This window comes from Sphaerisporangium melleum, from assembly GCF_014646695.1.
Taxonomy (GTDB): Bacteria; Actinomycetota; Actinomycetes; order Streptosporangiales; family Streptosporangiaceae; genus Sphaerisporangium; species Sphaerisporangium melleum.
Map to the genome: position 1 here is coordinate 1 of NZ_BMNT01000048.1, position 57,671 is coordinate 57,671.

The window sequence follows — 57,671 nt, forward strand, 5'->3', positions numbered from 1 at the left end:
CCGCCGACGGTGACGGCGCGGTCCAGCGTGGCTTCCCCGTATACCTGAAGGCTTCCGTTGAGTCTGGTGTCGCCGTTGGCGACAAGACGTCCGGAGGTGAGGCTGTTCGAGACGGAGAGGTCGTCGTGCGCCGTCAGCTTCCCGTTGACGCCGAGCGGTCCCTTGACGGTGAGCTCGCTGAGGGTCGGGTCGTTGATGGTGATGGTGATGGTGGCGTACCGGTAGCTCGTCTCGAAGCCGCCGGTGACGGACGCCCTGAGGGTGAAGGTGGTGTCGCTGAAGATCTTGCCCGCCGGGACGGTCCAGGAGGTCTCGCGGCATTCGTGGAGAACCGTGCCGTCGCCGTCGTACAGGTGGAAGGAGTCGCCGTTGCTCTCCCAGGTGAGGTGGACCTCGTCGCCGGCGTTGAACCTGGTCCTGGGGACGGTCGGCCGATCTGGGGCGCCGGCCAGGAAGTTGTGCAGGTAGAAGGCGGGTTTCGCAGTGCCCCAGGTCAGGTCCTGAGGTGTCTTGGGGGTGTATTTGCCACTGGTCGTGCCGGAGGTTTCGGTGGTCGGGCAGGTGAGCGTGCTGCCGGGGGTGGCGGCGACGTCGCCGGTGATGCTGATGGTCAGCGGTTTGTCGATGAGGTCGAAGCCGGGTATGGGCGGGGCTTGGAAGATGACGTGGTAGTAGTTCGTGTCCGGTTCGAGGCCGAGTTCCCGCCCTATCTTCATCCGGGCGGACTTGGTGCCCCATTTGCCGGTGATCGAGGACTGTGGGTTCTCGGTGAAGTACGCGCCTCCGTCCTCGGGCGCGCTGATCGGGACGGCGATTTCGAGCTTCTTGCAGTAGATCTTCTGGCCGGCCGGGCTGGAGACGGTGATGTCGATGGTGTTGGCGGTGGGTTTGTCCGGGCTGCCCGCCTGGAGGGGTGCGGTGCTGGTGCTGTAGTGCAGCAGTGGAGCTTCGGACATGGTGGGAATGCTCCTTGCGGTTGAGGGATCGGATGTCGGCTACTGCTCTGGTTCGGTGAGCAGGCGGAGCAGGCCGTCTTGGAGGGTGGCAGGGCTGTCGGGGAACTGGGCGTCCGGCAGTGCCGAGGCCAGCTCGTACGGCATCCAGGGCGCCTGTCCCGGTGCGGGACGCAGCCAGGACCAGGCGCCGTGTCTCTCGCCCGGCCGGGGGAAGGCGATGCTCTGGGCGTGTTCGGTGGTCAGGACGGGACCGAAGCGGAAGACGACCTGCAGATGCCGCAGCGCGTCATCGACGTGCTGGAGAGGGACCGTGATGGCGGCGGTGGGGGTGATCCCCGTGGTGGCGTGAACGGCGGCGCGCGGGTCCAGGAGCAGCAGCAGCCGGGTGGGGGCGGGGTCGGCGAAGGTCAGGTGGAGGTAGTCGGCGTCCTGCGGGGTGGCGGCGGGGCCGAGCGGGCCGATCTGCGTGACGTGGTTCTGCAGGTCGTCGGGCTCGGTGACGCTGTGGAAGGTGTCGTAGCGGTATCCGGCTGCGTCGTCGGCGGTGAAGTAGCCGATCAGGCCGTCGTCATGGGCGGCTTGGTCGCCGAGGCGGACCGCGAACCGGTAGGCGGTGAAGGCGGCCGGTGGCGGGTCAAGGGTGGCGGCCCAGCGGGGATCGGGCAGGGGTGGTCCTTGCAGGGTCAGCCGCAGTTGTGCGGGGACCAGGGCCAGGGGGCGTCCGATGAGGACGGACAGGTTCCGGTCGGCGCGCTGGCCGACCGGTTCGGTGGTTCACAGGGTGGCGTCGATGGCGTCGAGGAAGGCGGTGAAGTTGGCTTCCGAGGCGAGGCGGGGAGAGCGGATCAGCCCCGCGACCAGGGGGGCGAGCGCCGCGACCTGGTCCAGGGTGGTGAGGGTGCCGTCCGGTGGTGGCTCCCATTGGCCGGTGCGCTCGCCGTGGAGGCCGGTGAGCAGGCGGTAGGTGCCGAGCAGGCGGCCTGCCGGGTCGTAGAGCAGCAGGCTGTGGTCAAGGTGGTTGGGCAGGATCCAGCCGCCGATGGGGTTGGGGTCGGCCGCGGTGCGCACGATGCGGCTGCCGGTCTGGGCGTCGAGGAGGTCGAAGTCGAGCCGGGCGGGCTGGAGGGGGCGGGGCGGTAGCTGGGCGACGGAGGCGATCGTGGGGGTGAGGGACGTCTCGGCCGCCAGTGGGGTGTCGATGACGAGGGGGAAGTTGCGGTAGTCGTGTAGTCCGCCGGTTTCGGTGTCGGGGCTGACGACGTCGAGGACGCGGCCGAACTTGTCGTAGAGGAAGAGCTCTTCGATGTGGATCTGTCCTTGCCGCATCTCGTGGAAGGGGGCGTTGGCGCCTCCGGGCAGGTACGGGGCGCTGGTGACGTGGCCGCGGTAGCGGGCGGGCAGGCCGTCGTCGGTGGCGGCGTCGGGGTAGCCGGCCAGGCCGGCGATGTGCGGGTGGTCGGCGTCGTCGGTGGTGGGGCGGCGGAAGGCGCGCAGGTCGCGGGCGGCCAGCCGCTGGTTGAAGCCGGTGAGTTCCTGGGCGAGGAAGGCCCAGTCACCGATCGCGGTCAGCCATGCGTCGAGTCGGTCTCGCTGGTCGTCGGTGCCGTGGTGGGTGATGAACTCTTTCAGCCGGGCGGCGAACAGCGAGCGGGGATGCGGGCCGAGGCCCGAGATGCCGGTGACGGTGACCCGGTCCGCTTCGATGCCGGCCGCGCCGGTGAAGCGGTAGTCGGTGCCGTCGAAGGTCCAGCAGCGCCGGGTGCCAACCGTGTAGGGGATGTGGCGGTAGGCGACCTTCCATTCCATGATCAGTGGTTGCCAGGGCTGGGTCCAGGCCTGCAGGCCCAGGGCGGGCAGGGTGCCGGTGTAGTCGGCGGGACGGTGCGCGGCGATGACGGCGCTGATCTCGCCGGCCGGTAGGCCGGTGGCGGCGGCCAGTGCGGGCGCGTTGCCCGGATCCAGCAGGAAGTACTCCGCGAGCAGAGCGGGGATCTCCTGCGGGAGCGCGTCCAGGCCTGGAACGGCGGGCATCGGCCCCTGGCCCGGCGTTGCGGTGATCGTCGTGCCGGTGACCGTGACGGCGCCGACCAGGAACGCGGGGCCGTCGTCGGTGAGCGGCCGCACGGGCAGCGGCTCATCGGGGACGGTGGCGTCGGCCGGCGGCAGGACGCCCGACAGGCTGACCACCGGGTCATTGGCCTGCCAGTACGGGTGGCGCGGGACGGCCTTGAGCGTGGCGCCTTCGACGAGCCCTCGGGCTTCGGCGAAGGCGTTGATCCCGGCGAGGAGCGCGTCGTGGGCGCCCGCGTAGGAAAGGGTGTCATCGGGCTGGGGGACCTTCGCGGCCGAATCCCGCACCTGGGCGGTCACCGCGCGCACCGTGTGGGCGAGCGAGCCCTCCTGGTCGGGGTCCAGTTCCTGCCGTATCCGGTCCGGATCGGGCGCGTCGCCGGGACGCGGGGACAGCGCGTCGGCCAGGCCGCTCTTCAACCACAGGGCGTTCAGCCGCCACTGCAGCGTGTACAGCTCGCCCACCTGCTCGTCAAGCCGGTGCTGGTCGTCGTTGAGGGTGGCAAGCCAGGGCGGCGGGGTGAACAGGGCGGGCGTTGATGCCGGATCGGCTGTTTCCTCAGCGGTGGTGTCGTCGGCGGTCGTGTCGGCAGGGGGCGGTATCACGGTCCAGTGGTGGCCTCCGGCCGAGGCGCCGAACGCGGCGTCGTGGATGTGCCGGTATACCCGCGCGTCGCCGCCTTTTTCGTCGGCGATGTCCAGGACGTTGTGCAGGAAGGTGCGCAGCAGTTGCAGGTCGGCGGCGGAGAGGGAGGCGCCGGCGGCGTGCAGAGTGCGGCCGGCGAGTGCGGTGAAGGCGTCTTCGGTGGTGTTGCCGATGGCGAGGTTGAGCGCGCCGCTGTCCTGGATGGCATCAAGGGGGTCGGGGGCGGGTGCGGAGGTGGCGTTCGGGTTCCAGGGGATGGTCAGGGCGGTGCCGCAGTACAGGCTGCGGGTGGCGGGGGTGACCGCGCCGTCCTGGTCGAGGCGGGGGTCCTGCCAGCCGAGGTGGGCGAGGTGGTCGGCGTAGGAGGTGCCCGCCCGGATGGTGGCGAGGACGTCGGCGTCGGGGTTGGAGTACCAGCCGATGACCTGGTAGCCGAGCGTGTCGGCGGAGTGGACGTCGGACAGGTCGTCGAGGAAGGAGAAGACGTTGCTGTTATGCGGAGTGTAGGTGGTGAAGTACGGGTCACCGGTGTCCATGGCGGTCACGAACAGCGGGTCGCCGCCGGCTCGTTCCGTCCAGGGCGTGGCGTCGCTGAGCGGGAAAGCGAGCCCCATGAGGATCTGGGGGACGTCGGGCGTCATGGTGTTGCGGTACGGATCGGGGCTGGTCTGCCAGGCGCGCAGTGTGTCCGGGGAGACCAGGTACGGGCTGGACCTGTCGTAGGAGTGGCCGTCTTCGTAGGCGGTGGTGCTGTAGGGGCAGTCGCTTTCGATCACCCAGGCCTTGGCGCGGCGGGTGGTGGTGCCGCTGAACCGGACCACCAGCCACCGGTTGGGCAGCAGCGGATAGCGGACCCGCCCGGTCTGCGGGTCCTGGACGCCGTGGCGAAGCCCCCGGGGCAGCGTCCAGTGCAGGTGTACGCCGGTGTGGTTGTGGGCCTGGTCGTTGCTCTGCCGGTCGCCCTCGTCCGGCTCGGGGCTCATGTAGTCGTCCAGCGCCTGGTAGTTGTGCTGCCAGGTTCGAAAGCCGTCCCTGCCTTGCAGGGCGGTGTTGACCACGAGTGCGTCCAGGCCGACGGGCACGACGAGTGTGGGGAGGGTGGTCAACCGCGGTCTCCGTTCGGGCCGGTGAAACGGATGGCTTCGGGTACCTTGACCATCTGCATGGCCAGGTCGGCAGGGCCGACGTGACCGACGGTGGTGCCGTGTGCGGCGTCCAGGGCGGCCTGCAGTGCGGGGATGAGCGAGCCGATGTTCAGGACTCGCGCGTTGCCGGTGCCGGTTCTCAGGTGGTCCAGGACGCCGAAGGTGACGTCGGTGCCGATCTGCTCGCCGAGTCGCAGGTTCGCAGGCGGGCGCGGTGGCAGCATGTTCCGCAGCGGTATCAGGCCGTGGTCCTCGACGCCGAAGCGGAAGCCCTCTTGGGGTTCGCGCAGTTCGACCGTCGCGGGCAGGCCGTCGAACAGGCACAGCAGCACCGAGGGCGCCAGGCGGTCCATGCGCAGCACCGGCAGCGGCGCGCCGCTTGGGCCGGCGGCGCGGACGGCCAGGTTCGGCCAGCCGGAGACCAGCGCCGAGCGCAGCAGCAGGCCGGAGACCGGCCGGGTGGCGCTTCCCAAGCCGTCCCCCGCGGTGGCGTCGTCGGATGTGGCGCCGCGCAGCGTGTCCCGGTGTGCCGACGCTACCCGGGCCGCCGCCGCCCGGACGGTGGCGGCCACGATCTGGTCCTGGAGGGTGTCTCGGCTGGACTGGGCGCCGATGCTCAACGCGCCGGAGATCAGCGCGTCCAGCCAGCTGGGGTCGACGTGGAAGAAGCGCAATGATTCCTGCGGCAGCATCCCTTCGCCGGGCACCAAGTGCGTGAACGGCACGGGGTAGAGCAGCATGAGCCGCCCGAGCCACTGCGCGATGGGGGCGAAGTGTTCGGCGAGTCCGTCGCCGTCGGCCGGCGCGCCGGCGAGGGTGGCCCGGGTGGCGTCCGACCGTAGGAAGTCCTCCAGCGCCTGGCTCACATCAGTCGGCGGCGCGGCCGGCGCGGGCGGTGACCACGGGGTGTCGGGCCTGCCCGGCGGGGTGCCGAGGGTGGTGAGCAGGTGGCCGTTCAGGAGTGCGCCGAACGCGGCCCGCGCCGTCCTCGGCCCCCGCGGCCCGCCGTCGTGTGGCGGCAGGTGGTTGCTGGTGGCCTGGTGGTAGAGGGTGTCGACCAGGTGCCAAGCGGTGTGTTTGAACGCCAGCAGGTGCCGGCCGAAGGCGCCGTCGGCCAGGGCGAGCGCCCGGCCGGTCTCGAACGCGGTGGCCAGCGACACGTCGAAGCCGCCCCAGACGGGGTCGTAGCCGAGGAGCGCGTCGGCGGTGGTGGCCTGGGCCGCCCGGGCGGTGGCCACGGGCATGACGGGGGTGAGCGGGCCCCGGTACCAGCCGTAGGTGGACTCACCCGAGCGGGTCAGGTACGGCAGCGGCACATAGCCGTCGTTGAGTCGCCGCGCCACGTGCCGCCGGGGGGCCGGGGTGGCGTCGGTGTCGGGGTAGGGGGAGGCCAGCCGCAGCCACATCTGTTGGCGGCCGGCCTGGGCTCCGTCCGGGGTGCGGGTGAGCCCTTCGGCCAGATCGGCGAAGCCGGTCTGGAGATCGGGGTAGGCCCAGAACGACCAGCCGGCCAGCGACAGCAGCGCCACCGACGTGCGGCCCCGGAAATCCGGATCGTCCACGAGGATCTTCTCGTGGCCTTCCAGGGAGACCAGGTGCACGATGTTCTTGGTCGGGGTGGCGGAGGCGGGCGGGGCATCGGCCGGCAGACGGTTCGCGATGACGACGGCGAACAGCCCGTCCTCCTCCAGGCCGAGGATGGGCCGGTCTCCGGTGTTGGCCGCGCGGCAGTGCGCGAGCAACCGCAGTTCGTCCAGGCGGGGCGTCACCGCGTGGAACTCCTCGGCCAGAACCTGGATGTAGGTGCAGGGGTCGGCGTCGCCGAGGTCGGCTTCCACCCTCAGCTCGGGTTTGAGCACGGCGGCATCGGCGGCCAGGAGGTCCCCGACCGTGCCGGAGATCGTACGGGTCGGGGCGTCCGTGCCGCCGACGAACTGGTCGTCGGTCAGCACCAGCAGCGCCAGCCACGGGGTGCCGGCCGGGGCGCCTTCCAGCGCGCGTTCCCACGGCAGCATGGGGTCGCCGAGCACCACGTGCGGCAGCACCTCGGCGAACCGGCCGCTGGAGGCGTCCGGCGGCTGCATGGCGACCACCGCCCCCGTGTCGATCGCGACCTGCGGGCCGCGGACGGTGAAGCTCTGGGTGGCGGTGAAGGTGTCGCCGATGATGGAGGCGTCGTCGTTCCGGCCGGTGCGCAGGGCGTGGGTGACCTCGACGCGGTAGTCCCCCGCGGGCAGGGCGGGCAGGTAGTCGTCGTGCAGCTCGATGTCGCCGAAAGGGACGGTGTCGCGGGCGGGGTGCTGTGGGCTCGGGCTCACGTCCGGCTCCCTGCGTTCTGGGTCATGGGGGCCTGGCTGAACAGGTGACCGGCGCCCTGCGCCAGGCCGGTCAGGGTGTCGTTGGGACCGGTGTACAGTTCGGCGTCGGCCAGGGCCGCGTACACCTGGTCGCGGCCGTCCTTGGCCTCCCCCCGGTCGGTACGGCCGATGAGGTCCGCACACGACGGATCCTCGGCGGAGACGAAGTCGTGATTGGCGGCCGGGTGCAGGGGCAGCGGCGACAGGCCTGGTGGCAGCTCGTCCTCGGTGTACTCGCTGAGCGGGAAGACCCCGCGCGAGGGGGCCAGCGACGGTCGCGGGGCCTGGACGTCGAAGCCGACCGGCCGGTCGGGCACCATGTCGGCGCTGGGCCTGGCGGAGGCTTCCTCGATCAGGGTGAGCGGGGTCCCCCACAGCGACGCCGGCAGGTTCCGGGTGCGAGGCGTCAGCATCCAGCCGTCGGTGGGCGCGAGCTGATTTTGGAAGTACAGCTTCAGGCGGTGCTCGCCGACCAGGCCGCCGCGTTTCATCGGGCGCACGTCGACCAGAGGGCCGTCCGCGGACCCGGGCGAGGCGAGCGGGTCCGCGCCGGTCCGCAGATGGCTGGCGGGAATCGCGGCCTGGGTGAAGAACCGCAGGTCGCGGGCGCGGACCAGCCACACCTTGCCGTCGGTGCCGTCCATGGTCTTGTCCAGCCCGCTGACCGGGGCGATGGTGACCATGTCCGCCGGTCCGGGCAGCATGCCGGCGAACTCCGGCCATTGCAACGTCTTGCTGCCGGATTCAGCAGGTCCGGGCCCGAAATCGACCGTCACGGTGAAGCCCAGGATGTGCGCGGAGACATGGCCGCCGGTGGGTGGCCCCCACAACTCCAAGATGGCGCCGACCGAGGCCGTAAGGGTTTTGTGGACGAACCAGACGTCGACCTGGAGCGAGACGCCGATGCTCACCGAGACGCTCGCGGCGAAGTGGAACGGCCGCCACGACAGCAGCAGGTCCGCCTGGGCCGTGAACCACGCCCGCAAGGGGCCCGCGTGGAAGACCACATCGAGCCGTCCGCCTGCCATCGCGCACGACGGCGTCACCGCCAGATACGTCTGCGCCTTGATCGAGACGCTGCTGCTGACCGCCCAGTCGATGCCCAGCCGCGGCACCCTCGGATAGGAGGCGGGCGGCTGGAAGGCCGGATGATAGCCGCCCAAACTGACCACGAACTGCCCAGCGTTCGGGTTCGACCCGAACCACACCACGGCGGCGAACCCCCCGGTCAGGTGGCAGTCGGGCGTCAGCACATACGAGGCCGGCGACAGCTGCCTGGCCACCTCGACGCTGCCGTGGGCGGGCCGGATGACGGCTTCCACGCCGAGCTCCGCATAGACGTAGGTGCGGGCAGACTCGGCGGGCAGCGGCAGCTGAAGAGTGGCGAGCCCGAGCACGGCCAGCGTCAACTCCTGGCCGAACTCCACGGCCAGGAGCACCTTGGCGTTCACCACCTCGGCCGCGCTGAACTCCACCCCCAAGGCCAGCCAGTACGAGCCCTGCCGCGGGGCGATCCACTGCCGCGGCCGGCCACCGGCGACGGCCGGCTCACGCCCCTCCAGGACCTCCAGCACCTGCGAAGGCCTGCCCTGGTCCGAGCCCGGCCCCTGCTTGTTCAAGACCAGCAGCGGGAAACCCGACACCTCCTCGGCGGAGGGCAGAGCCAGCTCCCGGTTGAAGCCGAACCCGGCCATCAGCCCGGTGACCAGGATCGGCGGCAGCTCCAGCAGCGGCCCCTCAAGCTGGGCGAACACGAACAGCGAAGGCTCGCCGTCCGTCAACTGCGCATAGGAGCCGACAGCCCCCAGTGAGAAGTTCGGCAGGGCGATCGTCGCCGCGCCGTCGTACTGGAACGCCACATCCGGGGCGAGCTGGTCCTCGGGCAGGTGCAGCAGTGCACCGGCGATCACCACCGGAGCGGCGCTGTAGCCGATGCCGAGTCCGGAGAGGTTGAAGGTCGGCTCGAACCTGTTCAGCGGCGATCCCACCGCCAGCCCGTCGAACGACAGGGACAGCGGTCCCACCGCGACCGCGGCGTCCAGCGCGAAGAGCAGCACATTGTGCTGGTACATCACGCCCACCCGGTTGATCTGGACGATGCCGAGCTTCTTCTGCACCGAGATCCAGTGGACGTTGGAGGCGGGTGCGCTCGGCACGCCGGACGGGTCGGGCGCGTTCTGCGGGCCGGGGGTTCCCGTGTCCGGCACCGCAGGGGTGCCGGTCTGCCCGCCTCCTCGGGAGGCCGGGGCGTTCGCGGACGGCACCCCCAAGGCGACCGATGTGGTCTCGCTCCCGATCCGCAGCTCCGCCAGGGCCGCCACGCCCGCCTTCAACCCGGCCGTCGGCAGCGGCACCAACCCGCTCAGCAGGCCGTTGACCACGCTGACCGCCTGCGGGGCGATGTCGCCGGAGCTGTAGAGGACCTGCAGGTTCTGCACGCTCAAGGTCCCCACCACCGACAGGAACCCGCCTACCAGGGGAAGCCGGGAAAGGTCGATGTCCGCCGACAGGTCGATACCGATCAAGAACCGGGCCGGGCCGTCCACCGGCTTCACCCGGACGAACTTGGCGTCCTTCAGCCCGATCCGCAGACTGTCCGGAACCTCGGCCGCCAGGTCGGGGGACAAGTGCGCCACCCAGTCACGCAGTACGATCTCGGTGCCCGCGTCGGAGCCGCGGAAGGTGGCGGCGACCACGTCGATGCCGGACCCGTCCTCGTCGAAGACGACGTCGAACGCGAAACCGTCGACGTCCAGCGTTCCGGCGTACCGCGTCCCCGAGGCGTCCCGGTTGATCGTCACATCGAGCGAGGCCCGGACCCCCTCCGCGATCATCATGTCCCCACGGCACGTGACGTCGTAGACGCCGGCCCCGGCACCCGTGGTGTGGGAGAACCAGACGGTTGTCAGCTCCAGGCTCTTGACCGGCCCGGGCACATTCGTCAGGCCGAGCGCCCCGGCCACCTCTGCCACGCCGAGCTCCGCACCGGCCGCGAGGCCGCCCTGGAAGATCCATCCTCCTTCGGCGCCGAAACCCTTGGCGGCGGAGACCTCGAGTCCGAGGGACGAGCCGATCGCCACGGTGCCCGAGATGTGGGCCACGAACTTCTCGACGCTGTTGTAGGACAGGTCCAGCGACAGGGAGGTGATCGCGACAGGACCGATCGACCACAGGCCGGTGACCCGCATCCGGACGATGTAGGCGTCGCCGAGCGTGGCGGCGAACGACAGGTCGCCGATGGACAGTTCGGCGGGCAGCTCACCGGCGGGGATGCCGAACGACTCCAGCAGCGACCCGGCACCGATCGGCTTGTCGCCACGCATCCGGCCGGTGACGCGCAGATCGGGCAGCCACACGGCGACTTCGAGAGGCAACTTCTTGATGTCGAGGTCGGCCACCACCGCCACGGAGGTCACCGTGTAGGCGGCTTCGCGCCCCCTGGTCAGGCGGTAGTCGAAGCCGGCGACGTCCCCGAGGTCGAACCCGAAGTCGCGCAACCCCTCCTGCGCGCTCCGCCACACGGCATCCCCACCGAAACGCCTGCCCAGATCCTCCAGCGCGGCGGCGAAGGCGCCCGGCCGGGCCGGCCGCACCGCGGCGGTCAACCGGGTAGGACCGGCCCCGGTCACCGTCGAGGTCACCTGGACCCTGTCGAAGGTTCCAGAGAGCACGAGAGTGGCCGCTCCCTTGTCCGTCACGGCCAGCGTCACACCCGTCGCCGCGACAGTCGCGGTCGCACCGGTGGGCCAGGCGAAGGACGCGCACGTCAGGGAGAGCGTCAGCGTCGTACGCCCCGCGTCCACCTGCGGCCGCCCGGACCCGGCCGCACCGGTACACGTCCCGTCCGGGAATGTGCCGAGCAGGTCGCGTAATCGCTCGGGCAGCGCGGCGTCCGCGGCGCTCAGCACCGGCAGGTCACCCAGGCCGAGAATGTGCGCGCGCAGCGCATCGAGATCCACGCCGTCTCCGCTGGATTCCCGCTCGTCCACGACTCATCGCCTGCTTTTCGAGCCGGTGCCCGATGAGGAGGGGGCCTTCGAGGAGAGGGCCGAACGGTGCCTCACCCCGTCACCCAAGATCGCCTTGGCATCCTCATGGGATATGGGGCGCAACACCTGCCTGTTCACAGACTTATCCCAATCGAGGTAGTCCAGCTTGGCCTGATTCAATTCCGGGTCGTCGCTCGCCTTCGCGGAGATCTTGGCCCACTTGAGAATGACGATGCCGAAGGGCGGAAGACCGGCGATGACCGCATCCCCCTTCCAGTAGCGCCCCTCTTCTATTCTTTCCGCCATCGCGGGGTTGACGATGTACTGATCCCAGTCGCCGCCGTACCAGTGCTTCGCGAAGGCATCGCAGTACGGTTCGAACCGAGCCATCTCCGCGGTCAGCCTGATGATCACATCGAAGGCCATCTTCGCCGAACTCGAGCAGGGTTCCACCGGACCCTGACCCGGCGCCCTCCTGCGGTAAAGGCGGAGCTCCGTCAGGTAGGTGTGGAGATTCCCCAGCGCATTCTCCATGCCTTTCCGGCCCAACTGCTTCAGATCCAGTTCCGAGTTGTATGCGGCCTTGATGGCACCGCCGTCGTCGAGATGGTCCAATCCGGAGGGCACGGGCAGCTCGGTGCCGTCGGCGTCGACGACCCGCACGCATTCAGGCATGCCATCGACCGACCACCCCGTGAGATAGAGACTCTCCTTCTGGAAGTACAGCCGTATCGACCTGCCGGGCGGTGGCACCGATCCGCCGGGACCGGGCGGCAGCTCTATGTCGACGCAACAGAAGAGCCGATCCGGATCTCTGGGCTGCGCCTGGTACATGGCATATCTCTCCCGCAGGAATTTCACCATGTCGAGAAAATCCTTGGCGCTGCACGTACTCATGTGGTCGAAATTTAGTGAGTGGGTTCCGGTGAGGACATCGGCAACGTCAAGGACCACTCGTCAACCCCTCCCGCCGACACCAAGATCGATCCGTTGACAGTCGTATGGTCTCCCACATCATCCTCGCTTGCAATACGGGCAAGCCGGCCTTTTTATGAGACACATGTCAAGGGCGAAGTCAAGACCAGCAGACTCCGGCAGAACGGCTTCTGTTTGGCGATCCGCACCCTGTGGTGCCGGTGCAGCCGTGTCACGTGGCAGGGGCGAAGGCATCGCACGGCGCAACGGGGTCGCCGGCGAAACATCGGTTTCGACGTCGAATCCGGTGCCGCAGGCGGATGCCGGCGAAGGCCATGCGATCGTCGTCGCGGGCGTTCAAGCACTTCATACGGACAGAACATTCTGTTTCATCGCCGACGCACCCGGCTTGGCCGGCGCCGGCCACGACGCATCGCGCGAGGACGTCCGGCGGTGCCCGCACGGCCGGCCACCGCCGGGGAACCTGGTATCCCGTCCGGGGTGAACCTACCGGCGGCGCGGCGGGCCGCGCTTCGGTCAGGTGACTGTGTCACCGAGCGTCACTGGTTCTGCAGGATGGCGCCCAGCTCGGCCCGGGACGTGATCCCGAGCTTGGGGAAGATCCGGTACAGGTGGGCGCCGATGGTGCGGTGCGACACGTACAGCCGTTCGCCGATCTCCCGGTTCGTCATGCCCTCCGCGACCATCTGCACGATCTGCAGTTCCTGCGCGGTGAGCCGGTCCCGGACCTCGACCGGCCGCTGCTCGCTCCTCTCTCCCGACGCGCGAAGCTCCCGCCGGGCCCGCTCGCTCCAGGGGAGGGCACCCAGCGCGTCGAAGGTCTCCCGCGCGGACCGCAGCAGCGGCTTGGCCTGCGCGACGCGCCGGCGACGCCGCAGCCATTCACCGTAGGCGAGTTGCGTATGCGCACGGGCGAACGGCCAGCGCACGGCGTCGGACGCGAGCGCCTCCTCGAAGAGCGCGGGCGCCCGCGACTCCTCGGCCAGCAGCGCCCTGGCCAGGAGCAGCCCGGCCCACAGGGCGGGGGACGGTGTCCTGCGCGCCACCTCCTCCATCTCCGCCAGGATGACCCGCCCCTCCGCGACGTTCCCGCTGTGCGCGGCCGCGTCGGCGAGCAGGCCCAGGAAGTAGCAGCGCAGCGCGATGTGGTGGCTCGGATCGGACGGGTCGTGCATGCGGGCCAGCCGATCGTGGGCTTCGGCGAACCTTCCATCGGCCAGCGCCACCATCGCGCGCGCCACCTGCACGGTCGCGAGGACCGGACGTACGCTCGCGGTCAGGCTCAGCCTCTCGGCCTCCGTCGCCAGGGCGAGGGCGTCGTCCCGCTCGCCGCGCAGGGCGGCCAGCAGCGCCTTGGTGGACACGGCCGTGCCGTACATGAGCGGCTGGCCGGTCTCCGCGGCCAGCAGTGCCGCCTCGTGCACCGCCGGGATCGCCACGTCCAGGTCGACCAGGAAGACCGCGCTCCACGCCTGGGCGCTCAGTGCCCGGGCCAGCAGCTGCAGCCGCCCGTGGGAGCGCAGGCCGGTCAGCGCGGCCGCAGAAAGCCGCTCGGCGAGGTCCAGGGCTCCCACCAGGACGGCCGCCGTGCCGAGCAGCCGGGCCGCCTGCGGGTCGACGACCGGCTGGGACGTCACCTCGCGCAGCCCGTCGATGACCACGCCGCCGCGCTCGATCGGCGCCGCGTAGGCCAGGACCGCCAGCAGTTGCGGGTGCCGGCGGTCGATGGGCAGGGCCTCGGCCACCGCGACGACGCGCTCGCGCGCCTGCGGTCCCGGCTCGACCCAGAAGCAGCGCAGCGCCGCGCTCCACAGGATGCGCAGCGCCCGTTCGTGGTCTCCTTCGGCGGCCACCGTTTCGGCGAGCTCGGCCAGGGCCAGGGGCCCGACCGCGTGGTCGCCCGTCCCGTCGTCGAAGGCGCCTCTGATCCAGAGCACGCGCGTGCGCTGCTGGGGTGACAGGTTCAGCGGTTCGGTCTGGCGCAGCAGGCGGGCGACCACATCGTGGTTGCCCAGTTCGACGGAGGCGTCCGCGGCCCGCAGCAGCCTTTCCGCGCGTTCGTGCTGGTCGTGGCTGAGCCGGGCCGCCTGTTCGAGTGCGCTGACGGCCGCCGCCGCCACTCCTCGCTGCCGGGCCCGGTCGGCCATGGCGTCCAGGGCCGCCGCCACCGTGTCGTCCGGCCTGGGGCTGGCCGCGGCCCGGTGCCAGATCTCTCGATCGGCCAGGTCTCCCGGGGCTCCGCCGGAGAGCTCGGCCAGCGTGTCGGCGATCGCGGCATGCGCCGCGTGGCGCTGCGCCAGGCTCGCCGCCTGGTAGATGGCCGAGCGCATGAGGGGATGCCGGAACACGACGCGCCCCTGGCCCGTCGCGATCAGCCTGGCGGCGACGGCCGGGGCGAGGTCCTGCTCCGCGGCGTCGCGGCTCAGGCGGGCCGCCGCGGCCAGCGTCTCGGCGAGTACGCTGCCGTCGTTGACCGCGGCGACGAGCAGCAGCGTGCGCGTGGCGGGGGGAAGCTCCGCCACCTGAGAGCCGAAGGTCTTCTCCAGGCGCACGGTCAGCGGCAGCCAGGACGTACGCAGCAGGGCGTCCCCGTCCAGCCCGTCCCAGGCACGTGGGAGTTCCATCAGCGCCAGGGGGTTGCCGGCCGCCTCGCGCAGCACCCGCTGCCGCGTCTTCGGCGCGAGTTCGAGGCCGGCCGCGTCCAGCAGGCTCCCGGCGGCCGCCTCCGGCAGGCCCTCCAGCGGCATGCCGGGCAACCCGGCGTCGGACAGGACGGAAGGGAAGCCGTCGCGGATCCCGGCGAGCAGCAGCACCGGCGCCGACTCGATGCGCCGCGCCACGAACGCGAGCACCTGGGCGCTGGCCTGGTCGAGCCAGTGCGCGTCGTCGACGACGAGCAGCGTGGGGGCGCGGGTGGCGGCCTCGACCAGGAGGTTCAGCGTCGCCAGCGCGACCAGGTACAGATCGGGAACGGCGGCGTCCGTCATCCCGAACGCCGCCCGCAGGGCTTCCCGCTGCGGGGCCGGCAACCGGTCGTCGTGGGCCTGGATCGGGTGCAGGAGCTGGTGCAGACCCGCGTACGGCAGCAGCGTCTCCGACTGCACGCCGACCGCGGTGAGGACTCTGAGCCCACGCTCGGCGGCGAGCGCGGCCGCGGCCGCGAGGAGGGCGGACTTGCCGATGCCGGCCTCGCCCCGCACCATCAGGCCGCCGCCCCCGTCGTGGATGCGGTCGACCATGCCCGCCAGCGCGCGGATCTCCGCGTCTCGGCCGATGAGAGGCGTCGTAGCTTCGCCGAACGACATGGTAGACAATGGTGCCCTATCCAGCACTGAATGCCGCTATGACCTCCTCGGCGGGCCGTGCCGGCCGTCGGCTTGGCGGTGCCACTTCACGGCCGGATATCGGCACCCGTTGTATCCGAATCGAAGAGGGCGCCGTATGTCCGCGAGCGACGAGGACCCCTGGTATCCGTTCCAGGTGGCCGCGGGTGCGGCGCTGTTGCTGGGCCGAGACGAGGAACACCGGGCGCTGGAGCTGTTCACGCAGCGGATCCGCGATGGCGTGAGCGACAGACTCGTCCTGGTCGGCGAGATCGGCGTCGGCAAGTCACGGCTCCTGGACCTCGCCGCCACCCTGTCCGCGGACCTGCGCGTCGCCAGGATCTCGGGCGTGGAGTCCGAATCACCGCTCGGCTTCGCGGCGCTGCATCGCCTGCTCGGCCCGTTCCTCGACCGGCTGGAGCACATCCCGGAACCCCAGCGCAACGCGCTGTGGGCGGCGTTCGGCCTGATCTCCGGCCCTCCGGTGAACGCCTTCCTGGTCGGTCTGGCGGCTCTCGGCCTGCTGGCCGAGGTCGCGGCCGAGCGACCGCTCCTCTGCCTCATCGACGACGCGCAGTGGCTGGATCGCGAGTCGGCGCAGGCCCTGGCCTTCGTGGCCCGGCGGCTGCGGGTCGAGGGCGTCGGCATGATCATGGCCCTGCGCGCGCCCGTCTCGGACACCACCGTCATCGAAGGCCTGCCGGTGCGGCCGGTGAACGGCCTGCCCCGTGCGGCGGCCCACCGGCTGCTGTCCACCGTCGCCCGCGGCCCGCTCGACGACGATGTGGCCAGGCGGCTCGCCACCGAGACGAACGGCAATCCGCTCGCCCTGATCACGCTGGCCGCCGGTCTGTCGGCCGGGCAACTCGCCGGGCACGCGCCGCTGCCGTCTCCTCTGCCGCTCGGCCCCCATCTGGAGACGTACCTGCTCACCCGGATCCGGGCGCTGCCCCTGGCCACGCAGACGCTGCTGCTGGTCGCCTCCGTCAGCCCGCCCGAGGACCAGGCGCTGCTGTGGCGGGCGGCCTCGTCGCTCGGCCTGTCACCGGTGGACGCCGACCCCGCGGTCACCGAGGGCATCCTGCAGCTCAGCGACATGCTGGGGGGCAGTGTCGCCTTCCGTCATCCGCTCACCCGGTCGGCGGTGTACGGGGCGGCGCACCCGGCCGATCGCCGCCGGGCCCATCAGGCGCTCGCGGCGGCCTGCGACCCCGAGCACGACCCCGACACCCGGGCCTGGCATCTGGCGGCGGCCACCGCGGGCACCGACGAGAACGTGGCCAGGGACCTGGAGACGTCCGCCGACCGGGCCAGGGCACGGGGCGGGTACACCGCCCAGGCCACCTTCCTGGCCCGCGCCGCCGAGCTGAGCCCCGATCCCGCCGCCCGCTGCGGCAGACTGCTCGCCGCCGCGCACGCCTACCTGACCGCCGGTGACGCCGCGGCGGCGCGGCGGCTGCTCGACCGTGCCACCGCGGGACACCTCTCGCCGGTACTGCGGGCGCGGGGGCAGCGGCTGCGCGCCGCCATCGAGATGCATCGGGAACGGCCTTCGCGGGTGCCGGCGATCCTGCTGGACGCCGTCGCCGCACTCGGTGAGCCGGACGGTGATCTGACCCGGCTGATGCTGCGGGAGGCGCTGGAGTCCGCGGTGATCGCCCGCCGGCACACGGTCGGCACCACGCTGGAGACCGTGGCTCGGGCCGCGCTCGCCGTTCCCACCGAGCACCCCGCCTCGGGCACCGACCTGCTCGTACGCGCCGCGGCCACCCGCGTCGCCCTCGGCTACCCGGCCGCCGTACCGATGATGCGCGCGGCACTGGACGCGCTGCGCACGGCCGAGCCGCTCACCGAGGAGAGCCTGCCGCTGGCCGTCCTCGGCAGCCTCGCGGCCGAGGACCTGTGGGACGAGCAGGCCCGGCACGCTCTGCTGACCCGGCTCGCGGCGTTCGACCGCGAGAACGGGGCGCTCGCCGCACTCAAGATCACTCTTGTCTGCCTCGCCAACAGCGAGCTGTGGGCCGGCCGGTTCCACGCGGCACGCGCGCACCACGCGGAGATCGCCGTCCTTGACACGATGCTCGGACCGGCGAAGGGGCTGACCTCGCAGATCGAGTTGCTGGCCTGGCAGGGCGCGGAGGCGCGGGCACGTGAGACCGCCGCCACGCTGACCGAAGGCACCGCCACGGAACACGGCGTCGCCCTCCTGGCCGACCACGCCGCCCTGTCCATGACGGTTCTGGAGCTGAGCCTGGGCAACTACCGCCAGGCCTTCGACCGGGCACGCCCGCTGTTCGACGACGATCCCCTCGGCCACGGCAACCGCGCTCTGGCCGACATGGTCGAGGCGGCGGCACGGGCGGGCGAGCCCGACGCCGCCGGGGACGCGCTCGCCCGGCTGGCCGAACGGGCCCCCGCCTGCGCGACACCATGGGCCATGGGACTGCTGGCCCGCTCGCGAGCGCTCCTGGCGGCAGGCGACCCCGATCCGCTGTACCGCGAGGCGCTCGACCTGCTGGGACGCACCCAGATGGTCACCGAGCTGGCCAGGACGCACCTGCTCTACGGTGAGTGGCTGCGCCGGCACCGGCGCCGCTCCGAGGCCCGCTCGGAGCTACGGACCGCGTACACTCTGTTCACCTCGATGGGGGCCGGGCTGTTCGCCGACCGGGCCCGCCTCGAACTGGCCGCGACCGGTGAGCATGCCGGCCCCGGGACCACCCCTTCGAGCGGGATCCTCACTCCGCAGGAGGCGCAGATCGCGGCGCTGGCCGCGGGCGGCGCGACGAACGCGGAGATCGCGACGAGGCTCTACATCACCTCCTCGACCGTGGAGTACCACCTCACCAAGGTCTTCAGGAAGCTCCGTCTCACCTCCCGGCGGCAGTTGTCCCAGTTGACCGGTCAGGAGCGCGAGGAGCCGTCCGGTAGCTGAGGCACCAGGACTGGGGGGTTCCCCCGATGCGGGGGCACCGCGCGCCGGGGTCCCATCACGTCAACATCCTTACTGAGGGAGGAAGGCGTCATGCCTGCGAACCCGGTCATCTTCATCCATGGGCTGTGGCTGCACGCGAGCTCATGGGACCCCTGGCTCACGCTGTTCACCGAGCGGGGGTACGAGCCCATCGCACCGGGCTGGCCCGGCGACCACGACACGGTCGAGGAGACCCGGAACGATCCGGAGAGCCTGGCCGGCCACGGGATCGACGACGTGGTCGAGCACTACGCCGCCATCATCGCCGGCCTTCCGGTCAGGCCGATCCTGATCGGCCACTCCTTCGGCGGCATGATCGCGCAGAAGCTGCTGGGCATGGACCTGGCCGCCGCGGCCGTCGCCATCGACGCCGCCCAGATCAAGGGCGTGCTGCCCGTGCCGCTGACGGCGCTGCGCTCGGCACTCCCGGTGTTCAAGAACCCGGCCAACGCGCACCGGGCCGTGTCGCTCACCGCCGAGCAGTTCCGCTACGCCTTCGGCAACGCCATCCCCGCCGAGGAGTCCGACGCGCTCTACGAGCGCTGGGCGATCCCGGCGCCGGGCAAGCCGCTGTTCGAGGCCGCCACGGCGAACTTCAACCCGCACTCCCCCGCCAAGGTCAACACCAGCAACCAGGGCCGCGGGCCGCTGCTGCTGATGACCGGCGGCCAGGACCACACCGTCCCCGAGGCGGTCACCCGGGCCACCCTGAAGCAGTACCGCCACTCCTCGGCGGTCACCGACATCATGGAGTTCCCGGACCGGGCGCACTCGCTCACCATCGACAACGGCTGGCAGGAGATCGCCGAGGCGGCCCTGGCCTGGCTGAAGAACCAGTCGCTCTGACATGGACCTGCACCTGTCCGGCAAGACCGCGATCGTCACCGGCGCGAGCAAGGGCATCGGCCTGGCGATCACACAGGCCCTGGCCGCCGAGGGCGTCCACGTGACCGCCGCCGCCCGCCACACCGGCCCCGAGCTGGCCAAGCTCGCCACCGACGGCCTGGTCCGCCCCGTCGAGGTGGACCTGGCCGCCCCGGACGGCCCCGCCGCACTGGTCGAGGCCGCCACCTCCGCCTTCGGCGGCCTGGACATCCTGGTCAACAACGTCGGCGCCGTGCAGCCGCGCACCGGCGGCTTCCTGTCCGTCACCGACGACGACTGGATCTCCACTCTCACGATCAACTTCCTGGCCGCCGTCCGCGTCACCCGCGCGGCGCTGCCGCTCCTGCTCGACCGGGGCGCGGGTTCGATCGTCACCGTCAGCTCGGTGAACGCGTCCCTGCCCGACCCGCTGGTCATCGACTACAGCGCCGCCAAGGCGGCGCTGGCCAGCTTCAGCAAGTCGCTGTCCAAGGAGGTCGGCCCGCGCGGCGTCCGGGTCAACACCGTCAGCCCGGGACCCGTCGCCACCGCGCTCTGGCTCGGCGACGACGGGGTGGCGGCGACCATCGCCCGCACCAGCGGCGGCGAACCCGGCGCGGTCGCCGAGCAGGCCGCCGCCGAGTCCGTCACCGGCCGGTTCACCCGCCCGGACGAGGTCGCCGACCTCGTCCTCCTGCTGGCCGGCGGCAGAGCGGGAAACGTCACCGGCGCGGACTTCGTCATCGACGGAGGCCTGATCAGCACCCTGTGATTCCCCCCTCCGGGACGGGCCCGAACGTGGCCCGGCCCGGGGGAAGGTGCCGCGAGCGCGGGACATCCGGGTTCTTCGGCGACTTACGTCATGCCGGGACGAGGACGTCCGGGTGCGCGGGCTCACCGGGGTGTGCTCCGGGCGGAGTCGCCGCGGTGCCACCGGAACGAGGGCCGTACCGCCGATGCGCACGGTGCTCGCACGCGGCTCCAGCTCGGAGAACGCGTTCGGAGACCTTCCTGTGACCTGAGCATGGGGGGTTTCCCGGATGCGACGGCGGCCCGTACCGCGGTGTCCTGGAGACCGGACGCGGCGCAGGTCCGGAAAGCACGCGGCCGGCATGAGCCGTGCGGCCGGCGCCGGCCCCTCCCACCGGATCGTCCAAGAGCGTCACTCCCAGCTCACCGGTCCGCACGCCCTCGCTTGGAACGGAATCCCATGTTCAGCAGAATTCTCGGCCGACGCGCCGCCGCCATCGCCGCGGTCGCCGGGCTCGGCCTTCTCGCCTTCGCCCTCCCCGCCTCGGCCTCCCTCCCCTCCTCGGCCGAGCACGCCGGCGGCAAAAAGCCGACGATCGTGCTCGTCCACGGCGCCTGGGCCGACGCCTCCAGCTGGTCCAAGGTCACCGAACGGCTCCAGAGCCGTGGATACACCGTTCTCGCCGCCCCCGATCCGCTGCGCGGCCTGAGCGATGACGCCGCCTCGGTGGCGGCGTTCGTCGCTCAGCGGACCACCGGGCCGGTCGTCCTGGTCGGCCACTCCTACGGCGGCGCGGTCATCAGCAACGCCGCGGCGTCCGACCCCGATGTCAAGGCGCTGGTCTACATCAACGCGTTCGTCCCCGACAAGGGCGAGTCGATCCTCAGCCTGCTGGGCGGAGGAGACCCGAGCGCCCTGTTCGACACCGTCGCCTACCCCGGTGCTCCGGCGGGCGACGTCGACCTCTACGTCAAGCAGGCGGTCTTCCCGCAGGTCTTCGCCGCCGACCTGCCCGCACGGACCGCCGCGCAACTGGCCGCCTCGCAGCGTCCGATCACGCTGAGTGCTCTGCAGGAGTCGTCCGGGACTCCCGCCTGGAAGACGCTGCCGAGCTGGTACCTGGTCGGCACCAAGGACGGCATCCTGCCGCCGGCTCTGCAGCGCACCATGGCGAAGCGGGCACACAGCCGGATCACCGAGGTCAGCGCCTCGCACCTGTCCATGCTGTCGCAGCCGGCCGCGGTCGTGGAGACCGTCACCGCGGCGGCCAGGTCCATCGGCTGAGCCACCCCCGGCACCATCACTTCCGCCCGTGGCGGCCATCGGCCGTGAACGCGATATCGCCACGGGCGGCGGTCAGCGCCATATTCGCGACGTGACGGTCTCGAAGTTCGACGATAGGGGATACAAGCGGTGTTCCCGGTGATTTCTAACCATCAACCCATATCGACAGGTCATCGGCCGGCTCGTGGTCCGATATGATGCCATTCGCGCGGCAACTCCCCGGTCAAGCAGTCGGTCACGCTCATCAACGAAGCGGTGAACCGTGGTGAATGACCACCCGACACGATGTCCGCCATACTCGTCAGGTGCGACCATCCCGTCTTTCGTCAGCCACGGCCCGGGCGGTGCAAGATTGGTCTCACCATGAGATGAGCCGGCGCTGATCGCTAGCATGAGTCAGATGCTTACGGCTCAGGAAGTACCGCGGCGAACCAGGAGACGTCTGGCGTGGCTCGACGCCTTACGCGGATTCGCGGCGCTGACGGTGGTCTTCGAGCACAGCCTCGCGCCGTTACTGCCCGAAGCGCGATTACCGGTGAAAGCGGTGTTCGAACCCGGTTGGTACGGGGTCATGGTGTTCTTCTTGGTGAGCGGGTACATCGTGCCGGCGTCCCTGGAGCGGCGGGGCAGCCTGCGCGCGTTCTGGATCTCCCGGTTCTTCCGGCTGTACCCGCTGTTCGCAGTGGCCGCGGCGGTCATGGCGCTCATGGTCCTTTTCGGCCTGGTCGATCCGCACATCTGGTGGCGGTCCCGGACGGTCTCCCTGGCTCTGGGCCATCTGACGATGCTGCAGAACCTGCTGCACATGCCCAACCTGATCAATGTCCTGTGGACGCTGTCGTACGAGATGGCCTTCTACCTGCTGCTGACCGCGATGTTCACCTTCGACGTCAACCGGAGGAGCACCACCGTCTCCCTCGGTCTCACCGCGGCGGCCGTGCTCGGCGCGGGAACGCTGCCGGTTGCCCTGTTGTCGGTCGGCGGGCCCGGCCGGATGTTCACCGTCACCGTGGTGGTGACCGTGCTGACGGCGGCGGGTCTGGCGCTGGCGATCAAGGGTTCGGGCGCGCTGCGGCGCGCGGGGGCGATCGCCATCGGACTGACCGTGCTCACACTCCTGGCGGTCAACCAGAGCTATCCCGGGCCATGGCAGGGGTTGCTGATCCTCGCCACCATGTTCGCCGGTACGGTGCTGTACCGAGCGGAACAGGGCGAACTCTCCTGGAAGCAAGCAGCATGGGTGGCTCTGGTGCCGCTGGCCGCGATCTGGCTGGCACGAGATGACCTCGGCACCCAGACCGCCACGGCCGCCGCCTGGCTCACCTTCCTCGCCGGGATGGCGCTGCGGCACCAGCACATGCCCCGCGTCCTGGCATGGCTCGGGCTGGTCAGCTACTCGATCTATCTCCTGCACCCGATATTGCTGGAAAGCGTCGAGTGGTACTGGCCGGAGCCGCTGACCGTGCCGTTGAGCCTGCGCCTCGCGGCGCTGGCGTGCGTGGTGGCACTGCTGCTCGGGCTCTGCGCGCTGACCTGGCGTTTCGTGGAAGCCCCCGCACAACGGCTCGCCAGGCGTCTCACCTCATCGGACGCGACCACGTCTCGGTGACCTCGGCCGCAGGGTGCGGGTGAGCCCTTTCCCGCCGGGCACCGTCCTCGCCTTACCTGTCGGTGCCACGAACGCCGCCACCCGGCCCATCGACCTGGCCGACTCCGACAAGGAAACGGCGGCCGGCCCCGCAAACAACTGATTCCCCGCCTGAGAAGGGGATAATTCGGCTCCGCACGGCCATCGGCCGCCGTCTCGGCAGAACCGGAAAGTGCAGAAATCTGAATAGGAACGCCCGATAACGTGCCGTGAGATCTCTCACATGACCTGGGAATATTATTTGATATGACCAGGTTGACGGACACAAATGACTCTGAGTCACTACACCATGACTCGATATCCCTTGACTTACTTGGCGACGTACACTCGAATGGAAACCGCGCCAACACGCCCTCTGCGCCGGTATCACCAGGTCGATCCGACTTATTCGCCCGACTGGTCGCGCAGACTCCGATTCGGCCTGTGCACCATCGCCACGGCGTCGCGATCCAGCCCAGTCGCCAAGGAGCGCCATGCACGTCTTTCTGGAAGACAATGATCTCCATGAGGCACTTCGCAGGGATGTCGCGCTCGGACTGACCTCCGAACCCAGGACCTTGCCCCCCAAATGGTTCTACGACGAGCGTGGCAGCGAGTTGTTCGACCAGATCACCCGGCTCGAGGAGTACTACCCGACCAGGTGCGAGCGAGAGATCCTGCTCGAGCGGGCCGACAACATCGCGCGGCTGACCCAGGCGCGGACGCTGGTCGAGCTCGGTGCGGGCTCCTGTGAGAAGACCCGGCTTCTGCTCGGCGCCCTGCGACTGGAGCGCTACGTACCCGTGGATGTGAGCGGCGACTATCTGGGCGAGGCGGCGGCGACGATCGCCGCGGAGCATCCGGAGATGGCCGTCCATCCGGTCGTCGCCGATTACGAGCGCCACTTGGAGTTGCTGCCGCGAGGCCCGCGCAAGGTCGTCGCGTTCCTCGGCAGCACGATCGGCAACATGCTCCCGGCCGAGCGGCACCGGTTCCTGGTCGATGTCCGGCAGATCCTGGAGTCGGGTGATTTCCTGCTGCTCGGCGCCGACCTGGTCAAGGACCAGGACCGACTCGTGCGTGCCTACGACGACGCACTGGGCGTGACGGCCGAGTTCAACCGGAACGTGCTCCGGGTCATCAACCAGCGACTCGACGCCGACTTCGTCCCCGAGGCGTTCGCGCACGTGGCTCTCTGGGACCCGGCCAATGAGTGGATCGAGATGCGGCTGCGCTCGCTGACCAAGCAGGACGTGCGCATCGCCGGCTTGGGCATCACGGTTCACTTCACCGACGGCGAAGAGGTGCGTACGGAGATTTCCACCAAGTTCCGCAGAACATGCCTGGAGCAGGGACTGGCCACGGCGGGCTTCGCGCTCCGCGAGTTCTGGACCGACCCGGGAAGTGACTTCTCCCTCGTCCTGGCCCAGCCCAACTGAGCCACCCGTCACCCGACCGCATCGAGAGGTTGACAGATGACCCGGTCGTCGCAGAGCGAGATCACCCGCCGCAGCAACGATTACTACCGTGCGGGCGCGCTGGACCACGAACGATGGGCGAAGATCGCCGAGTTACCCGATTACGACCGGGTCATCGCCGGCTTCGACTGGGCGAAGGCCCTCGACGTGCACCGCGGAAAAACCTCTGCCGCCATTCTCGACTGCGGCTGCGGGATCGGATACTTCCCGCGGCGACTACGCGAGAAGGTGCCCTTCCCGCCGCACCTGACATTCGACTATGACACGTTGGACCCGTCATCGTACTCGCTCACCGAGCACCGGAAGAATCTGCCGCACCCTTTCAAGGCGAGACACTCGATCAACAGCAGCATCGAGGACTTCCGTCCAGAGTCATGGCTTGGCGCATACGAGATCATCTGGTGTATGCATTCGCTCTACACCGTGCCGCGCGAACGCCTGCGCGGGGTGCTGAGCACGCTGGCGTCGCTGCTCACCCCCGACGGCAGGTGTTTCATCTACCTGCCGAAGAAGCGGTCGGCCTACATGGCCCTGTTCGACCTCTACCTGAAGGAAACGGGGCACGAGCGGATCCAGCCCTACCTGACGGCGGAGGAGGTCCTGTCGGAGCTGACGGGACCGAACACCCTCACGGTGGCGACCGTCGACTGCGACTTCGACCACTGGATCGACGAGGCCGAGCCGCAGACGCTCGCCACCTATCTGAATCAGATATCCCTGCGCCCGGTCCGGCTCACCTTCGACGAATGGCAACGGAACACCGGCTTCGCGTCCTACCTCGACGAGGCGTTCGACCCCGAACGGTCGGCGTGGCGTTTCCGGCAGGAGATGAGTCTGATCTCATTCTCCCGGCGAAGTGGTGCCCAAGGGTCCGCATGAGGGTTCTGTACCGGATTTCCGGAGAGCCGGGCCGCCGTCTCCGCACCCCTCTGGAGACAGGGCGCGATCGGCCGTGCCCGGCCCAGGCGCGAACGACGACAGGGAGGGTCTGATGAAGAAAATCGCCTTGTGGGCCATCCCCAGAGCCGTGGGAACGGCCTTCGAGCGTGTCTTTCTGGAGAGGGATGACACCACCGTCGCACACGAGATCTTCATGCCCTCGCACTACTACAGCAGCCACCGGGCCAGCACCCGCTACAACGGGACCGTCGCGCCGAAGCCGGAGTACGAGTACGCGTACATCAAGCAGAGCATAGGGGGGATGACCGGCCGGCCCGTCCTCTTCTTGAAGGAGATCGCCTTCCACATGCGGGGGACCTTCGAGGTGGATTTCTGGTCGGACTTCACCCACTCGTTCATCATCAGGGACCCGCGGATCTCGATACCGTCTCTCTACCGGCTCATGCCTGACGCGACTTTCGAAGAGACCGGCTTCGCGTGCATCAAGGACATTTTCGACCTGGTGCTCGAAAAATACGGGAAGACCCCGATCGTGGTCAACGGCGAAACCTTCCGCCGGCACCCGAAAGAAACCCTGGAATCCTACTGCCGCCTTGCGGGAATCCCCTACCAGGACACGACCACCTGGCACACCGGGAAAGTGATTCCCGAGTGGCGGCAGTGGGAGGAATGGCACGCCGAGGCGCTGACCAGCTCCGGCATCTTCGAACCGCCGCCCAAGCCGCGCCCCGTCGAGCTGCCCGCCCATGTCGAGAAGATGATAGCGGACGCCCTGCCCTACTATAGGGAGATCAACCGCTATTCGATCACCGTCTGATCGGTCCCGCTTCGGCTCGGTCCCCGATAGGAGCGGGCGGCCCTGAAGGCGAGCCCGGCGGTGATCGCGATGATACCGCCCAAGACCATGAGCATTGCGATCGAGTGGTCGGCGATGATACCGCCCAGCACGGCAGCGGCGATATTCGAAAGAAAGAACATCGACGCGATGGCGCCCATCAGCTTGCCCTGCTCGACATACGCATACGAATCGGACAGCCAGGCGTTGGAACTGCTGTTGAAGATGGCCAGCGAGACACCGAACGCCACGAAGACGGGGTAAAGGGCGAGCAGTCGACCCGGTACCACGAAGAGGGCGATGCTCACACCGATCAGCAACATACTGCAGAAATACAACTGCCCCGTGTTCCATCGACGCAGGATCGGTCGCATGGCGACCACACTCACGGTGATCATCGTGGCGGTCGCGACAATGGTGGCATAGCCGATCTGCTCGGGCGTCGCATTCCATTTCTCCACCATCAGGGCCGGAAAGAACTCGTGATAGATGTTTATCGTGAAGGTGATGAAGAACTGGACGGCGAGAGACGCCGTCAAGCCGGGAGCCCTCCAGAATGAGACCGAACCCCGCCTGGGGGCTTCGCCGATCCGGATCCGGGTCTCCGGCATGTAGGCTCTGCACGCGACGGCGGCCAGCACGCACAGGGCTGCCGCGAGAAAGAACGGCGAAGCGAAGTGCAGGTGTGACAGGAATCCGCCGAGCAGTGGTCCCGTCAGGTAGCCCGCGTAACCGGCCGAGCTCAGGTAACCGAAGGCCACCGCCTTGCCGGCCCCCAGATCAAGGTCGGCCACCACCGCCCTCGCCACACTGACATTACCTTCGCAGACACCGGTGAGAAATCGAGCGAGGAACAGTAACGCGTAGTTCTCGGCAACGATCGCATATCCCGCGAGTGCGTTGGTGAACACGCCCATGATCAAGGTGAGGAAGATGACCCTTCTTCGTCCCACACGGTCGGACAACTGCCCGAGATAGAAGCTCCCGATGAGCGTCCCCAACGGGTAAACGGCCACGAGCAGGGCGAAGAGCATCGTCGGGGTCAATACGCCGGACCGCGCGATGGCCGAATCCGTACCCAGGAACAAGGGAGCGAACACCGGGTAGGGCATCGCGGTGCCCACGTAGCCGAGCAGGGTCACGGCGATGACCGACCAGAGCGCAGGAGTCATCGTTTTATCGGCGGGTCCTTCTTTGCCGACCCTTTGACGCGGACAACTCATCAACGAATGCTATCAACACATGATGGCATACCGATAGTTCGACGATGAGTCAGATATGCGCGCCGATTCGTACTCCAGCTCGGGGCCGGGCATTCTCGCGTTATCTGGAGGACTTTCGCACGGCCGCCGCCGTCCGGCGCCATCGAGGGCGGCGCCTCGCATCCGCACACCGGGCTCGCGCCGGAACGCCCCCGGCCGGGCCCGCATGGAGCGTGGCGACCAGCAGATCCTCGGTCGGGAGCGCCGCCGGCATGGCGTCGCGGGCTTCAGCCTCCAGTCCGGCCTCACCCTCCCCCGAGCCGCGTTCTGCGCCCAGGCGGTCCATGTCTCCCGCAGCACGGCATGCCTCCGCACGATGCGAGCCTCGCAGAGAGCGATCGCGAAGCTTTCACGAGAATTGGTTTGTGCATCGAGTTCACATGTGCTCTCATGAGAGTAGCTGCACATCACCGATCTCCGGAAGGACGCGTATCGTGATCACCCCCGTCACGCACCTGGACGAGTTCCGCACCCGGGCCTCGCGCACCGGCCGCCGTTCCCGCCGGCTGAAGCACGAGGAGTCGCTGCGGCACGGCCGGGCCATGCACCTGCTCGACATCGAGAATCTCGTCGGCTCGACCCGGCCCACGACCAGCGAGGTCGAGGAGGTGATGACGATCTACGAGGCGCTCGTGCCGACGGGAGCGATGGACCACCGCGTCGTCGCGGTGAGCCACCTGGCGCTCCTGCCGGCCGGGATCGCGTTCCACGGCGTACGGCTGCTCGCGCGCTCGGGCCCCGACGGCGCCGACCGGGCGCTGGTCGAGTCCGCGTACGACGACCGCATCGACCGGCGGTTCGAACGGGTGGTCATCGGCTCGGGTGACGGCTACTTCACCGGCCTGGCCACCTGGCTGACCGAGGCCGGCCTGCACGTCACCGTCGTCTCCCGCGCCGGCTCGCTGAACCGCCGCCTCGCCGCCGCCGTCCCCGACGTCATCCGCCTCGAACCCCCCGCCTCGCACGCCGCCTGAGAGCCCAGGAGCGGGTGTCGCCCGGACCAGCCCGGCGACACCCGCCTCCCTGCCCAGGCCGGCCAAGGCGAGGCCCGGCCGTACGCGAAAGGACCCGTGTCATGCACGTCACCGCCCATCTGGACCTCGACGTGGTCCCTCTCGACCAGCAGGACGAGGTCACCGTCCTCGTCCAGGTCACCGCTCCGCGGCCGGAGGCGTCCGCGTCCCGGCGGCCCGCCACCCTCCAGGTCGTGCTCGACCGCAGCGGTTCCATGGCCGCCGGGCGCCTCGCCGGGGCTCAGCGGGCGCTGCTCGCCCTGGTGGACCGGCTCGACCCGGCCGACGACTTCGGCCTGGTCACCTTCGAGGACACCGCCGTGGTGAACGTGCCGACCGGCCCGCTGACCGACAAGCGGGCCGTCAAGCACGTGATCGCCGAGCTGCGCCCGGGCGGTTCCACCGACCTGTCGAGCGGGCTGCTGCGCGGCGTCCAGGAGGCCCATCGGGCCTCCGGCGGGACGGGCGCCGCGCTTCTTTTGATCTCCGACGGGCACGCCAACCTGGGCACCACCGACCCGGTGAAGCTGGGCCAGGTGGCGATGGCCGCGCACCGCCAGGGCGTCACGACGACCACCCTGGGCTATGGCCTCGACTACGACGAGGAGCTCATGGCCGCCATCGCCGACGGCGGGGCCGGCAGCGCGCTGCACGCCGCGGATCCCGACACCGCCGGGCAGCTCATCGCCGGTGAGGTCGACGGCCTGCTCACCAAGGTCACCCAGGCGGCCTCCCTGGAGGTCGTCCCGCACCATCCCGTCACCTCCGTCCTGCTCTACGGCGAGCTGCCCTCCTCCCGGCTGCCCGGCGGCACGGTCATGGCCGAACTCGGCGACTTCTACGCGGGTGAGACCCGCAAGGTGCTGCTGCGGCTGCTCGTGCCCGCGGTAGCGCGGCTCGGAGTGGTCTCCATCGCCGAGCTCGTCTTCCGGTACGTCGAAGCCGGGACGCTGACCGCCTACACGGTCACCGTCCCGGTCACCGTCAACGTGGTCCCCGGGGACGTGGCCGCCGGCCGGGCCCCGGACCTGACCGTACGGGCCGAGCGCCTGTTCCAGGAGGCGCAGGACGCCAAGCGCCGCGCCTCCGACGCGCTGCTACGCGGCGACGTCACCGGAGCCGAGCGGCTGCTCAGAACCGCCGGAGACGAACTCGAGAAGGGCCTGTCCTGGGCGCCCGACGCGGCGGAGCTGACCGCCGAGATCGAGGAACTGCGCCGGTACGCCCGCGACTCGGCAGTGGACCGCAAGCGCGTCTCCAAGGAGGCACGCGCGGGCTGGCACCGCGCCACCCGCAAACGCGGCCGCCCCGCCCCCGGACCCTCCTCTAACGAGAGCTGAACCCTACCCGGCCTGACCGGTTCCCCCTGTGAGGAGTTTCGTCATGCATGGAGACCGCCGCAGCGACGGCGTCCCGCCGTACGGCTACGCCCAGCCGTACCCGCAGACCGTGGTGGTGCGCAAGAAGGGCGGGGGCTGCCTGCGTGCCTTTCTCATCGGCGCCGCGGTCATGGCCGGCCTGATCATCCTCGGCTCGCTGCTCAGCAGGGGCGGCGACGCGCCGGAGTCCGCCGGGACCGGCCCCGCGGCGGCGTCCGCGCCCGTGAAGAAGCAGCCCAGGCCCAAGCGGGCCGGCATCGGCGACGTCGTCAAGGACGGCAGGTTCGCCTTCAAGGTGACCAGGGTCGAGAAGGGCCTGACCCAGGTGGGCGAGGGGTTCACGATCTCGAAGGCACAGGGCCGGTACGTGCTGGTCCACCTCGTCGTGAAGAACATCGGTGACGAGGCGCAGCTCTTCAGCGACTCGGCGCAGAAGCTCATCGACGCCAAGGGGCGCCAGTATGACGCGGCGTCCGGGGCCGCGGCCCTCGGCCTGAAGGATTCCAACGCCTTCCTCAACAACATCAACCCGGGCAACTCGGTGCGCGGCATCCTGCTCTTCGACGTACCGAAGGACCTCCACCTCCGAGCCGTCGAGCTGCACGACTCCATCTTCTCCGACGGCACCACCGTCACCCTGCCCTGACCTCACCCCCGCCCCCCGCATCACCGGCTTCGGTCGGCTGTCCTGCCCACCGCCCTGGGCAGCGAACCTCTGGCCGGGGGGTTCGGGGCGGCGTGAATGGGTTTCACGTGTCCCCGAACCGTGACGCCGGGGTTTGGCGTCCTAGACTACGGTTGCTTCCAGCGGAGGAAGTCCGGCATCTGACGCGCCGGGGGCAAGACCGGGAGGCCGGCGATCAGCGGAGACGAGGCGACCGTCACCTCGGCCGACATCGCGCGCATGGCGGGTGTCGGGCGGGCCGCCGTGAGCAACTGGCGGCGGCGGTACGAAGACTTCCCCCAGCCGGTCGGGGGCACGGCGACCAGCCCGACGTTCTCGCTGAAGGCGGTCGAGGCGTGGCTGCTCGGCCAGGGCAAGGTCGAGGAGCTGCCGCTGCGCGAGCGGGTCTGGCAGCAGATCAGGATGGCGGCCGACGACCTGCGGCTCGGCGACGTGGTGGCCGAGGCGACCGAGCTGCTGCGCGGTCAGGGCAGGCCCCACCTGGTGCCCCGGCCGGCCTGGAAGCTCATGCGGGAGTACGCCGGCGAGCAGGGCGCGCAGGAGGCCGTCCGGTTCCTGCTGGACCGGTTCGCCGACGTGCAGTCGCGGCGGCTGGCCGAGACACCCGCCGAGGTGGCCGCGTTCATGGTGAAGCTGGCCGGTCCCGAGGCCCGCACCGTCCTGGACCCCGCGTGCGGCCTCGGGACGCTGCTGGCCACCGGCGGCGCGGCGGAGCACGTGTACGGGCAGGAGAGCGAGGAGGCGCTGGCCCGGCTCGCGCAGGCACGCCTGTCCCTGGCCGGGGCCAAGGGCTCGGTGCGGACGGGTGACTCGCTGCGCGAGGACGCCTGGCCCGGGGTGACCGTGGACGCGGTGGTGTGCCACCCCCCCTTCAACGAGCGCAACTGGGGGTACGAGGAGCTGGCGGGCGACCCGCGCTGGGAGTACGGCCTGCCGCCCAAGTCGGAGTCCGAGCTGGCCTGGGTGCAGCACGCGCTGTCGAAGCTGAAACCCGGCGGCGTCGCGGTCATGCTCATGCCGGAGGTCGCCGCGAACCGGCGATCCGGTCGCCGGATACGCAGCAACCTGCTCCGCCGGGGCGCGGTGCAGGCGGTGATCGGCCTCCCGCCGAAGCTGGCCCCCGGGACCGGCCTGCCGGTCCACGTGTGGGTGCTGCGCAGGCCGGCGCGGGACGACCGCACCCCGTCCCGGGTGCTGATGTGCGTGGCCGAGCCGGCCGGCTTCGACGCGATCGCCGAACGCTGGCAGGCGTTCCACCGCGATCCCGACCAGGTCGTGGACGTGCCGGGCGAGAGCCGCACGGTGCCGATCATCGAGCTGGTCGACGAGGACGTCGACATCAGCCCCGCGCCGCATGTGGGCGGAGCGGAGCGGACGGCGGGCGACTACGCCGAGGTTCGTACGACTCTGCTGAGCGGGCTCGAACGGCTGCCCGCCCTCGTGCCCGACGTGCTTTCCGGCCCGGCGCGCGACCTGCCCATGGCTCCTCTGGCCGAGTTGGAGCGCACCGGAGCCCTTTCCCTCCATCAGTCGGGCCGGTACGACCTCGACGGCTCGGGGGAGCTCGTCCTGGAAGCGGCGCAGGTGTTCGGCGGCGAGCCCGCCACGTCCCGCACGCGCCCGGAGGACCGGATCGTCATCGAACCCGGCGACGTGGTGGTGGCCAACCGCGATCGTGAGGTCGCGACCAGAGTGGCCGAGGCCGGTGACGCCGGGCTGCTCCTCGGACCCCGCCTCACCCTGCTGCGCCCCGCCCCGGACCGGCTCGACCCGTACTTCCTCGCCGGGTTCCTGCGCATGGTGCCGGTCACCACGGGCACCCAGTCGGGCATCACCCGCTTCGACGCCCGGCGGGCCCAGGTGCCGCGGCTCCCACTCGACGAGCAGCACCGGTACGGGCAGGTGTGGCGGCGGCTGTTCGCCTTCGAGGCCGGGCTTCGCGAGGTACACGAGCAGGGACGCCGGATGGCCGAGTCGGTCACCCTGGGCCTCACCGCCGGCACCCTCCACCCCCCCACCGCCGAACTCTAGACGTATCTGCTGGTCATGCGGGCCATGCCCGACCGCACTCAGGAGGAGCGCGCCGTGCCGGATTACAGCGGTCCCTGGCCCCCCGATGAGGTCGAACTCACCCTTGACGCTGCCACTGACGTCGATCTCGATGCCGAAGAGATCCTCGATCGGCGAGGCAACCGCATCGATCGGGCTTACGTGGACGCCGCCGTGGACCATGTGCGCCGAACCGTCGGCCGCGTTCCGCTTCGCGCATCCGGCAGGCGTTCAGGTGGTGGGGAGGGTGACCAGGAGGAGGGGCTTGGTGGTGGGTTGCGAGGAGCCGCCGGCGGGTTCGACGGTCACGCCTAGCTTGGTGGCACCTGGCGTGGGGGTGGTCACCGTGGGGGGCGTCGCGCCGGTGGGGTCGGTGCTGAGCAGGCCCGCAGAGCGGATGCGGTCCGGGGCGATCTGCCAGAGCTGGTAGGTGCGGTCGCCGGGCAGCGGCGCGAGTCCCGATGCCAGGAACACCATGCCGCCCCTGGAACGCGAGAGGACCACGGTGCCGCGGCCGTTCTTGCCGGTGGCCGTGGCCAGGCGGGCGTCGGGGGCGGCCAGCACGGCCGAGACCTGCTCGCCGGCCCGCCGCACCTGGTCGAGGCTGCTCTGCAGGCGCACGGTCGCGATGCCCAGGACGACCACCGCGACGGTGGCGGCCGCGGTCACCACGGCGAGCCAGGGGCGCCGGCCCGCCGGACGCCGACCGGACGGGCGCCTGGCCGCTGAACGCGAGTCCGCCCGTCGCCCGGTCGCCGCCCACGGGTCCGCCGGACGCACGGCCTCTGCGCGCGGGTCCGCCGGGGGACGGTTCGTCTGGCGGCGGCGGCCGCCGCGGCGCTCGCGGCCGGCGGGCTCGGGGGTTTCCGGCGGAAGCCGGCGTACCTGCTCGATCGAGGCCATGACGCGGCTGCGCATCTCGGGTGGCGGCGCGACGGCCGCGGCCTCGCCGAGCCTGGCCGCCGTCTCGGTGAAGGTGACGAGCTCCGCGGCGCACTCGGCGCACTCGGCCAGGTGCTCCTCGAAGCCACGGCGTTCCCGCTCGTCGTCGATGGCGTTCAGCGCGTAGGCGCCCGCGAGCGTGTGCGGATCGGGGTTCATCGCTCCACCCCCAGGCAGTCGCGCAACCGGATCAGCCCATCGCGCATGCGCGTCTTCACCGTCCCCAACGGGGCCTGCACCAACTCGGCGACCTCACGATAGGAGTATCCGCCGTAATAGGCCAGGGTGACCGCTTCGCGCTGTAGCGACGTCAGCCCTTGCAGGCAGCGGCGCAGCCGCTCGCGCTCCAGCCGGCCCTCCACGGACTCGGCGACCTCGTCAAAGGGCCGGTGAACCTGCATGCGCGCCACCTGCTCCTCCCGGTCACCGCCGGCCTTCGCCGAACGTACGCAGTCGATGGCCCGCCGGTGCGCGATCGTCATCACCCACGCCGGCACCGATCCCCGGGCGGGGTCGTAGCGGGCCGCGCTCCGCCACACCTCCACCAGTACCTCCTGGGCGACCTCCTCGCTCAGCGCGCGATCGCGCAGCACCCGCAGCACCACTCCGTAGACGCGGGGCGCCAGCACGTCGTACAGCCGCTCGAACGCCACCCGGTCGCCACGCGCGACCGCGTCCAGCAGCTCTTCGAGGGCGGGCGGCGGCTGCGTCGCACGCCACCCCTCCCCCTCGCGCCGCTCACCATCAGATCCCATTCGCCCTCCCGGCCGAAGACCACCGCGCACGACTCGCACAGAGGGGTACGCAGCAGCGAGCGCCATGGATGAAAGAGATGTCAGATGACCCCGGCGAGGCTGCGGACCGTGAGCCCCGCACCGAGGACGACCACCAGTGCGGCCGTGCCGAGCGGGGCGAGCGCGGCGATCCGGGCCGTCCATCCATTGCGGGCCACGGCCAGCCGGTCGAGGCGGGCGGCCAGCTTCACCAGCAGCAGTCCGGTGACCGTGAGCGTGGCGGCCAGGCCGAGCCCATAGGCTCCGACCAGGGCGACACCGAACCAGGTGCGGCCGAGCGCCGCCGCGCCGAGCAGCACGATCAGCGCCGACGGGCTCGGCACCAGGCCGCCGGCCACGCCGATTCCGATCAGCGAGGAATGGCCGTGTCCATGCCCATGGCCATGCCCATGGGCGTGTCCATGCCCATGGCCCGGATTGTCGCCGGGGCGGAGGGCGGAGCGGAGGAGGCCGAGGCCGACGAGGCCGATGAGCAGGCCGCTGGCGAGGCCGAGCCAGGACAGCACCGACTCCCCGGCCACGGTCGTGAGGGCGCTGATCAGCAGGCCCACCACCAGTACGCCGGCCGTGTGCGTCGCGGTGACCGTGGCTCCGACGACCAGGGCGTCACGCGGACGTCCCCGGCGGCCGGCCAGGTAGGCCGCCATGATGGTCTTGCCGTGCCCGGGCGCCAGGGCGTGCCCGGCGCCGAGCACGATCGCGAGCAGGACGGCGAGCAGGCCGAGCGGCACGGTGAGCGTCGACCTGCCGACCAGGCCGGTGAAGGTGCGGTCCACCGCTTCGAGTGCCTCGCCGACGGGGCCGCCGACGCCGAAGACGGCACCACCGCCGATGCTCGTCCCACCCCGGCCGGCGCGGTCGCCTTCCTGGGGGAGGCCGGGAACCGCCGGGCCCGTCCCCGCGACATGGAGGGTCACCGAACGCTGGTCGAGCGGGTCGGCGAGCAGGTCCGCGGGGTACCTGCGCAGCTCGTCGCTCGAACTGACCGCGGGGACCGGCGGCCGGTCGAGCCGTACCCCGCGGGAGACGGCGGTGATCTCCCGCCAGCCGATGCGCTCGCCGAGGAAGGCATCGGCGAACACCACGGTGGACGAGACGGCCGCCGGGGCAGAAAGGGCACAGGTCAGGCGGCTGGTGCGCAGGCCACCCTGGCCGGCCTCGTACCGGAAGGCGGCCCGGCCCACCTGCCAGGGCACCTGCGCGCCGTCCACGGTCAATCGCTGGGCACGGGCGAGCGCCGCGCACGTGGTGGTGGCGTACGCGGCCGTCTCCTCGGCCGAGGCCGCGCCGGACCGGTCGGTGTCCACCTCCGGTGCCGCCTGGAGGGTCGGCAGCTCGGCGTAGTCGACGATGGCGGTGTTCTCCACGCGGTCCGGCAAAATCTTCAGGCCGTTGTAGTGGTTGACGGTGAAGTTGCCGAGCGGATGGGCCGCGACGACCGCGGCCAGCACCAGGGCGATCATGAGAACCTCGCGAGGGCGGGCAGCTTCGGGTCGAAGCGCGGGTTGTCCGCCTTGGCCTTGGAGAACGAGCGGCCGGAGCCGCGCCCGAGCGCCCGCTCGATCGTGCCGCGGTGGTGCAGGAACAGCGCGTTGCGCCAGCCACGCGCGGTGGCCTTCTTCGCGTACGGCAGGGCCCGCGCGGACCGCCCGGCCTTGTGCAGCGCCCAGGCCAGGGCGTCCGCGGCGACCATGTTGGGGTTCCTTGCGTACTCGGCCTCGGCGTGCCGGACCGCCTGCGCCGGCGAGCCGTGGTCGGCCTCGAACTCCGCCCAGGTCAGATCGTCGCGCACCCCGTTCGCGGCCATCAGCGTCTTCTGCGCGCGCAGCATCCGCCACTGCTCCCCGGGGTCCCGGCCCAGCTTCAGCAGCACCTCGCCGTACTCGATGACGTACTGAGCGAGGGGGAGGCGCGCCACCACGTCCGCGTAGCCCGCGGCGGCCTGGTCGAGCCGTCCGCCGAGTGCCGCCACGCGGGCCCGGCCGGCGAGCGCCGGGACGTACTGCGGCACGGCCCGCAACGCCTCGTCGTACCGCCGCTCGGCCCGGCGAAGGTCTCCGCGGCGCAGGGCCAGCTCGCCGAGGTAGTACTGGCAGTACGCGATGTCGTGTGGGTCGAACGCGTCGCGCAGCGCCGCCTCCAGCAGCTCGCCCGCCCGGCGTACGTCACCGCGCAGTTCGGCGTCGTAGGAGGCGCGGGTGAAGGAGGCGACGCCCGGTTTGAGGTCCATCATCCGCTGGACGGCCTCGGAGGCCTGCCGGTACTCGCCGAGCTGGGTGTGCGCGTCGGTCAGCACGCCGTAGGCCGCCGCCCCGTACGGGTTGACGGCGGTCGCCCGCCGCGCCAGCCGCACGGCCTGGGCGAACTCGTGGCGTCCTGCGGCCAGCGCGGCCTGCCCGGTGAGGACGGCGGCGTCGTCCGGGGCCAGCGCGGCGGCCCGGCCCAGCGCCGCCTCGGCCTTGGCGTAGGAGGAGGGGTCGGCGGTGACCCTGGCCTGCTCGACGTACGCCGCGCCGAGCGAGGCCCACGCCTGGTGGTCACCGGGCAGCCGCTTCAGCCTGGCCCGCAGGCCGGTCACCGCCTGGGCGAGACCGGCGGACGAGACCGGGGTCTCGGCGTACGCGCCCGCCGCCGGGGCGATCGCGGCAGGGGTGGTGGCGGCGTCCCGGCCGGCGGGCGGGAGCAGCGTCGCGCCGGCCGCGACCGCCAGCGCGCCCGCACCGGCCAGGACGGCCGTCCGGACCCACCCGCGAGGTGTCCTGATCCGCCGGGGAGGGCGGTCGGGATCGGACATGGTGGTTCTCCTGATGGTTGCGTGGTGGTTCGCGGGCCGGCCGGCCGTGCGGCTCAGCGCTGCTGGTTGACGGCGGCGGTGTGCGGCAGCGGGACGTACGGGAAGCGGCCCTCCAGCGGCCGGTCGTTCTCGTTGACCTGGTCGCCGGTGGCCAGGGCCTGGACCAGCTCGCCCGACTGCGCGGCGCCCTCGACGGCCTGCAGCGAGATGTCCACCACGTCGTCGCCGAGGCGGCGGCCGTTCGGGAAGCCCTGCAGGTCACCGGCGAGCACGCCGAGCCGGTTGGGGTCACGGGCGGGCGGGACGGCCATGTTCAGCCGCAGCATCTCCGAGGGCCGGAAGGCGCGGGCGCGCGCGTCCCTGTTGAGGAGCTGCGAGTTCAGGTCGGCCTTGATGGGGCCGTTGGCCTTGGCGATACCGGTCAGGAAGATCTCGACGAGGTCGGCGCGCGGGGTCTTGGGCGCGGGGATCTTGTAGATGGCCTCGATCAGCTTGGGCAGCTCGGGCTTGGTGACCCGCTGGACGACGGCGGCGATGCCGGCGTCCTTGTCCGGGCTGATGGCGTTGAAGGTGTCCTTCAGACCGGCCGGGAGGACCACCTCGTTGACCAGCGGGTTCCCCAGCCGCGACACCTGGCGGTAGCCGCCCGGGCTCCACTTGTCGGTGGTGCTCCAGACGCCGACGACCGGGTTGCGGCGCGCGTCGCCGTTCAGCGCCAGCTCGTGCTTGGGCACCTGGAGGGCGATGCTGTGCACGTTGTACCCCTTGAGGGTGTCCTGTCCGACCTCCGACAGGTCACCGCCGTACAGCAGGTCGAAGACGCGCAGGTCGAGGAAGAACGGGTCGTCGGCCTGGCCGGCGAAGGTGCGGCCGCCGTTCGGCAGCCCCTTGACGGACTGCGCGCGTAGCGTCGCGTAGTCGGGCATGGACGCGGCGCCGGTGTTGGAGGGGGCGACGACGCCGTTCCTGACCAGGGTCACCGCGCCGCGGCGGGTGAACTTCCTGAGCGTGTAGCGCTGGCGGAACAGCAGGTTCTCGTCGTCGATGGAGGTGACCTGGCCGTTGTTGTAGAGGAAGGTCGTGGTGCCGCGCCGGTCCTCGTCGCGGAAGGTCCACTGGTAGACGACGTCCGGCTTGGCGTCGCCATCGTTGTCGATCTTGATGTTGTAGCGGGACCGGGTGTCGAAGGTGTAGAAGTTCGGCCCGCCGGTCGGCTCCTCGAAGGGAAGCCAGTTGGCGATCAGCGTCACGGTCTCCGGCCTGTCGGGGCTGGTGAACGCGTACAGGTCGGTGTTGTCGTTGCGCGGGTCCCCCGCGATGAGCGGGGCCTCGCGGTGCGAGGACGCGCCGCTGGTCTCGGGACGGAGAAGGGCGAGCGAGGAGGCGGACAGCGCTCCCGCGACGCCGAGCGCGATAAGGGCTCGCCGGTTGATCCGGAGCTCCATGTCGGAGAAGGTCCTTTCGGCGGCCGGTCGGCGTACGACCGGGCGTTGGCTGAGCGGAGAGGTCCGGCCGGGATCCTCATCCGGGCATACGCAGCCGCGGCCGGTTCGGATTGGTCATCGGGCCGATCTTTTTAAAAAATCCCCGCCACACCCGAAAGTCGCCCGCCGCGTCGCCCACCACGGGACGCCGCCCTCGCGTGGCCGCCGGCCGGGCTAGTGCGGCAGGCGCAGGCCGGCGATGAGGAGGGCGACCAGCCGGCGCGCGTCGTAGCCGGGGTCGCTGTCCGCGCCGATGCAGAGGTTGCCGACGCCGCGCATGAGCTCCTCGGCCCGGTAGCCGGCGCGGATCTCGCCGGAGGCGACGGCGGCGTCGAGCAACCGGGTGCACACGGGCACGAGGTTGTCCAGGAAGTAGGCGTGCAGCGCCTGGAAGCCGGTGGTGTCCGTCCTGTCCGCCCTGTCGGCGAGCAGCACGTCGGCGAGCCGGTGCTTGGTGACCAGGAAGTCGACGAACAGGTCGATCCATCGCTCCAGCGCGGCGTAGGGCGTCGCACTGGTCGCCAGCAGGGCCGGACCGGCCTCGGCGCAGGCCTCGATCTGGTGCCGGTACACGGCGATGATGAGGTCCGCCCTGGTCGGGAAGTGGCGGTAGATCGTGGCCGTCCCGACGCCGGCCTTGGCCGCGATGTCGCGCACCGGCGCGTCGACGCCCTTGGTGACGAAGATCGCGGCGGCCGCGTCGAGCAGGGCCTTTTCGTTGCGCCGGGCGTCCGCACGCTTGGGCCGGGCCGCGCCCCCTTCGCATCGGTCGCCGTGATCCATCGTGCCGTTCCTTCCACCACCGGGATTGCTAAACGGGACATCGTTCCGTATCGTCAATCGGGACAACGTTCCGGTTAACCATGATGCCATGAGCGACGGCTCGGCGACAGGCGGGCGTTGTGAGCACGCATTCCCCACTCCCTGAGGAGACACCGTCATGCAGTACCGCACCCTGGGCCGCACCGGCGTACAGGTCAGCACCCTCTCGCTCGGCGCCATGAACTTCGGCGCGATCGGCCGCACCCTCCAGGAGGACGCCACCGCGATCATCGACGCCGCCCTCGAAGCCGGGATCAATCTCATCGACACCGCCGACCGGTACAGCCAGGGCGAGTCGGAGGAGATCGTCGGCAAGGCCATCGCGGGCCGCCGCGACGACATCGTGCTGGCCACGAAGGCGGCCCTGCCGATGGGCGACGAGCGCAACCACAAGGGCGGCTCGCGCCGCTGGCTGTACACCGCGCTGGACGACAGCCTGCGCCGCCTCGGCGTCGACCACGTCGATCTGTACCAGATCCACCGGTGGGACCCGACCAGCAGCGACGAGGAGACGCTGTCGGCGCTGACCGACCTGCAGCGCGCCGGGAAGATCCGCTACTTCGGCTCCTCGACCTTCCCGGCGTACCGCATCGTGCAGGCCCAGTGGGCCGCCCGGGACAACCACCTCGGCCGGTACGTCACCGAGCAGCCCGGCTACTCGATCCTGCAGCGCGGGGTCGAGACCCACGTCCTGCCGGTGACCGAGCAGTACGGGCTCGGCGTGCTGGTGTGGAGCCCGCTCGCCTCGGGCTGGCTGTCCGGCGCGGTGCGCGAGGGCCGGGAGATCACCACGCACCGCTCGGCCGTCCTGCCGGAGCGCTTCGACCTGTCCCTCCCGGCCAACCGTGCCCGGCTCGACGCGGTGGAGCGGCTGGCGAAGGTCGCCGACGAGGCCGGGCTGACGATGATCCAGCTCGCGCTCGGCTTCGTGAACGCCCACCCCGCCGTGACCAGCGCGATCATCGGCCCTCGCACGCTGGACCACCTGCACTCGCAGCTCGCCGCCGCGGACACGGTGCTGCCGGCCGATGTCCTCGACGCCATCGACGCGATCGTCACGCCGGGCGTCGACCTCGCCCCCGAAGAGAAGTACGACACCCCGCCCGCCCTGCTCGACCCGTCGCTGCGCCGCCGCTGACCGCCTCGGCCGGCCGCGCGGCGGGCGTCCGGCACGAAACGGGGGCCGTCGCCGGGCTGCACCGGTGACGTCATCGTGCGGGAAACGGGAAGCGGTGCGGCGCCTGTCGTGTTGACGATGGGCGTGGACGATCGTTTCGCGGATGAGCGTGTCATCAAGCGGTTGCTGAACGAGTCGCAGATCTGGGCCTTCGTCGGGCTCGGCGACGATCCGGGCCGGACGGTCTACCAGCAGGCGCGCCTGCTGCAGCAGAGGGGCAAGCGGATCGTCCCGATCCATCCGGCGGCCAGGACGGTGCTGGGTGAGCAAGGATACGCCTCGCTGGCCGAGGTACCGGTCAAAGTCGACGTCGTCGGCGTGTACCGGCGGACGGAGTTCGCCGGGCAGGCGGTCGACGAGGCGATCGCGGCCCGCGCCGGCGCCGTCTGGCTCCCGCTGGACGTCATCGACGAGGCCGCCGCCCAGCGCGCCCTCGACGCCGGCCTCGACGTGGTGATGAACCGCTGCCCCGGAGTCGAATGGGTCCTGCGCGGAGGCGCCTGACGATGCCATCGACGCGGGCGATCGCCGCTTCGCGCAAGGGGAGCGGACGGGGCCGCGTACGAGGGTGATCGCCGTCGATCACCCGAGGCCCGATGCCGGCCGGGACGGAGGGTGGCGGCCTACTCCGTGGCCGGCGTCATGTGGCCCCTGCGGCGCAGAACGACGCCGCCGACGAGGGCCAGGAGAGCTGCGACCAGGGTCAGCGCGAAGAGCACGATCATCGGGTTGACCCAGGGCGGCACGAGGTCGTAGGCGGTCCCGCCGTCCCACAGGCAGGTCGCGGCCACCGGGAAACCGTAATGGGTCGCGACGCGGACGAACTCGCCGTGCGCGTACACCTCCGCGGGTGCGGCGGCCGCCGCGCACATCTGATCGGGGTCGAGCACGTAGATGCCGGACCCGATGCCCCACGCCCAGCAGAGCGCGACGCCGAGGGCGGACATCGCGGCGAGTTCGGCCAGCGGTTTCGCCGCCAGGACCTCCGCCGCCGAAGGCGGCCGTCCCCTGAGCAGCGTCCGTACCCCGCGCAGCACGAGCCGGATGGCCAGCACGAGGAAGACCAGAGGCGCGACGAGCAGAGAGCCGACCATGATCTCAAGCATTTGCGCCCGTCCCTTCCCGTGATTCGTGCCGATCGCGCAGGTCCTGCGGGTCGTGCCCGACCTGCGGGTGGTGCAGGCCACGCCGGGTCTGCGGGTTGTGCCGGGCTTGCGGGTCGTCCCGGTCGTGCGCATGTCGTCCGGGTGGTCGTACGGCGGCGGCGGAGAGGACCGCGACCACGGCGAGGCCGAGCAGGGCCGCGTTCGCTCCGTGGCTGCCGATGTCGAACAGGCGGCCGACGGCGAGACCGCCCACCAGTGCCATCGCGCCCGACAGGAAGCTGAGCAGCCCGAAGTACGTGCCGAAGCGTCCGGACGGCGCGCGGCGCGTCACGGTCTGGAACAACGCCGCCTGTATCAGCCCGGAGGCCAGTCCGTGCAGCACGGCGGCCATGATGAGCAGGGCGATCGCCCCTGCGCCCTGCGGGACGCCCAGTGGCAGAACGCCGGCCGAGATGACGCGAGCCGGCGGGCCGCCGGCCAGTGGAATGCCCCCGGGAGGGAGGGCGAGGAGGATCAGGTAACCCGCTCCGGCGCAGAGCAGCCCGCTTCTGAGTACCCAGGGACGCTCGGCGGCCCGGCCGCCTGCGGCGCACCAGGGCTGAACGGCGGCGGTGGCGATCGCGACCACGCAGAAGAACAGGGTGCTCGCCTGCCCGCCGACCTCCTTGAGCGGGACCACGGTCACGACCTGATCGGCGAGCAGCGTGCTCGGCGCCACCGTCGCGGCGAAGATGAGGAACCGCCGGTCACGGAGCACCGCCGACGTGCGCTGCAACGGCCCGCCGGAGCGGCTGGTGCGGAGCGTGGCCAAGGTGCGGCGGAACGACCCGGCAAGGTGGCCGTTGCCGGCTCGCGCTTCCGTGGCGGCGCCGCGTGCCCGGTCCGGCGCCGGGCATCGGACGCCGGCGTGGAGCGGGCAGGATGCGTCGCGGGCCCGTGTTCGTCTCGCGGCCCGGTACGTGCCGCCGCGTGCCGGGCGGAGGAACAGGAAGATGAGGGCTGCGGTCCCCCAAGCGACCACCGCCAGCGCCGCCAGGGTCCCGAATCCGCCGGCGGTGAGCAGGAGCAGCCCTGCCGGTGGCCCGGCCACCGCACCGACCTGCCCGGCCATCAGGTAGGCCGCGAAGCCCCGGGAACGGCGCGCCCGTGCCACGCCGGCCAGCAAGGACTGAGCGGACGGGTGGAACAGGGCTCCGCCGGCCGCGAGCACAACCGCGGCGACGAGGAGCCCGCCGAGACCGTTGGCCGTGCCCAGAAGCGCGAACCCGGCCGCGCGGAGGGCGCATGCCAGCGATCCGGCCCGCCCGGGTCCGATCGTGTCGGTGATCGCGCCCGCCGGCAGGAACAGCATGTACTGGACGGCGACTCGCAGGCCGAGCACCAGGCCGATGGTTCCGGCGAGCAGGCCCAGGTCGTGGCGCAGGTGCGTGACCAGGTGCGCCATGACGGCGAAGAAGCCGATCGATATGGCCAGTTGCACGACGATGACGATCACGATCACCCTGCGCCCAGCGGCCGGGGCTCCGCTCTCTTCGCATTCGTCGGGGTCGGGTGTCATGGCAGGGGTACCGCTAGGTGTGCGGGACGCCGGTCTACCGCCGCGCAGACGCGGGCGAAGGCCAGATGGGCCGGCGGAGGGGCGACGGGCGGGCCCGCGATGGAAGGCCGGTGGAGAGGATTCACGAGACGGCGGAAGGTCCAGTCGATCGGTCGGGTCTCCAGGGCGGCGGAGCGGCGAGGTCCGGTCGCCACTGGCTGGATTCGGATGGTCGGGCAGTCAGGGTTCCTGGATAGGACGCTGGGCCCCAGTCCGGTCACCTGCCCGCCGAGCAGACCAGATCTGTCGCCATATGTCCAATATCGCGGCGACGGTGCATTCGATATCGCTCCCGATATCCCCCCTGCTCACCGCCCCGTCCGAGTCGCCAGAGCAGTGGTCGACACCCTGCGACATGGCTCGCCGTCATCCGGTGCGGCGGGGGCGGCACCGGATGACGGCGGCGGTTACGAAATCGTCCCGACGACCCCGCCGCGCCTCTCCCGGGCGGCAGGTGCACGGACGGAGCGGATGGTCACAGGGTGGTCAGGTGGACATGGCCGTCGGTGCCGTTGACGACGGCGGAGATCCGGCCGTCCGCCGCCGGGGCGACGCCGAGAGCGCCGGTGAAGGTGTCAGCGGCCCAGCTCGCCGGCTGGTACCAGCCGCCCCACTGGCCGCCGGCGAAGTCCCTGCGCCAGAGCTTGTAGTCGGCGGCCCTGGCGAACACCGACATGCCGGTGGGGGTGGCGGTCAGCGTGGGGCTACCGCTGATGGTGCCGTCGCCGAGGACCCACCCGCTCCACTGCCCGCCGGAGAAGGTCCGCAGGTAGAGGTGGTCGTCGTTGCCGCGTACGGCCAGCTCGACCCCGCCGTCCGGGCGCACCGCCGCGGACGGGCGGCCGTAGACCACCCCACCGGCGGGCGAGCCGAGGTCGGTCCAGTTCGAGGCCGCGGTCCGGTACTTCACCCGTCCGTCGGTCCCGGTGACGAACAGTGTCCAGGAGTCGGGCTCGGTCCATGCGACCGCCGGGCCGTCGGCGGCGCTCCCGCCCCGGGGACGCCAGGGCCCCCACTTCTTGCCGGTGTGGGTGCGCTGCCAGACGCCCCGGTCGATGCCGCGGACGAACACGTCGATCCGGTCACGGCCGGCGACCACGGCGGGCTGGCCGAGGATCACGCCGCCGACCGGGCCGCCGAGCCGGGTCCAGCGGCGTGACCAGGTGCCGTCCTGCGAGCGCTGCTCCCACAGGGCCCCGTCGGCACGGCGGACGAACGCGACGGCGTGGGTGGCGTCCTGCCAGGCGAAGGCGGGACTGGCCGTGGCCTCGCCGCCCAGGTCGGCGCCGAGCACCGACTCGGTGCCGGTCAGCTTGAGCAGGACCACGCCGTGCCGCGGCACCGTCGTGGTGTAGGAGTCGGAGAAGCTTCCGGCGTCCTGGCGCTCCCACAGCCTCCGCACCCTGACGGCGCCGGCCAGGCCGGTGTCGGCGAAGTTCACCGTGACGGACGCGTCGGACTCCGAAGCGTTGAGCAGCGCCACGGCGCGCGTGCCACGGACGGCGAGGCGCTTGCCGTACACCTCCAGCCCGTAACCCGGCGAGGCCACCCGCACGCCCTGGATGGCGAGCGGGTCGCGGTCGACCGCGATGACCTCGGGGTTGGTGAACAGTTCGGTGGTGGCGGCGTCGAAGGCCGTCACGTCGGTCCCGATGACCAGCGGCGCGGCCATGATGGCGAACATGCCGAACTGCGCGCGGGCCTCTTCGAACGTCAGGCCGTGGTCCGGCAGCAGGTAGTCCGGGTCGTTGTAGTGCCCAGGACCATTCGCCTCGGGGTGGTACTCGTTCACCCCGAGCGCCCGCCGGAAGTAGGACCACTCGTTGCCGTCGCTGTCGAGGAACGCGCTGTCGGTCCCGGTCCGCCAGGAGTCGGCGATCGTCGCGCCGAAGCTGTAGGAGTGGATCGCCGTGCGTTCGAGCGGGTAGTTCCCCCAGTCGGTGGTGACCGGGTTGCAGATGTTCAGGATCATGCGCCCGGCCACGGCCTGGCTGACCTGCCGGTAGGCGGTGGCGGGGTCGAGCCCGGCGGCCACCCCGCACAGGAAGTCGACCTTGACGGCGTCGAAGCCCCAGGCCACGAACCGGTCGGCGTCCTGCTTGTAGTGACCGCCGCTGCCGATGCCGCAGTTGGCGGGGATCTCGGGCCCGGCGTCGGTGTAGATGCCGGCCTTCAGGCCGAGCGAGTGCAGGTAGTCGGTGAGCTGCCGCAGCCCGTTGGTCTCGGCGTCGACCGGCCGCGCGGGGTCGAAGCGCCACCGCTCGGGGTCGTAGCGCAGGTCGCCCTGGGCGTCCCGTCCCATCGAATGCGAGAGCGGATCACCGCCGGACTCGGTGGCGGCCAGGTTCCAGCCGCCGTCGATCCAGACGATGGTGTACCCGGCCGCCGCCAGCCCGCTGTCCACCAGGTGACGGGCCACCCTCTTGATCGCCGGCGCGCCCAGGTACTTGTCCGGGTCGCTGCTGTAGGGGAGGAACCTGCCGTAGTAGGTGTTCCACCCCATGTAGGGCACGGGGGCGTGGCCGCTGTCGTAGTACTTCGGCGCGCCCTGGTCCGGGGCCGAGCCGCCGGTGTCCGCGGTGACCGTACCGGCCGTCGCCGGCGCGGCGACGCCGTCGTCGGCGGTGGCGGGGGTACCGATCGCGGCGACGGTCGCGAACAGCGACATCACCGTTACCAGGAGTGGCGTGGTGAGGCGTCGAGGTATTCGTTGCATGGTGCCGGAACCTCCGTGAGGTGAGGGGGGTGAGGGGGTGAAGGAGGGAGCGAGGGCGGGAGTCAGCCGAGGGGGAAGGGGGTCGCGGGGCGGGCGTGCGCGGCGGCGTCCACCGCGTAGACGGCTCCGGCCCCTGGTGGCGGCGGGTCGAGGCCGAGCGCGGCGGAGGTGACGAGCAGGCGGCCGTCGACGAGGCACACGCTGGTCGGTTGCGGGGTGGGCAGCGGGACGACCCGGACGAGCCGGCCGTCCGGGGCGTACCGGTGCACGGCGGAACCGCCCCACACCGCGACCCACAGGTGGTCCTCGTCGTCCACCGTCATCCCGTCCGGGGACCCTTCGGTGACGGTGGCGAAGACGGACGGCTCGCCGAGGTCGCCGGTGGCCGGGTCGACCGCGTACCGGTCGATGCGGCCCTCGGCGCTGTCGGCGAGGTACATGGTGCGGCCGTCGGCGGTGAAGGCGGGGCCGTTCGGAATCGTCAGGCCGGTCCTGACGGTGGTCACGGTCAGGTCGGCGCCGACCCGGTACAGCACGCCGGCGCCCGGCGTGGCGTCGTAGGCCATGGCGCCGGCCCAGAACCGGCCCGACGGGTCGCAGACCCCATCGTTCATCCGGGACGTGGCGGGCAGCGGCCGGGCGATCCAGTCCAGCGTGCCGGACGCCTCGTCCAGCAGCGCGAAGCCCTGCCCCGCGGCGGCCAGCCAGCGGCCGGGGGTGCGGGTGGGAGCCACCGCGCCGAGCGGTACGCCGACCTGGGCCAGGACGCGCGCCGGGCCGGGCCGGTCGGCCGGAGCGGCGAGCAGCCGGCCCGCGAGGATGTCGACGAAGACGAGTCGCCCGCCGACCCAGCGTGCTCCTTCTCCCAGCTCACAGGTGGTCGGGCACCAGACGTTCACGCGTTCGCGCCTTTCGGACGGAGGTTCGGCCGGGGGGTTCGACCTGAGGTCACATGCAGGGGAGGGAGGGCTCGAAGCGCTGGTTCGTGCAGAACGTCCCGCTCACAGCGCCGGCCCGCCGAGAGCGCGGAGCGCCTGCCCGCTCAGAGCGCCTGCTTGAAGGCCGCGATGCGGGCCTTGAGCTCGTCGATGCTCCCGCCGTCGGCCGCGTCGCCCACGAGCGGGGAGCCCACCCCGACCGCGACCGCTCCCGCGCGCAGGTACTCCCCCGCCTCCGGAACGCCGACGCCGCCGACCGGCACGAACGGCACCCGGGGGAAGGGGTCGCGCAGCGCCTTCAGATAACGCACGCCGCCGAGGGACCATACGGGGAACAGCTTGATCGCGGCCGCTCCGGCGTCGAGCGCGGCCACCACCTCGGTCGGGGTGAGCGCGCCCGCGAGGACGGGAAGGCCGAGCCGCGCGCCCTCGGCGACTCCCTCACCGACCGCGGGCGTGACCAGGTAGCCGGCTCCGGCGTCGGCCGCCCGCCGCGCGTCGTCGGCGCTGATCACGGTGCCCGCGCCGAGGCCGGCGGCGTCGCCGAGCGCCGCGCGGGCACGGCGGATCACCGCCAGGGCGCCGGAGGTCACCAGCGAAACCTCGACGAGGTGCACTCCCTCCTCCACCAGCGTCACCACCGTGCGCAACGCCGCGTCCGCGTCGCGGCCGCGGACGATGGCCACCAGCCGCCGGGCGGCCAGATCGTCGAGGAACTTCGCCTTCTCCGGCATCACGTCATCCACCGTTCGCGCTCAGACATTCGGTCATCGGTCCGTTCTCCGAAGATGCGGGCCGTCGTCACCATTCGGCCAGGCCGCCGTCCTCGTGCCGCCAGACGGGGTTGCGCCAGGCGTGCCCCTTCTCGCCGGCCTTCCGCACCGCGGCCTCGTCGATCTGTACGCCGAGGCCGGGAGCGTCGGAACGGGTGGCGTACCCGTCGGTGAAGCGGAACGTCCCGGCGTCCATGACGTAGTCGAGCAGACCGGCCCCCTCCTCGTAGTGGATGCCGATCGAGTGCTCCTGGATCAGGAAGTTCGGCGTGGCGAAGGCGACCTGGAGGCTCGCGGCGAGGGCGATGGGGCCGAGGGGGCAGTGCGGGGCGAGCTTGGCGTCCCAGACCTCGGCCAGGGCGGCGATCCTGCGAGTCTCGGAGATGCCGCCGGCGTGGGACAGGTCGGGCTGCACGACGGCGACGCCGGCCTCCAGTGCCTGGCGGAAGTCCCACCGGGAGTACAGCCGCTCCCCGGTCGCCACCGGGACGCTGCTCGCGGTGACGACGTCGCGCAGCAGGTGGGGCCGGTCGGGCAGCACCGGTTCCTCGGCGAACATCGGCTGGAATGCGGCGATGAGCGGCAGGATGCGGCGCGCGTCGGCCGCGCCGACCCGACCGTGGAAGTCCACGGCGACGTCCCGGCCGGGGCCGAGCACCTCCCTGGCCAGCGCGACGCGTTCCACCACTCCGTGGACGTCGGACTGCGTGGCATGCCGGGCGGGCATCCGCCCGACGGCGTTCATCTTGATCGCGGTGAACCCGGCCTCGACCCGGGCGGCGATGCTGTCGGCCAGCTCACCGGGCTCGTCGCCGCCGACCCACGCGTACATGCGGACCCGGTCGCGGACCGGGCCGCCGAGCAGCGCGTGGACGGGAGCGCCGTAGGTCTTGCCGGCGATGTCCCACAACGCCTGGTCGAGGCCGGCCAGCGCGCTGGACAGCACCGGCCCGCCGCGGTAGAAGCCGGCGGTGGCCATGACCTGCCAGTGGTCCTCGATGCGCAACGGGTCGCGCCCGAGGAGGTACTCGGCGAGGGTGTGCACGGCCGCGCGCACCGACTCGGCGCGGCCCTCCACGACCGGCTCGCCCCAGCCGACCACCCCTTCGTCGGTCTCCACCCGGCAGAACAGCCAGCGTGGCGGCACGAGGAAGGTCTCCACCTTCTCGATCTTCATTGTCGTCCCCGATTCTTGAACTCCTGCTCGTCCTTGGCCGCCTGCTCCAGCAGGGCGCGCATCGCCCGCTCCGCGGCCTCGGGGTCCGAGGCGCGTACGGCGTCGAGCACGGCCCGGTGCGGCGGCAGGAAGTCGGTGTGGTGGCCCTCGCCGTGGACGAGCAGGTCACGGGCGCGCAGGCCGATCTCGATGATGTACTCCATCCTGATCAGCAGCTCGTTGCGCGAGGCCTCCAGCAACTGCCGGTGGAAGGCGAGGTCGGCCTCGACGATCTCCTCGGCCGCGGCGCCGGCGCCGGCCGAGGCGAGCGTGGCCTCCAGCCGGGCCACGTCCTCGTCGGTGCGGCGGGCCGCGGCCAGGCGTGCTCCGGCGGGCTCGACGATGGTCCGCACCTCGTACAGGTCGTCGAGCATCCGGCTGCCCGCCGGGTCCTCGAACTGCCAGCGCAGCAGGTCGGGGTCGAGCAGGCTCCACTCGGCGCGGGGGCGGACGAAGGTGCCGCGTTTGGGCCGGGCGTCCACCAGGCCCTTGGCCGCGAGGACCTTGAGCGCCTCCCGCACGACCGTCTTGCTGACGTCGTAGGTGAGCTCCAGCGCCTCCAGATCGAGCGTGGAGCCGGGAGCCTCCTGGCCGCTGACGATCCGGCGGCCGATCGCCTCGACGACCTGCCCGTGTACGCCGCGGCCCGGATAAGCGCTCAATTTCGCCGTCCTCGTGTCGGATATGTGATCATGCGGAATCTTTCACCGCACTCCACCCGCCGTCCACCAGCAGGCACGCCCCGGTGACATAGGAGCTCTCCTCAGAGGCCAGGAAGGCCACCGCCGCCGCGACCTCCTCCGGCCGCCCGAACCGCCCGGCGGCGGTGCCGGCCGCGCTGCGCCGGCGGTCCTCCTCGCCGATGCCGTCCCAGGCCGGGGTCAGGATCGGCCCGGGGAGCACGGTGTTGACCCGCACCCGCGGGCCGTACTCGACCGCGAGCTGACGGCCGAGCGAGACGAGCCCGCCCTTGGCCGCCGCGTAGGCCGGATGCCCGGGCAGGCCCGCGATGGCGTGGACCGAGGAGCTCAGCACGACGGCGCCGGCGCCCCGCTCGGGGTAGCCCGCGCCCAGCAGGGCGGCGCAGGCCCGCATCGCCTGGTAGGTCGCCGTGAGGTTGACGGCGATCTGCCGGTCCCAGTCGGCCTCGGCCATCTCGTGCACCGGGGCCCGGACCACCACGCTGGCGTTGGAGTGCAGCACGTCGAGCCGGCCGAACTCCGTCCGCGCGAGGGCCTCGACCCGCCGCCAGGTCTCGGCCGCCGCCACATCACCGGTGACGCCCAGCGCCCCGGCGTGGCCGGTGGCCGGGTCGGCGACGTCCACGGCGATCACGTGCGCCCCCTCGGCGGCGAACCGCTCGACGACGGCGGCGCCGATGCCGGACGCGGCGCCGGTGACCACCGCCACCTTGCCGGTCAGCAGTTCTCGTCCCATGCCCACACCTTGTCCGTGCCGATGGCGGTCGTCTGTCGCGTCAGGCCGCCGGTCATTTCGCCGATCCGATCAGCAGGCCCGAGATGAAGTAGCGCTGGAAGCGCAGGAAAACGATCACCGTGGGGATCGCCGCGAGGACCGTGGCGGCGGCGATCACGTTCCACGAGGAGAAGTACTGCCCCTGCATGCCGAGGATGGCCGGGGTGACCGGCAGCTTGGTCTCGTCGCGCAGCAGGGTGATGGCCCACAGCAGGTCGTTGAAGGTCCAGGTGAAGGCGAGCGACCCGAGCGCGGCGAGCGCCGGCTTGGTGAGCGGGAGCACGATGCGCAGGTACACCCCGAAGGTGGTCGCCCCGTCGATCTTGGCGGCCTGGGTGATCTCGTGCGGGATCCCGCGCATGAAGCCGTGCAGGACGAAGGTGTAGAAGCCGAGGCCGACCGCGGTGAGCACCACGATCACACCGATGCGGCTGTCGAACACGCCGAACCGTTCGGTCAGCTTCAGCACGGGGATGAGCAGCAACTGCGCGGGCAGCAGGTTCCCGGCCAGCATGAGCAGCAGCAGCGTCCTGCGGAACGGGATGCGGTGCCGGGCCAGGGCGTAGGCCGCCATCGAGGCGAGGACCAGCGTCGCGACGACCACCGGCACCGTGATGAGCAGGCTGTTGCCGATCGCCCGCCACTCCCCCGCGCCGAGGGCCTGCCGGTAGGAGTCGAAGGTGAGGCCGGTGGGCAGGCTAGCCAGGCCGCGCGCGGCGAGGTCGTCGAAGGTGCGCAGCGAGGTGACCAGCACCAGCGCGAGCGGGAGCAGCCACAGCGCGGCCAGGGTGCCCATCGCCGTGTGGAACAGCCAGGGCCGCAGCCGGGCGGCCTTCGTGGGCGTCATGCGGTCTCCTCCTCGCGCAGGCTGCGTACCAGGTAGACGACGATCGTGGCCACGGTGAGCAGGAAGATCACCACGGCCAGCGCGGAGCCGTAGCCGAGCTGGGAGCCGAGCACACCGGTCGAGAACTGGTAGGTGCTGAGCAGCTCCGAGGAGTGGTACGGGCCGCCCTTGGTGAGCGCCCACACGATGTCGAACGAGCGCAGCGCGTCGATCACCGTGACCGCCAGCACGACCGTGCTGATCGGCCGCAACTGCGGCAGCGTGATGTACCGGAAGCGCTCGAGGGCGGTCGCGCCGTCGGTCTTCGCCGCCTCGTGCAGCAGCGGGTCCACCGTCTTCAGCCCGGCCAGGAACAGCACCATGATGTAGCCGACCTGGCGCCAGAGCGCGGGCAGGATCAGCGCGTACAGGGCGGTGCCGGAGTCGCCGAGCCAGATGCGCGTCTGGTCCTCCAGCCCGACCGCGGTGAGCAGGCCGTTGACCAGGCCATCCGGCTGGTAGATCATGCGCCAGACCAGCGCGGAGACCACCATGGAGAACACCACCGGCAGGAAGAACACGGCCCGGTAGACGCCGACGCCGCGCCGCGGCCGGTCGAGCAGCAGCGCCAGCGCCAGGCCGCCCAGCACCGACAGTCCGCCGAACAGCACCAGCCACATCACGGTGTTGCGCAGGGCCGTACGGAACGTCTCGTCGGACCACATGCGCAGGTAGTTGTCGGCTCCGACGAACACCGGCGGCGAGATGCCGTCCCATCGGGTGAGGGAGATGTAGACGCTGTTCAGCGCGGGCCAGAACGTCCAGAACATCTCCACCGCGAACGGGACGAGCACGAAGGCCAGCAGGACGGCCCCCTCGCGCGCCCCCCGCCGCGCGCCCCCCGAGAGGACGCCGGCGCGGGAGCCGCGCGAGAAGGTCTTGGCGGAGGCGGCCATCGTCAGTTACCGCGGGCCTTGGCCGAGTCGCTCTGCCACTGCTTGAGGATGCCCGCGGCCTCTCCCGGCTTGTCGATGAACCTCACCAGGGCCGTCGTCAGCGCGTTGAGCTGGTCGTCGTTGGAGTCGCGGTTGAAGAACTGCGTCACGTCGGCGGCGGCGGCCACCATCGTGCGGCCCTTCTCCAGCAGCGGCGTGGGATGCGGGGACTTGGCCTGGCCGTTCGCCGGGATCAGCGTGTTCTCGGAGATCTTGAGGTACAGCTCCTGGGCGGCCGGGGTGGCCGCGTACTTCAGGAACGCCAGCGCGCCGTCCGGGTTGGCGGTGTGCGCGCTGGCGATGAAGCCGTCCAGCGGCGCCTCCTCGGCCACCGGGACGGCCGGGTCGATGATGGGGAACTGGAAGAAGTTCACGTCGGCCTTCACCTCGGCCGGCATGGCGTCGGCGAGGAACGGCCCGCACAGGAAGATCGCGTCCTTGCCCTGCTGCCACTTGGCCGAGCCCTCCTGGAAGGACAGGCCCTTGCCCGCGGGGTCGAGGTACGGCAGGGCCTCCCGCCAGACGTCCAGCACCTTGGCCACCCGGGGGTCCTCGTAGCTCTCCTGCCCGGCCAGCAGCGCCCGGTGGAAGGCCGCGCCGTTGATCCGCAGGTTGAGGTAGTCGAACCAGGACGCGGTGAGCCAGGCGGCGTCGGCGAGCGGCAGGGCGAGCGGGCTGACGCCCTTGCCCTTCAGGGACTTGCAGAGCGCGATGAACTCGTCCCAGGTCTTCGGCTCCGACACACCCCACTTCTCGAAGTGGGACGTGCGATAGAACATGCCCCACCAGTAGTAGTTGGTCGGGATGAAGATCTTCTTGCCGGAGGCGTCGGCGGACAGCGCGGCGAACTGCGGGCTGTAGCCGTCCGTAGGGAAGACGGACGTCGCGTCGAGCAGCAGGCCCTGCCCGGCGAAGTCGCTCGCGATCTCGCCGGCGAACCAGGTGAGGACGTCCGGCGGCGTGGCCAGCGTGAGGTCGGCGCGGATCTGCTGCTGGAAGGCCGCCGCCTCCATCGTGTTGAGCGACGGCTTGTACTGCGGGTTGGTCTTCAGGAACTCGTCGAGCAGCGCCTGCATGGCCTTGCGGCTCTTGTCGCTGGTCTCGCGGGACTTCAGCGTGAGGGCCTTGGACGTGGCACCGGACCCGGACGCGGCCGGCGCCGGGGTGGTGCTGGTCGCGCAGGCGCCGAGCGCCGAGGTCATGCCGAGGGCGCCGAGGCCGGCGAGGAATCCGCGCCGGTTCACAGTGAGGTGACTCATTGGTGGCCTCCGTGGTGCAAGGGGGTTGAGGGCGGCCAGGCCGAAGCACACAGTGGCATCCCGGGGGCGGCAACGTCAATAACTATTCATAAGAAATGAAAAGTTAGGTCACCGAGCGCATCGGACCATGGCAGACCGTCACCCCGGACGCGCGGAGGTGACGGCCTGCTGAGAGGGGACGGGATGGCGCCGGGCGGGGCGGAAGCGCGCGCGAAGATGCCGGGCCGCCGGCGAACGGGCCGGGAAAGCCCGCGCGGGCCGAGGCGGGACGGGACGGGACGGGGCCGCGGACACGGCTCCGGCGATCGGCGACCGGTGACGCGCGCCGCGGCCCCTCGTGCCCGGCCTGACACGGATCCGGTCGGCGCCTGCGGCACCAGGCGTCGCACGAGTCCGGACTCAGAACCGTTAGGCGCAGTTAACATCGGATGTATTTCCGCGTCAAGAGACGTCCACTCAGACCGCCCTGAGCAGGAAGCGGAGGCATCGCCCCGACGGGTAAGGACAGTCCTCAGCGTATTCAGCCGGGGACAATCCGCTCCGACATAGACGCTGCCGTCAATAGACCCGATGTATCCGGCCCAGCGAGTGCAGCCGAGACAGCCGACACGATCACAGAGACCACGCGCGCCGCCAGCTCGGGGACGGCCTTCTCGATCTCCACCCATGAAGCCACGGCGTCATCCTGCCGTCCGCCACCGACAAATCCCGGCCGCGCACGGAATTGGTTCGGGCTCGGTGGACGATTCCCCCTCGCGAGGTCACTCTCCGCTGTGAACATATAGGCCGTCCGTGACATCCGGCACGGCCGAGTTCGCGTCCAACTGGCACGGGCCCCGGCCGTACCTCTCATCCATGGCGGGACGAAGGGCAGGCAGTGAGGTCGACGACGCGGTTGTACCAGGCTGTGTTGCGGGACGCGGCCACCCCCATCCAGGGGCGGCTCCATCGCGCCTTCGGGCGGTGGAGCGAGGAGAAGGGCTTTCCGGCCGCCGACCCGGAGCGGCCGGCGACGGAGCACCGGGTGGCGGACTCGCGGCTCGGCATGCGGCACCACGGCGGGTGCGGGCGGTACGTCCTGGACGAGCCGCACGACGGTGGCACGTTGCGCACCGCGGCGGTCTTCCTGGACGGGATCGAACGCGTGCCGGGGTGGGTGATGGTGACGGTCGAGCGGCTCGGCCCAGGGCAGGCGGGGCAGGGGGCGGCGCGTGCGCCGGGGTTCGTCCCGGCCTATCTGCGCACGCAACGGATCACCGACGGGGCGATCCACCTGGAGGACGCCGCGGTGGTGCTGGCCGAGCAGGAGGTGTCCCACTTCCTGCACATTCTGACCGAGCCGCGGCGCCGCGCGCCGATCGCGGTCGTCACGCCCGGCCCGGGCAGCGCCGAGCGCGCCGACTGGCTGGCCGCGGCGGTGGCCGGGGCCGCCCTGGTGGTCCGGCTGGCCGACCGGCACACCGAGGAGCTGTTCAACCAGGCCGTCGGCGAGCGCCTCGGGGTGTACGGCGGGGCGATCCGGACCTATGCCGCGCCGTTCGACCCGGCGAGCGAGCGCCACACTCATCGCCATCCCCCCATGAGCCCGGCCAAACTGCGCGACGAGGGAGAGGCGGCACTGGCCAAGATCGCCAATGCCATGGTCGGACGGGCCGCCGGGATGGACCTTCCGGACGAGGTCCATCGCGCCCTCCCGGTGGTCCACCGGGTGCTCGCCGGACGTTCGCCGTCGGCCGCCCTGGCGACCGCCATGGACGCGCGGGCCGGGTCCGCGGCCCCGGCCCGGAACAGGCACGGCGACCGTGCGGACGGCGGGCCGGCGACCGGCTCGCGGGGGATGCCCGCCGCGCCCCCGAAACCCGGCCCGGCCGGGACCCCCGCTGGTGGCCGATCGGTTCCGGCCGCACCAGCCGGCGTTCCCGCTCCGCCACCGGGCGGTCCTCCCGAAGTCCGTGAGACCGGCGGCGGCGATGCCGGCGTCCGCGAGCCGGGTGGCCCGGGCGGGACGCCGGAGGTTCCCGCTCCTCGTCCGGGGAGTGTGCTGGTGCCCGCGCCGCGGTCCGGCGACGCCCCCACCGGACCCGCCGACCGGCTCCTCGCCGGGCCCGGCCTCCCTCCGGCCCCGAGCGCCGCGGCCGGGCCCGCCGAACGGGACGTGATGGCGAGGCCTGGGCAGGACACGGTCGCGGGGCCCACCGGGCAGGACACGGGAGCCGGATCGGCCGGGCAGCCGCCGCCGGAGCCGGCTTCGGACGAGCCGGCCGGGCGGGAGTACGCCTCCCGGCTCGCCAGGGACGTGGCCGAGGCGGTGGTCAGGGAGGTGCGGGAGGAACTGGAGACCGCGCTCGGCCTCGCGGCCGACCTGGACACCGGGCAGCAGCTCCTGCGCGAGGTCCGCGCGCTCGGCCTGCGCCTGGACGGGCTGTGCGAGCTGGTCCTCGGCGATCCCGCGCAGCAGGAACGCCCAGACGATCCCGACGGGCCCCGGCCGGCGTACGAGCTGCTGCAGGAGGAGTACGCCGAGGCGGTCGGCACGTCCCGTGCGCTCGCCGAGCGGGTCCGGCGGCTGGAGGGGATGCTGGCCGAGCTGGGCCACCCCATGTACGGGGTCGCGCCGCCGGAGGAGGTGTTCCAGCCCGACAGCCTGGCCGAGGCGCTGATCGAGGCGCGGTCGCGGCTCACGCACGTGGTGATCGGCGAGACCGACGCGCCCGCGGTGCGCCTGGACAACACCTACCCCGGGCTGCGCCGGAGCTGGGCGGGCAAGGCGTGGGACGCGCTGCACGCGCTGAACGACTTCGCCCGCGCGCGGTCGAGCGGGGAGTTCGCGGGAGGGTTCTACGACTGGTGCGCGGTCGGCGAACCGGGCCGGTACACGGTCCCGGCCGGCATGCTGGTGATGCGCGAGTCGAGGAGCGTCGCCACGCGCGACAAGTTCCGCGACCCGCGCACCTTCCCGGTGCCGGTCGAGGTCGACCCGCGCGGCGAGATCCTGATGGAGGCGCACATCAAACTGCGCGCGGTCGGATACCCGGCGCCGCGGATGCACTTCCACGACGACTCCGGCGGCGCGACGGGGAAGGTGTACGTCGGTTATCTCGGCGCGCACCTTCCCAACACCCGCACCAACTGAGCGATGCCGCGCGCCCTCCCCTCGGCCGGGCGATCAAGGGCGCGGACCGGCCCGAGCGCTGCGGCCGGTTCGACCTCTGGCCGGCGCGGTGGCCGAATGGCTGCCGGGTCCCCGTCGTAGGGCGGCGCCGACGTTCGCCGTACACCGTTGCGCCGGCGCGGCGCCGAGGAGAGGGCCCCATCTGACGGACGGGACGGCGAGGGTGAGCGGCCACGGCACCGGCTCATGCGGGCGGCCTGGTGGTTCAGGCGGCGTCGAGGCGGGAGAGTTCCTCGTCGGTCAGCTTCAGGTCGACCGCGCCCGCGGAGTCGCGGATGGTCTCCGGCCGGGAGGAGCCGGGGATGGGGATCACCACCGGCGCCTTGGCGAGCATCCAGGCCAGGCAGACCTGCTGGGGGCTCACGCCGTGCTCGCGGCCGACCTCGGCGAAGGCGGCGAAGCGCGACCCGAGCTCACCGGCCTGGGAGATGCCGCCGAGCGGGCTCCACGGCAGGAACGCGATGTCCTTCTCGGCGCACAGCTCCAGCTCGGGCTCGCTGGAGCGGAAGGACGGCGAGAACTGGTTCTGGACGCTGACCAGGCGACCGCCGAGGATCTCGTCGGCCAGCCTGATCTGCCCGGGGTCGGCGTTGGAGATGCCGGCCATCCGGATCTTGCCCGCGTCGAGCAGGTCGCGGATCGCGCCGATGGAGTCGGCGTAGGGCACCCGCGGGTCGGGGCGGTGGAACTGGTAGAGCCCGATGGCCTCGACGCCGAGCCGCCGCAGCGACGCCTCGCAGGCGCTCTTCAGGTGGTCCGGCGAGCCGTCCAGGGTCCAGGAGCCGTCGCCCGGGCGCACGTGACCGCCCTTGGTCGCGACCAGCACGTCGGAGGTGTCCCCTCCGTAGCTCGCGAGGGCCGCGGCGATCAGCGACTCGTTGTGCCCCACGTCGGTCGCGGTCAGGTGGTAGGCGTCCGCGGTGTCGATCAAGGTGATGCCCGCGTCGAGGGCGGCGTGGATGGTCGCGATGGATCGCTCCTCATCGGGGCGCCCCTCGATGGACATGGGCATGCCGCCCAGGCCGATCGCGCCGACCTGGACATCGCCGATGCGGCGAGTC

At 71.4% G+C, this 57,671-nt stretch carries 40 protein-coding genes (1 of these 40 running past the window's edge); 15 read left to right on the top strand and 25 right to left on the bottom strand.

The window, feature by feature from the left end:
* From IEY93_RS32085 to IEY93_RS32110, 6 genes are all read right to left on the bottom strand, one after another.
* A partial coding sequence (locus IEY93_RS32085) for a hypothetical protein (protein WP_189166918.1) occupies positions 1 to 956 on the bottom strand: 956 nt, incomplete at its 3' end.
* 774 nt (positions 957 to 1,730) lie between these two features.
* Positions 1,731 to 4,778 (bottom strand): hypothetical protein, encoded by a 3,048-nt coding sequence (locus IEY93_RS32090; protein WP_203967905.1) that lies wholly within the window; start codon positions 4,776 to 4,778, stop codon positions 1,731 to 1,733.
* A complete protein-coding gene (locus tag IEY93_RS32095; RefSeq protein WP_189166919.1) occupies positions 4,775 to 7,135 on the bottom strand; it encodes a hypothetical protein in 2,361 nt (786 codons plus the stop codon). The genes IEY93_RS32090 and IEY93_RS32095 overlap by 4 nt, the downstream gene beginning before the upstream one ends.
* Positions 7,132 to 11,133: a DUF6603 domain-containing protein gene (locus IEY93_RS32100; protein WP_189166920.1), complete on the bottom strand. Its 4,002-nt coding sequence runs from the start codon at positions 11,131 to 11,133 to the stop codon at positions 7,132 to 7,134. The genes IEY93_RS32095 and IEY93_RS32100 overlap by 4 nt, the downstream gene beginning before the upstream one ends.
* A 33-nt stretch (positions 11,134 to 11,166) precedes the next feature.
* Entirely contained in the window at positions 11,167 to 12,117 is a 951-nt protein-coding gene (locus IEY93_RS32105) for a ribosome-inactivating family protein (RefSeq protein WP_189166921.1), read from the bottom strand.
* Between the two features lie 521 nt (positions 12,118 to 12,638).
* The gene (locus IEY93_RS32110; RefSeq protein WP_189166922.1) at positions 12,639 to 15,404 is read right to left on the bottom strand and encodes an ATP-binding protein; all 2,766 of its coding nucleotides are present in this window, start codon (positions 15,402 to 15,404) and stop codon (positions 12,639 to 12,641) included.
* A gap of 136 nt (positions 15,405 to 15,540) precedes the next feature.
* Here IEY93_RS32110 and IEY93_RS32115 point away from each other — a divergent pair, with 136 nt between their 5' ends.
* From IEY93_RS32115 to IEY93_RS32150, 8 genes are all read left to right on the top strand, one after another.
* Positions 15,541 to 18,357 carry a helix-turn-helix transcriptional regulator gene (locus tag IEY93_RS32115; RefSeq protein WP_189166923.1) on the top strand — a complete coding sequence of 939 codons (2,817 nt, stop codon included), beginning with the start codon at positions 15,541 to 15,543 and terminating at the stop codon, positions 18,355 to 18,357.
* Between the two features lie 90 nt (positions 18,358 to 18,447).
* Complete coding sequence (locus IEY93_RS32120; protein WP_189166924.1) at positions 18,448 to 19,242, top strand: alpha/beta hydrolase; 795 nt, start codon at positions 18,448 to 18,450, stop codon at positions 19,240 to 19,242.
* 1 nt (position 19,243) lies between these two features.
* Entirely contained in the window at positions 19,244 to 20,032 is a 789-nt protein-coding gene (locus IEY93_RS32125) for an oxidoreductase (protein WP_189166925.1), read from the top strand.
* Positions 20,033 to 20,470: 438 nt separating this feature from the next.
* Positions 20,471 to 21,295, top strand: a complete 825-nt coding sequence (locus tag IEY93_RS32130; RefSeq protein WP_189166926.1) for an alpha/beta fold hydrolase — start codon at positions 20,471 to 20,473, stop codon at positions 21,293 to 21,295.
* A 400-nt stretch (positions 21,296 to 21,695) separates the two neighbouring features.
* Positions 21,696 to 22,904, top strand: a complete 1,209-nt coding sequence (locus IEY93_RS32135; protein ID WP_189166927.1) for an acyltransferase family protein — start codon at positions 21,696 to 21,698, stop codon at positions 22,902 to 22,904.
* Between the two features lie 512 nt (positions 22,905 to 23,416).
* On the top strand, positions 23,417 to 24,361 hold the full coding sequence (gene egtD, locus IEY93_RS32140) for an L-histidine N(alpha)-methyltransferase (protein WP_189166928.1): 945 nt from the start codon (positions 23,417 to 23,419) through the stop codon (positions 24,359 to 24,361).
* Positions 24,362 to 24,397: 36 nt separating this feature from the next.
* The gene (locus IEY93_RS32145) at positions 24,398 to 25,279 is read left to right on the top strand and encodes a class I SAM-dependent methyltransferase (RefSeq protein WP_189166929.1); all 882 of its coding nucleotides are present in this window, start codon (positions 24,398 to 24,400) and stop codon (positions 25,277 to 25,279) included.
* 112 nt (positions 25,280 to 25,391) lie between these two features.
* Positions 25,392 to 26,117, top strand: a complete 726-nt coding sequence (locus IEY93_RS32150) for a sulfotransferase-like domain-containing protein (protein WP_189166930.1) — start codon at positions 25,392 to 25,394, stop codon at positions 26,115 to 26,117.
* Here the strand turns inward: IEY93_RS32150 and IEY93_RS32155 are convergent.
* On the bottom strand, positions 26,099 to 27,358 hold the full coding sequence (locus tag IEY93_RS32155; RefSeq protein ID WP_189166931.1) for an MFS transporter: 1,260 nt from the start codon (positions 27,356 to 27,358) through the stop codon (positions 26,099 to 26,101). The two genes, IEY93_RS32150 and IEY93_RS32155, sit on opposite strands and share 19 nt — an antisense overlap.
* 473 nt (positions 27,359 to 27,831) lie before the next feature.
* On the opposite strand from IEY93_RS32155, the gene IEY93_RS32160 reads away from it, so the two are divergent.
* The 4 genes from IEY93_RS32160 (at position 27,832) to IEY93_RS32175 (ending at position 32,505) form a co-directional block, all read left to right on the top strand.
* Positions 27,832 to 28,371 (top strand): NYN domain-containing protein, encoded by a 540-nt coding sequence (locus tag IEY93_RS32160; protein WP_189166932.1) that lies wholly within the window; start codon positions 27,832 to 27,834, stop codon positions 28,369 to 28,371.
* Between the two features lie 101 nt (positions 28,372 to 28,472).
* The gene (locus IEY93_RS32165; RefSeq protein WP_189166933.1) at positions 28,473 to 29,750 is read left to right on the top strand and encodes a vWA domain-containing protein; all 1,278 of its coding nucleotides are present in this window, start codon (positions 28,473 to 28,475) and stop codon (positions 29,748 to 29,750) included.
* Between the two features lie 43 nt (positions 29,751 to 29,793).
* On the top strand, positions 29,794 to 30,435 hold the full coding sequence (locus IEY93_RS32170; protein ID WP_189166934.1) for a DUF4352 domain-containing protein: 642 nt from the start codon (positions 29,794 to 29,796) through the stop codon (positions 30,433 to 30,435).
* A gap of 258 nt (positions 30,436 to 30,693) precedes the next feature.
* Positions 30,694 to 32,505 (top strand): HsdM family class I SAM-dependent methyltransferase, encoded by a 1,812-nt coding sequence (locus IEY93_RS32175; RefSeq protein ID WP_189166935.1) that lies wholly within the window; start codon positions 30,694 to 30,696, stop codon positions 32,503 to 32,505.
* Positions 32,506 to 32,754: 249 nt separating this feature from the next.
* On the opposite strand, the gene IEY93_RS32180 is transcribed toward IEY93_RS32175, so the two are convergent.
* The 6 genes from IEY93_RS32180 to IEY93_RS32205 form a co-directional block, all read right to left on the bottom strand.
* On the bottom strand, positions 32,755 to 33,624 hold the full coding sequence (locus IEY93_RS32180) for an anti-sigma factor (protein WP_189166936.1): 870 nt from the start codon (positions 33,622 to 33,624) through the stop codon (positions 32,755 to 32,757).
* Positions 33,621 to 34,220, bottom strand: coding sequence for an ECF RNA polymerase sigma factor SigK (gene sigK, locus IEY93_RS32185; protein WP_189166937.1), 600 nt, complete (start codon positions 34,218 to 34,220; stop codon positions 33,621 to 33,623). The genes IEY93_RS32180 and sigK overlap by 4 nt, the downstream gene beginning before the upstream one ends.
* A gap of 80 nt (positions 34,221 to 34,300) precedes the next feature.
* Entirely contained in the window at positions 34,301 to 35,722 is a 1,422-nt protein-coding gene (locus IEY93_RS32190) for a nickel/cobalt transporter (RefSeq protein ID WP_189166938.1), read from the bottom strand.
* Positions 35,719 to 37,053, bottom strand: coding sequence for a tetratricopeptide repeat protein (locus tag IEY93_RS32195; protein WP_189166939.1), 1,335 nt, complete (start codon positions 37,051 to 37,053; stop codon positions 35,719 to 35,721). The genes IEY93_RS32190 and IEY93_RS32195 overlap by 4 nt, the downstream gene beginning before the upstream one ends.
* A 53-nt stretch (positions 37,054 to 37,106) precedes the next feature.
* Positions 37,107 to 38,498: a DUF4331 domain-containing protein gene (locus IEY93_RS32200; protein ID WP_189166940.1), complete on the bottom strand. Its 1,392-nt coding sequence runs from the start codon at positions 38,496 to 38,498 to the stop codon at positions 37,107 to 37,109.
* Between the two features lie 213 nt (positions 38,499 to 38,711).
* Positions 38,712 to 39,320, bottom strand: a complete 609-nt coding sequence (locus IEY93_RS32205; RefSeq protein ID WP_189166941.1) for a TetR/AcrR family transcriptional regulator — start codon at positions 39,318 to 39,320, stop codon at positions 38,712 to 38,714.
* 157 nt (positions 39,321 to 39,477) lie between these two features.
* Between IEY93_RS32205 and IEY93_RS32210 the strand changes: the two genes are divergently transcribed.
* Positions 39,478 to 40,497 (top strand): aldo/keto reductase, encoded by a 1,020-nt coding sequence (locus IEY93_RS32210; RefSeq protein ID WP_189166942.1) that lies wholly within the window; start codon positions 39,478 to 39,480, stop codon positions 40,495 to 40,497.
* 117 nt (positions 40,498 to 40,614) lie between these two features.
* Positions 40,615 to 41,040 carry a CoA-binding protein gene (locus IEY93_RS32215; protein ID WP_189166943.1) on the top strand — a complete coding sequence of 142 codons (426 nt, stop codon included), beginning with the start codon at positions 40,615 to 40,617 and terminating at the stop codon, positions 41,038 to 41,040.
* A gap of 119 nt (positions 41,041 to 41,159) precedes the next feature.
* On the opposite strand, the gene IEY93_RS32220 is transcribed toward IEY93_RS32215, so the two are convergent.
* The 11 genes from IEY93_RS32220 to IEY93_RS32270 form a co-directional block, all read right to left on the bottom strand.
* The gene (locus tag IEY93_RS32220; RefSeq protein WP_189166944.1) at positions 41,160 to 41,642 is read right to left on the bottom strand and encodes a hypothetical protein; all 483 of its coding nucleotides are present in this window, start codon (positions 41,640 to 41,642) and stop codon (positions 41,160 to 41,162) included.
* Positions 41,635 to 43,200, bottom strand: a complete 1,566-nt coding sequence (locus tag IEY93_RS32225; RefSeq protein WP_189166945.1) for an MFS transporter — start codon at positions 43,198 to 43,200, stop codon at positions 41,635 to 41,637. Before IEY93_RS32225 ends, IEY93_RS32220 begins: the two co-directional genes overlap by 8 nt.
* 514 nt (positions 43,201 to 43,714) lie before the next feature.
* The gene (locus IEY93_RS32230) at positions 43,715 to 45,955 is read right to left on the bottom strand and encodes a DUF8189 domain-containing protein (RefSeq protein WP_189166946.1); all 2,241 of its coding nucleotides are present in this window, start codon (positions 45,953 to 45,955) and stop codon (positions 43,715 to 43,717) included.
* 62 nt (positions 45,956 to 46,017) lie between these two features.
* On the bottom strand, positions 46,018 to 46,854 hold the full coding sequence (locus tag IEY93_RS32235; protein WP_189166947.1) for an SMP-30/gluconolactonase/LRE family protein: 837 nt from the start codon (positions 46,852 to 46,854) through the stop codon (positions 46,018 to 46,020).
* A 143-nt stretch (positions 46,855 to 46,997) separates the two neighbouring features.
* Positions 46,998 to 47,627 carry a bifunctional 4-hydroxy-2-oxoglutarate aldolase/2-dehydro-3-deoxy-phosphogluconate aldolase gene (locus IEY93_RS32240; RefSeq protein WP_189166948.1) on the bottom strand — a complete coding sequence of 210 codons (630 nt, stop codon included), beginning with the start codon at positions 47,625 to 47,627 and terminating at the stop codon, positions 46,998 to 47,000.
* A 67-nt stretch (positions 47,628 to 47,694) separates the two neighbouring features.
* Complete coding sequence (gene dgoD, locus IEY93_RS32245; RefSeq protein ID WP_189166949.1) at positions 47,695 to 48,843, bottom strand: galactonate dehydratase; 1,149 nt, start codon at positions 48,841 to 48,843, stop codon at positions 47,695 to 47,697.
* On the bottom strand, positions 48,840 to 49,544 hold the full coding sequence (locus tag IEY93_RS32250; RefSeq protein ID WP_189166950.1) for a FadR/GntR family transcriptional regulator: 705 nt from the start codon (positions 49,542 to 49,544) through the stop codon (positions 48,840 to 48,842). Before IEY93_RS32250 ends, dgoD begins: the two co-directional genes overlap by 4 nt.
* A gap of 28 nt (positions 49,545 to 49,572) precedes the next feature.
* On the bottom strand, positions 49,573 to 50,319 hold the full coding sequence (locus IEY93_RS32255; protein WP_189166951.1) for an SDR family NAD(P)-dependent oxidoreductase: 747 nt from the start codon (positions 50,317 to 50,319) through the stop codon (positions 49,573 to 49,575).
* A 52-nt stretch (positions 50,320 to 50,371) separates the two neighbouring features.
* Complete coding sequence (locus IEY93_RS32260; protein ID WP_189166952.1) at positions 50,372 to 51,205, bottom strand: carbohydrate ABC transporter permease; 834 nt, start codon at positions 51,203 to 51,205, stop codon at positions 50,372 to 50,374.
* Positions 51,202 to 52,140, bottom strand: a complete 939-nt coding sequence (locus tag IEY93_RS32265; protein WP_189166953.1) for a carbohydrate ABC transporter permease — start codon at positions 52,138 to 52,140, stop codon at positions 51,202 to 51,204. The genes IEY93_RS32260 and IEY93_RS32265 overlap by 4 nt, the downstream gene beginning before the upstream one ends.
* Before the next feature lie 2 nt (positions 52,141 to 52,142).
* Positions 52,143 to 53,438: an ABC transporter substrate-binding protein gene (locus IEY93_RS32270; RefSeq protein ID WP_189166954.1), complete on the bottom strand. Its 1,296-nt coding sequence runs from the start codon at positions 53,436 to 53,438 to the stop codon at positions 52,143 to 52,145.
* Positions 53,439 to 54,315: 877 nt separating this feature from the next.
* Here IEY93_RS32270 and IEY93_RS32275 point away from each other — a divergent pair.
* On the top strand, positions 54,316 to 56,571 hold the full coding sequence (locus IEY93_RS32275) for a hypothetical protein (RefSeq protein ID WP_189166955.1): 2,256 nt from the start codon (positions 54,316 to 54,318) through the stop codon (positions 56,569 to 56,571).
* 244 nt (positions 56,572 to 56,815) lie between these two features.
* Here IEY93_RS32275 and IEY93_RS32280 read toward each other — a convergent pair whose 3' ends face one another.
* Positions 56,816 to 57,671, bottom strand: the 3' portion of a protein-coding gene (locus IEY93_RS32280; RefSeq protein WP_189166956.1) for an aldo/keto reductase. The gene runs 5 nt beyond the window's last position; 856 of the gene's 861 nt are visible here — the last part of the coding sequence; the start codon falls outside the window, past its right edge — the gene reads right to left on this strand; its stop codon occupies positions 56,816 to 56,818.

Excerpts from the sequence above, each read along its gene's own strand:
- IEY93_RS32110 (WP_189166922.1), bottom strand. The coding sequence starts at position 15,404 with ATGTCGTTCGGCGAAGCTACGACGCCTCTCATCGGCCGAGACGCGGAG.
- IEY93_RS32115 (WP_189166923.1), top strand. The coding sequence starts at position 15,541 with ATGTCCGCGAGCGACGAGGACCCCTGGTATCCGTTCCAGGTGGCCGCG.
- IEY93_RS32120 (WP_189166924.1), top strand. The coding sequence starts at position 18,448 with ATGCCTGCGAACCCGGTCATCTTCATCCATGGGCTGTGGCTGCACGCG.
- IEY93_RS32125 (WP_189166925.1), top strand. The coding sequence starts at position 19,244 with ATGGACCTGCACCTGTCCGGCAAGACCGCGATCGTCACCGGCGCGAGC.
- IEY93_RS32130 (WP_189166926.1), top strand. The coding sequence starts at position 20,471 with ATGTTCAGCAGAATTCTCGGCCGACGCGCCGCCGCCATCGCCGCGGTC.
- IEY93_RS32135 (WP_189166927.1), top strand. The coding sequence starts at position 21,696 with ATGCTTACGGCTCAGGAAGTACCGCGGCGAACCAGGAGACGTCTGGCG.
- egtD (WP_189166928.1), top strand. The coding sequence starts at position 23,417 with ATGCACGTCTTTCTGGAAGACAATGATCTCCATGAGGCACTTCGCAGG.
- IEY93_RS32145 (WP_189166929.1), top strand. The coding sequence starts at position 24,398 with ATGACCCGGTCGTCGCAGAGCGAGATCACCCGCCGCAGCAACGATTAC.
- IEY93_RS32150 (WP_189166930.1), top strand. The coding sequence starts at position 25,392 with ATGAAGAAAATCGCCTTGTGGGCCATCCCCAGAGCCGTGGGAACGGCC.
- IEY93_RS32155 (WP_189166931.1), bottom strand. The coding sequence starts at position 27,358 with ATGAGTTGTCCGCGTCAAAGGGTCGGCAAAGAAGGACCCGCCGATAAA.
- IEY93_RS32165 (WP_189166933.1), top strand. The coding sequence starts at position 28,473 with ATGCACGTCACCGCCCATCTGGACCTCGACGTGGTCCCTCTCGACCAG.
- IEY93_RS32170 (WP_189166934.1), top strand. The coding sequence starts at position 29,794 with ATGCATGGAGACCGCCGCAGCGACGGCGTCCCGCCGTACGGCTACGCC.
- IEY93_RS32175 (WP_189166935.1), top strand. The coding sequence starts at position 30,694 with ATGGCGGGTGTCGGGCGGGCCGCCGTGAGCAACTGGCGGCGGCGGTAC.
- IEY93_RS32180 (WP_189166936.1), bottom strand. The coding sequence starts at position 33,624 with ATGAACCCCGATCCGCACACGCTCGCGGGCGCCTACGCGCTGAACGCC.
- sigK (WP_189166937.1), bottom strand. The coding sequence starts at position 34,220 with ATGGGATCTGATGGTGAGCGGCGCGAGGGGGAGGGGTGGCGTGCGACG.
- IEY93_RS32190 (WP_189166938.1), bottom strand. The coding sequence starts at position 35,722 with ATGATCGCCCTGGTGCTGGCCGCGGTCGTCGCGGCCCATCCGCTCGGC.
- IEY93_RS32195 (WP_189166939.1), bottom strand. The coding sequence starts at position 37,053 with ATGTCCGATCCCGACCGCCCTCCCCGGCGGATCAGGACACCTCGCGGG.
- IEY93_RS32200 (WP_189166940.1), bottom strand. The coding sequence starts at position 38,498 with ATGGAGCTCCGGATCAACCGGCGAGCCCTTATCGCGCTCGGCGTCGCG.
- IEY93_RS32205 (WP_189166941.1), bottom strand. The coding sequence starts at position 39,320 with ATGGATCACGGCGACCGATGCGAAGGGGGCGCGGCCCGGCCCAAGCGT.
- IEY93_RS32210 (WP_189166942.1), top strand. The coding sequence starts at position 39,478 with ATGCAGTACCGCACCCTGGGCCGCACCGGCGTACAGGTCAGCACCCTC.
- IEY93_RS32215 (WP_189166943.1), top strand. The coding sequence starts at position 40,615 with ATGGGCGTGGACGATCGTTTCGCGGATGAGCGTGTCATCAAGCGGTTG.
- IEY93_RS32220 (WP_189166944.1), bottom strand. The coding sequence starts at position 41,642 with ATGCTTGAGATCATGGTCGGCTCTCTGCTCGTCGCGCCTCTGGTCTTC.
- IEY93_RS32225 (WP_189166945.1), bottom strand. The coding sequence starts at position 43,200 with ATGACACCCGACCCCGACGAATGCGAAGAGAGCGGAGCCCCGGCCGCT.
- IEY93_RS32230 (WP_189166946.1), bottom strand. The coding sequence starts at position 45,955 with ATGCAACGAATACCTCGACGCCTCACCACGCCACTCCTGGTAACGGTG.
- IEY93_RS32240 (WP_189166948.1), bottom strand. The coding sequence starts at position 47,627 with ATGCCGGAGAAGGCGAAGTTCCTCGACGATCTGGCCGCCCGGCGGCTG.
- dgoD (WP_189166949.1), bottom strand. The coding sequence starts at position 48,843 with ATGAAGATCGAGAAGGTGGAGACCTTCCTCGTGCCGCCACGCTGGCTG.
- IEY93_RS32255 (WP_189166951.1), bottom strand. The coding sequence starts at position 50,319 with ATGGGACGAGAACTGCTGACCGGCAAGGTGGCGGTGGTCACCGGCGCC.
- IEY93_RS32260 (WP_189166952.1), bottom strand. The coding sequence starts at position 51,205 with ATGACGCCCACGAAGGCCGCCCGGCTGCGGCCCTGGCTGTTCCACACG.
- IEY93_RS32265 (WP_189166953.1), bottom strand. The coding sequence starts at position 52,140 with ATGGCCGCCTCCGCCAAGACCTTCTCGCGCGGCTCCCGCGCCGGCGTC.
- IEY93_RS32270 (WP_189166954.1), bottom strand. The coding sequence starts at position 53,438 with ATGAGTCACCTCACTGTGAACCGGCGCGGATTCCTCGCCGGCCTCGGC.